This window comes from Paractinoplanes durhamensis (assembly GCF_016862175.1).
GTDB classification, from domain to species: domain Bacteria; phylum Actinomycetota; class Actinomycetes; order Mycobacteriales; family Micromonosporaceae; genus Actinoplanes; species Actinoplanes durhamensis.
Genome location: NZ_BOML01000021.1, coordinates 112,218 through 167,993 on the forward strand (window position 1 = coordinate 112,218; position 55,776 = coordinate 167,993).

At 71.2% G+C, this 55,776-nt stretch carries 52 protein-coding genes (2 of these 52 running past the window's edge); 30 read left to right on the plus strand and 22 right to left on the minus strand.

The window, feature by feature from the left end:
- Both Adu01nite_RS12540 and Adu01nite_RS12545 read left to right on the plus strand, forming a co-directional pair.
- Nucleotides 1-1,130: the 3' portion of a putative bifunctional diguanylate cyclase/phosphodiesterase gene (locus Adu01nite_RS12540; RefSeq protein WP_203726793.1), read on the plus strand. 1,054 nt of this gene lie to the left of the window's left edge; the window shows 1,130 of its 2,184 coding nt (coding positions 1,055-2,184); its start codon lies beyond the left edge, outside the window; its stop codon occupies nt 1,128-1,130.
- 25 nt (nt 1,131-1,155) lie between these two features.
- Nucleotides 1,156-2,154: an NAD-dependent epimerase/dehydratase family protein gene (locus Adu01nite_RS12545; RefSeq protein ID WP_203726794.1), complete on the plus strand. Its 999-nt coding sequence runs from the start codon at nt 1,156-1,158 to the stop codon at nt 2,152-2,154.
- A 13-nt stretch (nt 2,155-2,167) separates the two neighbouring features.
- On the opposite strand, the gene Adu01nite_RS12550 is transcribed toward Adu01nite_RS12545, so the two are convergent.
- On the minus strand, nt 2,168-3,043 hold the full coding sequence (locus Adu01nite_RS12550) for a LysR family transcriptional regulator (RefSeq protein WP_203726795.1): 876 nt from the start codon (nt 3,041-3,043) through the stop codon (nt 2,168-2,170).
- Nucleotides 3,044-3,125: 82 nt separating this feature from the next.
- On the opposite strand from Adu01nite_RS12550, the gene Adu01nite_RS12555 reads away from it, so the two are divergent.
- Complete coding sequence (locus Adu01nite_RS12555) at nt 3,126-4,358, plus strand: MFS transporter (RefSeq protein WP_203726796.1); 1,233 nt, start codon at nt 3,126-3,128, stop codon at nt 4,356-4,358.
- A 41-nt stretch (nt 4,359-4,399) separates the two neighbouring features.
- On the opposite strand, the gene Adu01nite_RS12560 is transcribed toward Adu01nite_RS12555, so the two are convergent.
- The gene (locus tag Adu01nite_RS12560; protein ID WP_203726797.1) at nt 4,400-4,609 is read right to left on the minus strand and encodes a hypothetical protein; all 210 of its coding nucleotides are present in this window, start codon (nt 4,607-4,609) and stop codon (nt 4,400-4,402) included.
- On the opposite strand from Adu01nite_RS12560, the gene Adu01nite_RS12565 reads away from it, so the two are divergent.
- A complete protein-coding gene (locus Adu01nite_RS12565; RefSeq protein WP_239132336.1) occupies nt 4,599-5,651 on the plus strand; it encodes an aldo/keto reductase in 1,053 nt (350 codons plus the stop codon). The two genes, Adu01nite_RS12560 and Adu01nite_RS12565, sit on opposite strands and share 11 nt — an antisense overlap.
- On the opposite strand, the gene Adu01nite_RS12570 is transcribed toward Adu01nite_RS12565, so the two are convergent.
- Nucleotides 5,631-6,446 carry a DeoR/GlpR family DNA-binding transcription regulator gene (locus Adu01nite_RS12570; protein ID WP_239132337.1) on the minus strand — a complete coding sequence of 272 codons (816 nt, stop codon included), beginning with the start codon at nt 6,444-6,446 and terminating at the stop codon, nt 5,631-5,633. The two genes, Adu01nite_RS12565 and Adu01nite_RS12570, sit on opposite strands and share 21 nt — an antisense overlap.
- Nucleotides 6,447-6,742: 296 nt before the next feature.
- Between Adu01nite_RS12570 and Adu01nite_RS12575 the strand changes: the two genes are divergently transcribed.
- The 7 genes from Adu01nite_RS12575 (at nt 6,743) to Adu01nite_RS12605 (ending at nt 13,819) form a co-directional block, all read left to right on the plus strand.
- Nucleotides 6,743-8,032: an ABC transporter substrate-binding protein gene (locus tag Adu01nite_RS12575; protein WP_203726798.1), complete on the plus strand. Its 1,290-nt coding sequence runs from the start codon at nt 6,743-6,745 to the stop codon at nt 8,030-8,032.
- A 67-nt stretch (nt 8,033-8,099) separates the two neighbouring features.
- On the plus strand, nt 8,100-9,029 hold the full coding sequence (locus Adu01nite_RS12580) for a carbohydrate ABC transporter permease (RefSeq protein WP_239132338.1): 930 nt from the start codon (nt 8,100-8,102) through the stop codon (nt 9,027-9,029).
- On the plus strand, nt 9,026-9,880 hold the full coding sequence (locus tag Adu01nite_RS12585; protein WP_239132339.1) for a carbohydrate ABC transporter permease: 855 nt from the start codon (nt 9,026-9,028) through the stop codon (nt 9,878-9,880). The genes Adu01nite_RS12580 and Adu01nite_RS12585 overlap by 4 nt, the downstream gene beginning before the upstream one ends.
- A 43-nt stretch (nt 9,881-9,923) precedes the next feature.
- A complete protein-coding gene (locus tag Adu01nite_RS12590; protein WP_203726799.1) occupies nt 9,924-10,790 on the plus strand; it encodes a ketose-bisphosphate aldolase in 867 nt (288 codons plus the stop codon).
- Between the two features lies 1 nt (nt 10,791).
- Entirely contained in the window at nt 10,792-11,985 is a 1,194-nt protein-coding gene (locus Adu01nite_RS12595) for an ADP-dependent glucokinase/phosphofructokinase (protein ID WP_203726800.1), read from the plus strand.
- Nucleotides 11,982-12,935, plus strand: a complete 954-nt coding sequence (locus Adu01nite_RS12600) for a class I mannose-6-phosphate isomerase (protein ID WP_203726801.1) — start codon at nt 11,982-11,984, stop codon at nt 12,933-12,935. Before Adu01nite_RS12595 ends, Adu01nite_RS12600 begins: the two co-directional genes overlap by 4 nt.
- Nucleotides 12,936-13,168: 233 nt before the next feature.
- Entirely contained in the window at nt 13,169-13,819 is a 651-nt protein-coding gene (locus tag Adu01nite_RS12605; protein ID WP_203726802.1) for a PilZ domain-containing protein, read from the plus strand.
- A gap of 1,552 nt (nt 13,820-15,371) precedes the next feature.
- Here Adu01nite_RS12605 and Adu01nite_RS12610 read toward each other — a convergent pair.
- Both Adu01nite_RS12610 and Adu01nite_RS48455 read right to left on the minus strand, forming a co-directional pair.
- Complete coding sequence (locus tag Adu01nite_RS12610) at nt 15,372-16,031, minus strand: DUF5317 family protein (RefSeq protein ID WP_203726803.1); 660 nt, start codon at nt 16,029-16,031, stop codon at nt 15,372-15,374.
- Between the two features lie 98 nt (nt 16,032-16,129).
- Nucleotides 16,130-16,264, minus strand: coding sequence for a hypothetical protein (locus Adu01nite_RS48455; protein WP_275414647.1), 135 nt, complete (start codon nt 16,262-16,264; stop codon nt 16,130-16,132).
- Nucleotides 16,265-16,430: 166 nt separating this feature from the next.
- Here Adu01nite_RS48455 and Adu01nite_RS12615 point away from each other — a divergent pair, with 166 nt between their 5' ends.
- Nucleotides 16,431-17,636 carry an MFS transporter gene (locus tag Adu01nite_RS12615; RefSeq protein WP_203726804.1) on the plus strand — a complete coding sequence of 402 codons (1,206 nt, stop codon included), beginning with the start codon at nt 16,431-16,433 and terminating at the stop codon, nt 17,634-17,636.
- Nucleotides 17,637-17,680: 44 nt separating this feature from the next.
- Here Adu01nite_RS12615 and Adu01nite_RS12620 read toward each other — a convergent pair whose 3' ends face one another.
- Together Adu01nite_RS12620 and Adu01nite_RS12625 are read right to left on the minus strand one after the other, a co-directional pair.
- Nucleotides 17,681-19,699 carry a glycoside hydrolase family 48 protein gene (locus Adu01nite_RS12620; RefSeq protein WP_307836630.1) on the minus strand — a complete coding sequence of 673 codons (2,019 nt, stop codon included), beginning with the start codon at nt 19,697-19,699 and terminating at the stop codon, nt 17,681-17,683.
- Between the two features lie 147 nt (nt 19,700-19,846).
- Nucleotides 19,847-20,713 (minus strand): AraC family transcriptional regulator, encoded by an 867-nt coding sequence (locus Adu01nite_RS12625; protein WP_203726806.1) that lies wholly within the window; start codon nt 20,711-20,713, stop codon nt 19,847-19,849.
- An 87-nt stretch (nt 20,714-20,800) separates the two neighbouring features.
- On the opposite strand from Adu01nite_RS12625, the gene Adu01nite_RS12630 reads away from it, so the two are divergent.
- Nucleotides 20,801-21,793, plus strand: a complete 993-nt coding sequence (locus Adu01nite_RS12630; protein ID WP_203726807.1) for an aldo/keto reductase — start codon at nt 20,801-20,803, stop codon at nt 21,791-21,793.
- Here the strand turns inward: Adu01nite_RS12630 and Adu01nite_RS12635 are convergent.
- The 5 genes from Adu01nite_RS12635 to Adu01nite_RS12655 are packed head-to-tail and all read right to left on the minus strand — an operon-like array spanning nt 21,760 to nt 27,224.
- Complete coding sequence (locus Adu01nite_RS12635) at nt 21,760-23,187, minus strand: glycoside hydrolase family 43 protein (RefSeq protein WP_203726808.1); 1,428 nt, start codon at nt 23,185-23,187, stop codon at nt 21,760-21,762. The two genes, Adu01nite_RS12630 and Adu01nite_RS12635, sit on opposite strands and share 34 nt — an antisense overlap.
- Nucleotides 23,187-24,155 (minus strand): acetylxylan esterase, encoded by a 969-nt coding sequence (locus Adu01nite_RS12640; protein WP_203726809.1) that lies wholly within the window; start codon nt 24,153-24,155, stop codon nt 23,187-23,189. Before Adu01nite_RS12640 ends, Adu01nite_RS12635 begins: the two co-directional genes overlap by 1 nt.
- 16 nt (nt 24,156-24,171) lie before the next feature.
- Complete coding sequence (locus Adu01nite_RS12645) at nt 24,172-25,005, minus strand: carbohydrate ABC transporter permease (RefSeq protein WP_203726810.1); 834 nt, start codon at nt 25,003-25,005, stop codon at nt 24,172-24,174.
- On the minus strand, nt 25,006-25,950 hold the full coding sequence (locus Adu01nite_RS12650; RefSeq protein WP_203726811.1) for a carbohydrate ABC transporter permease: 945 nt from the start codon (nt 25,948-25,950) through the stop codon (nt 25,006-25,008).
- 2 nt (nt 25,951-25,952) lie between these two features.
- Nucleotides 25,953-27,224 (minus strand): ABC transporter substrate-binding protein, encoded by a 1,272-nt coding sequence (locus tag Adu01nite_RS12655; protein WP_203726812.1) that lies wholly within the window; start codon nt 27,222-27,224, stop codon nt 25,953-25,955.
- 126 nt (nt 27,225-27,350) lie between these two features.
- Between Adu01nite_RS12655 and Adu01nite_RS12660 the strand changes: the two genes are divergently transcribed.
- On the plus strand, nt 27,351-28,382 hold the full coding sequence (locus tag Adu01nite_RS12660; protein WP_203726813.1) for a LacI family DNA-binding transcriptional regulator: 1,032 nt from the start codon (nt 27,351-27,353) through the stop codon (nt 28,380-28,382).
- A gap of 65 nt (nt 28,383-28,447) precedes the next feature.
- Nucleotides 28,448-29,668 (plus strand): GDSL-type esterase/lipase family protein, encoded by a 1,221-nt coding sequence (locus Adu01nite_RS12665; protein WP_203726814.1) that lies wholly within the window; start codon nt 28,448-28,450, stop codon nt 29,666-29,668.
- Here the strand turns inward: Adu01nite_RS12665 and Adu01nite_RS12670 are convergent.
- From Adu01nite_RS12670 to Adu01nite_RS12690, 5 genes are read right to left on the minus strand one after another with little or no spacing between them, the layout of a single operon-like run.
- Nucleotides 29,652-30,695, minus strand: coding sequence for a Gfo/Idh/MocA family protein (locus Adu01nite_RS12670; protein WP_203726815.1), 1,044 nt, complete (start codon nt 30,693-30,695; stop codon nt 29,652-29,654). The genes Adu01nite_RS12665 and Adu01nite_RS12670 overlap by 17 nt on opposite strands.
- The gene (locus Adu01nite_RS12675; RefSeq protein ID WP_203726816.1) at nt 30,692-31,453 is read right to left on the minus strand and encodes a ThuA domain-containing protein; all 762 of its coding nucleotides are present in this window, start codon (nt 31,451-31,453) and stop codon (nt 30,692-30,694) included. Before Adu01nite_RS12675 ends, Adu01nite_RS12670 begins: the two co-directional genes overlap by 4 nt.
- A gap of 45 nt (nt 31,454-31,498) precedes the next feature.
- Nucleotides 31,499-32,497 (minus strand): LacI family DNA-binding transcriptional regulator, encoded by a 999-nt coding sequence (locus Adu01nite_RS12680; protein WP_203726817.1) that lies wholly within the window; start codon nt 32,495-32,497, stop codon nt 31,499-31,501.
- A gap of 38 nt (nt 32,498-32,535) precedes the next feature.
- Complete coding sequence (locus tag Adu01nite_RS12685; RefSeq protein WP_203726818.1) at nt 32,536-33,456, minus strand: DUF5996 family protein; 921 nt, start codon at nt 33,454-33,456, stop codon at nt 32,536-32,538.
- Complete coding sequence (locus tag Adu01nite_RS12690; RefSeq protein WP_239132340.1) at nt 33,446-34,039, minus strand: TetR/AcrR family transcriptional regulator; 594 nt, start codon at nt 34,037-34,039, stop codon at nt 33,446-33,448. The genes Adu01nite_RS12685 and Adu01nite_RS12690 overlap by 11 nt, the downstream gene beginning before the upstream one ends.
- A gap of 94 nt (nt 34,040-34,133) precedes the next feature.
- On the opposite strand from Adu01nite_RS12690, the gene Adu01nite_RS12695 reads away from it, so the two are divergent.
- Nucleotides 34,134-35,012, plus strand: coding sequence for an alpha/beta hydrolase family protein (locus Adu01nite_RS12695; protein WP_203726819.1), 879 nt, complete (start codon nt 34,134-34,136; stop codon nt 35,010-35,012).
- Here Adu01nite_RS12695 and Adu01nite_RS12700 read toward each other — a convergent pair.
- The 3 genes from Adu01nite_RS12700 to Adu01nite_RS12710 all read right to left on the minus strand — a co-directional run bounded on the left by Adu01nite_RS12700 (nt 35,002) and on the right by Adu01nite_RS12710 (nt 40,220).
- Nucleotides 35,002-35,301, minus strand: a complete 300-nt coding sequence (locus tag Adu01nite_RS12700) for an STAS domain-containing protein (protein ID WP_203726820.1) — start codon at nt 35,299-35,301, stop codon at nt 35,002-35,004. The genes Adu01nite_RS12695 and Adu01nite_RS12700 overlap by 11 nt on opposite strands.
- Nucleotides 35,298-39,350 (minus strand): SpoIIE family protein phosphatase, encoded by a 4,053-nt coding sequence (locus Adu01nite_RS12705; protein WP_203726821.1) that lies wholly within the window; start codon nt 39,348-39,350, stop codon nt 35,298-35,300. Before Adu01nite_RS12705 ends, Adu01nite_RS12700 begins: the two co-directional genes overlap by 4 nt.
- A 105-nt stretch (nt 39,351-39,455) precedes the next feature.
- On the minus strand, nt 39,456-40,220 hold the full coding sequence (locus Adu01nite_RS12710) for an RNA polymerase sigma factor SigF (protein ID WP_203726822.1): 765 nt from the start codon (nt 40,218-40,220) through the stop codon (nt 39,456-39,458).
- A 183-nt stretch (nt 40,221-40,403) separates the two neighbouring features.
- Between Adu01nite_RS12710 and Adu01nite_RS12715 the strand changes: the two genes are divergently transcribed.
- The 4 genes from Adu01nite_RS12715 (at nt 40,404) to Adu01nite_RS12730 (ending at nt 44,830) form a co-directional block, all read left to right on the plus strand.
- Entirely contained in the window at nt 40,404-41,939 is a 1,536-nt protein-coding gene (locus tag Adu01nite_RS12715; RefSeq protein ID WP_239132341.1) for a sensor histidine kinase, read from the plus strand.
- Between the two features lie 348 nt (nt 41,940-42,287).
- On the plus strand, nt 42,288-42,461 hold the full coding sequence (locus tag Adu01nite_RS12720) for a hypothetical protein (RefSeq protein WP_203726824.1): 174 nt from the start codon (nt 42,288-42,290) through the stop codon (nt 42,459-42,461).
- Between the two features lie 33 nt (nt 42,462-42,494).
- On the plus strand, nt 42,495-42,824 hold the full coding sequence (locus Adu01nite_RS12725) for a PadR family transcriptional regulator (protein ID WP_203726825.1): 330 nt from the start codon (nt 42,495-42,497) through the stop codon (nt 42,822-42,824).
- Complete coding sequence (locus Adu01nite_RS12730) at nt 42,821-44,830, plus strand: hypothetical protein (protein WP_203726826.1); 2,010 nt, start codon at nt 42,821-42,823, stop codon at nt 44,828-44,830. The genes Adu01nite_RS12725 and Adu01nite_RS12730 overlap by 4 nt, the downstream gene beginning before the upstream one ends.
- Here the strand turns inward: Adu01nite_RS12730 and Adu01nite_RS12735 are convergent.
- Nucleotides 44,807-45,487 (minus strand): hypothetical protein, encoded by a 681-nt coding sequence (locus Adu01nite_RS12735; protein WP_203726827.1) that lies wholly within the window; start codon nt 45,485-45,487, stop codon nt 44,807-44,809. The two genes, Adu01nite_RS12730 and Adu01nite_RS12735, sit on opposite strands and share 24 nt — an antisense overlap.
- Before the next feature lie 129 nt (nt 45,488-45,616).
- On the opposite strand from Adu01nite_RS12735, the gene Adu01nite_RS12740 reads away from it, so the two are divergent.
- The 4 genes from Adu01nite_RS12740 to Adu01nite_RS12755 are packed head-to-tail and all read left to right on the plus strand — an operon-like array spanning nt 45,617 to nt 49,114.
- Entirely contained in the window at nt 45,617-46,741 is a 1,125-nt protein-coding gene (locus Adu01nite_RS12740; RefSeq protein WP_203726828.1) for a sensor histidine kinase, read from the plus strand.
- 57 nt (nt 46,742-46,798) lie between these two features.
- Nucleotides 46,799-47,473, plus strand: coding sequence for a response regulator (locus Adu01nite_RS12745; RefSeq protein WP_203726829.1), 675 nt, complete (start codon nt 46,799-46,801; stop codon nt 47,471-47,473).
- Nucleotides 47,470-48,417, plus strand: coding sequence for an aldo/keto reductase (locus Adu01nite_RS12750; protein WP_203726830.1), 948 nt, complete (start codon nt 47,470-47,472; stop codon nt 48,415-48,417). Before Adu01nite_RS12745 ends, Adu01nite_RS12750 begins: the two co-directional genes overlap by 4 nt.
- 31 nt (nt 48,418-48,448) lie before the next feature.
- Complete coding sequence (locus Adu01nite_RS12755) at nt 48,449-49,114, plus strand: hypothetical protein (RefSeq protein WP_203726831.1); 666 nt, start codon at nt 48,449-48,451, stop codon at nt 49,112-49,114.
- Here the strand turns inward: Adu01nite_RS12755 and Adu01nite_RS12760 are convergent.
- The gene (locus tag Adu01nite_RS12760; protein WP_203726832.1) at nt 49,062-49,952 is read right to left on the minus strand and encodes an AraC family transcriptional regulator; all 891 of its coding nucleotides are present in this window, start codon (nt 49,950-49,952) and stop codon (nt 49,062-49,064) included. The two genes, Adu01nite_RS12755 and Adu01nite_RS12760, sit on opposite strands and share 53 nt — an antisense overlap.
- A gap of 162 nt (nt 49,953-50,114) precedes the next feature.
- Between Adu01nite_RS12760 and Adu01nite_RS12765 the strand changes: the two genes are divergently transcribed.
- From Adu01nite_RS12765 to Adu01nite_RS12790, 6 genes are all read left to right on the plus strand, one after another.
- Nucleotides 50,115-51,074, plus strand: a complete 960-nt coding sequence (locus Adu01nite_RS12765; protein WP_203727026.1) for a FecCD family ABC transporter permease — start codon at nt 50,115-50,117, stop codon at nt 51,072-51,074.
- A gap of 85 nt (nt 51,075-51,159) precedes the next feature.
- Entirely contained in the window at nt 51,160-52,194 is a 1,035-nt protein-coding gene (locus Adu01nite_RS12770) for a FecCD family ABC transporter permease (RefSeq protein ID WP_203726833.1), read from the plus strand.
- Nucleotides 52,191-52,994 carry an ABC transporter ATP-binding protein gene (locus Adu01nite_RS12775; protein WP_203726834.1) on the plus strand — a complete coding sequence of 268 codons (804 nt, stop codon included), beginning with the start codon at nt 52,191-52,193 and terminating at the stop codon, nt 52,992-52,994. The genes Adu01nite_RS12770 and Adu01nite_RS12775 overlap by 4 nt, the downstream gene beginning before the upstream one ends.
- Complete coding sequence (locus tag Adu01nite_RS12780) at nt 52,991-54,001, plus strand: ABC transporter substrate-binding protein (protein WP_203726835.1); 1,011 nt, start codon at nt 52,991-52,993, stop codon at nt 53,999-54,001. Before Adu01nite_RS12775 ends, Adu01nite_RS12780 begins: the two co-directional genes overlap by 4 nt.
- 2 nt (nt 54,002-54,003) lie before the next feature.
- Complete coding sequence (locus Adu01nite_RS12785; protein ID WP_203726836.1) at nt 54,004-54,783, plus strand: alpha/beta fold hydrolase; 780 nt, start codon at nt 54,004-54,006, stop codon at nt 54,781-54,783.
- A gap of 14 nt (nt 54,784-54,797) precedes the next feature.
- Nucleotides 54,798-55,776, plus strand: the 5' portion of a protein-coding gene (locus tag Adu01nite_RS12790; RefSeq protein WP_239132344.1) for a sensor histidine kinase. It continues 212 nt past the right edge of the window; only the first 979 of its 1,191 coding nucleotides appear in the window; it begins with the start codon at nt 54,798-54,800; its stop codon lies beyond the right edge, outside the window.

A 55,776-nucleotide genomic window follows, 5' to 3' on the forward strand; every position in this document is an offset into this window, starting at 1 on the left:
CGCTCAACGACGAGGTCGGCCAGGTGATCGGCGACCGTCTGCTGGTCCTGTTCGCCGGCCGGCTGCGCGCGGCCGTGGGGGAGGGAGCCCTGGTCGCCCGGGTCAGCGGGGACGAGTTCGCGGTGCTGCTGACGGAGTCCGGCGACATGGACCGGATCGTGGCCACCGTCCACGACCCGATCCGGGTGGGTGACCACGAGATCCTGCTCGTCGCCGGGGCCGGGGTCGGCGACGGCACCGGCACCTCCGACCCGGCCGAGGTGCTGCGCCGGGCCGGGGTGGCGATGTATGCGGCGAAGCGGACCGGCGAGCCGTACCGGAGCTGGAGCCCGGCCATGGACGAGCGGGCCGGCCAGAACGCCCGGCTGGGCGCGCAGATGCGGGCCGGGCTGGACGACGGCCAGTTCCGGGTGGTCTACCAGCCGATCGTGGCGGTGCCGGAGCGCCGGGTGGTGGCGGTGGAGGCGCTGGTGCGGTGGGACCACCCGGACCGGGGCCCGATCAGCCCCGCCCATTTCATCCCGGTCGCCGAGCAGAACGGGCTCATCGTCGAGCTGGGCGAATGGATCCTGGTCACCGCCTGCCGGCAACTGGCCCGGTGGCGGGCCGAGCTGGGCGATCGTGCGCCGGACAAGGTGAGCGTCAACGCGTCGGCCCGGCAGCTCGCCCGGCCCGGCTTCGCCGCGACGGTCACCCGGGTGCTGGCCGACGCCGGCCTGCCGGCCCGGTGCCTGACCATCGAGGTGACCGAGACCGCGGTCTTCGAGGGCGGTCAGGCCATCACCACGCTGCACGAGCTGCGGGCGCTGGGGGTGCGGATCGCGCTCGACGACTTCGGCACCGGGCACTCGTCGCTCCGCCTGCTGCAGACCGTGCCGGTGGACATCCTCAAGGTCGACAAGTTGTTCGTCGACCACATCACCGAGGCCGGCCGGCCGACCGTGATCGCCCGGTCGCTGATCCAGATCAGCGACGGGCTGGGCCTGACCGCGGTGGCCGAGGGCGTGGAGACCGCCGCACAGGCCGAGGCGCTGTACCGCCTGGGCTACCGGCTGCTGCAGGGCTACCATTTTGGCCGCCCGGTCGCTGAACCCGACTTCGACCTGACCGGCGTGCGGGCCGCCGCCTGAAAGGCCCGGCAGCAGGGAGTACGCCATGACCGCGCGCAAGGTTCTCTTCATCGGTGGCACCGGGAACATCAGCTCGGCCTGTGCCCGGCTGGCCGTCGACTCCGGCATCGACCTCGCCGTCCTCACCCGCGGCAGCACCACCGACCGGCCGCTGCCGGCCGGGGTCACCACGCTGATCGGGGACATCCGCGACCCGGCCTCGGTGGCGGGCGCGCTCGGCGACCGGACGTTCGACGCGGTGGTCGACTGGGTCGCGTTCACCACCGGGCACGTCCAGGCCGACATCGACCTGTTCCGCGGCCGCACCGGGCAGTACGTGTTCATCAGCTCGGCATCGGCCTACCAGAAGCCGCCGGGCCGGGTGCCGATCCTGGAGTCGACGCCCCTGCACAACCCGTTCTGGCAGTACTCCCGGGACAAGATCGCCTGCGAGGAAGTGCTGATCCGGGCCTACCGCGAGGAGGGCTTCCCGGTCACCGTCGTGCGGCCGTCGCACACCTACGACCGGACCAGCATCCCGCTCGACGGCGGCTGGACCGTCATCGACCGGATGCGCCGCGGTCAGGAGATCGTCGTGCACGGCGACGGCACCTCGCTGTGGACGCTCACCCACCACACCGACTTCGCGAAGGCGTTCGTGCCGCTGCTCGGCCACACCCGCACGATCGGCGAGAGCTACCACATCACCTCCGACGACGTGCTCACCTGGAACCAGATCGCCGAGACCCTGGCCGCCGCGGCCGGCACCACGGCCCGCATCGTGCACGTCCCGTCGGACGCGATCGCCGCCGCCGACCCGGCGTGGGGTGCCGGCCTGCTCGGCGACAAGGCCCACTCGGTGGTCTTCGACAACGCCAAGATCAAGCAGGTGGTGCCCGGCTACGTCGCCACCGTGCCGTTCGAGCAGGGCGCCCGGGAGATCATCGACTGGTACGACGCCGACCCGTCCCGGCAGCACGTCGACCCCGCGACCGACCAGCTGATCGACAAGCTGGTGGCCGCTCACCGGGTGGACATCCGCTGAGGTCCATCCACGCCTAGTCGTAGGGGCCGGCCTCCTCGACCCACCGCCGGAAGCGTTCCGCCGGTGGGGCCGGCTTGCGGTCGGTGCGCCAGGTCAGGCCGACCACCCGCTCGGCGCCCGGGGCCCACAGCGGGATGCCGATCGTGCCGGTCGCGCCGGCGAACTGCTCCGGCACCACGGCCACGCCCAGGCCCGCGCCGACCAGGCCCTCGACCGTGCCCAGGTCGCCGATCTCGAACGCCACCCGCAACGTCGCGCCGGCCGCCGCGAACAGCTCCTCCACCTGGGCGCGGAACCCGAAGCCGGGCGGCACGGTGACGAAATCCTCGCCGGCCACGTCGGCCGGGCGGGCCGAACGCCGCCCGGCCAGGCGGTGTCCGGGCGGGACGATCAGGGCCAGGCGCTGCCGCTGCATCACCTGCCAGCCGTACGGCCCGTCCGGGCGCGGTGAGGTCAGGGCCAGCTCGGCCGCGCCGGTGGTCAGGTCGCGCAGGATCTCGTGGCTCGGCTCCTGGCGCAGCTCGATCCGTAGGTGCGGCGCCCGCTGCCGGACGTCGTGCAGCATCCGCGGCACCAGCGACGTCGACATCGAGTCGAGGAAGGCGAGCCGGACCGTGCCCGAGTCGGGGTCGAGCGCGCTGGCCAGGTCGCGGCGCAGCCGGTCGTACCGCTCGACGATGTCCCGGGAGGCGGCCAGGGCGAGCTCGCCGAGCGGGTTCGGGTGCACCCCCTTGGCGTCCCGTTCGAAGAGCCGGGCGCCCAGTTCGGCCTCGATCCGCACCAGCAGCCGGGACAGGGTCGGCTGGCTGGTCTGCAGCGCGGCGGCGGCCTCGGTGACGTGTTGGTGCTCACCCAGAACCAGCAAACTGCGGAGCTCCTCGATCTGCACGGCAGGCATCATACGACGTACGCATGCAACTGACGCTTTTCATGTATTAGACGCATGGAAGCTGGTGGCGGAGGTTGGCCGGGTGCGTACCAACCTCGGATACCAGGCCGGCACCGTCGGCTACCGCCGCGTCTGCCTGGCCCTGTTCGCCGCCGGCGTCGCCACGTTCGCCCTGCTCTACAGCACCCAGGCGGTGCTGCCCGAGCTGGCCGGCGCCTTCCGGATCACCCCCGGCCAGGCCGTCTGGTCACTGTCGGTGGCGACGATCGGCCTCGGCGTCGCGCTGCTGATCACCGGCCCGCTCTCCGAGAAGATCGGCCGCACCCGCCTGATCCACCTGTCCCTGACCCTGTCCGGCATCGTCGGCCTGGCCTGCGCGATCGCGCCGAGCTGGCCGGCGCTGCTCGGCCTGCGGCTGCTGCAGGGCATCGCGCTGGCCGGCCTGCCCGCGGTCGCCACCGCCTACCTGCGCGAGGAACTGCACGCCGGGACGCACGCCCGCGCGGCCGGCCTCTACATCGGCGGCACCGCCCTGGGCGGCATGTCCGGCCGGCTGGTCACCGGCTGGGTCGCCGAGGCGGCCGGCTGGCGCTGGGCCCTGGCCGCGGTCGCCCTGCTCGGCCTGTTCTGCGCTTTTGTCGTCGCTGGGGTCCTGCCCGCGTCGCGCAACTTCGCCCCCCGGCGCTCGCGGACGGTGACGTTGCGCGCGGTCACCGACCCGGCGCTGCTCTCCCTCTACGGCATCGGCGCGTGCGCGATGGGCGCATTCGTGGCCGTCTACAACGCGATCGGCTTCCGCCTGACCGCGGCGCCGTTCCTGCTCGGCGCGGGCGCGGCCGGCGCGGTCTTCCTGGTCTACCCGGTCGGCACGCTGAGCTCGACCCTGTCCGGCCGGCTGGCCGACCGCTACGGCCGCCGCGCGGTGATGCCGTTCGGCTGCCTGCTGACCGCGGCCGGCCTGCTGCTCACCCTGCCCGACCGACTGCCGGTGGTGGTGCTGGGCTTGGCGGTGATGACCGCCGGCTTCTTCTGGACCCACGGCGTGGCCAGCGGCTGGGTCCCGGTCCGGGCGCACGCCGCCGGCCTGCCGGCCGGCCAGGCGGCCTCGCTGTACCTGTTCTTCTACTACGCGGGTTCGTCCATCTTCGGAAGCCTTTCCGGTACGGCGTGGTCCCTCGGCGCCTGGCCCGCCGTGGTCACCCTGGCCTTCGCGTTCGTCGTGCTCAGCGGCCTGCTGGCCACCGGCCTGCGCCGAGTCCCGGCCCTGATCCCGGCGTCGCCGCCCGCCCGACAGCCCGCCGGCGCCACCCACTGAGCGAACCGCCCTGCCAGCGCGTGCTTGTCGGCCCGTGCCTGTCAGCCCGCGCCCGTCAGCCCGCGCTTGGCTCGTCGCACCAGAACGATTTCCTTGATGTCGGGGCCTCGGGCGTGCGACGAGAGCCCGATTTCCAGGAAATCGGGCTCTGACTGCGAGGGCGAGGCCCCGGCTTCCGCGAAGTCGGTAGCCGGGGCGGCCACTCCGGTGGAGGGCTTTGCCCTGGTGTTGGATGGGGCCATGACGATCATGGAACGGCTGGCCGGCACTTCCCGGATCGGGCTGGGGCTGGCGGCTGTCGGGCGGCCGGGGTACATCAATCTCGGGCGAGACGTGGATCTGCCTGCCGATCGCACGGTCGAGGTGATGCGGGACCGCGCGCACGAGCTGCTCGACCGGGCGTACGCGTCGGGGGTCCGGTATTTCGACGTCGCGCGCTCCTATGGTCGCGCCGAGGAGTTCCTCGCCGGTTGGCTGGGCGGCCGGCCGGATGTTGCGGACGTCGTCGTTGGCAGTAAGTGGGGTTACACCTATACCGCCGGGTGGCGGATCGATGCCGAGAAACACGAGGTCAAGGACCACGGTGTGGCGACCTTCGAGCGGCAGCTCGGGGAGACGCGGGCGCTGCTCGGGGATCGGCTCGATCTCTATCAGGTCCACTCGGTCACGCCGGACAGCCCGGCGCTGCACGACGTCGAGCTCCATGCGCAGCTTGCCGATCTCGCCGCGCAGGGCGTCACCATCGGGCTGTCGGCCAGCGGTCCGGGGCAGGGTGCGGTGATCCGGGCCGCGCTGGGGGTCGAGGTTGGTGGGCGACCGCTGTTCCGCAGCGTGCAGGCCACCTGGAACCTGCTCGAACCGAGCGCCGGGCCGGCCCTCGCCGAGGCCCATGATGCGGGCTGCCTGGTCATCGTCAAGGAGGCCCTGGCCAACGGGCGGCTCGCGGTGGGGGAGCGGGCGCCCGGCGACGTGGCCGCCCTCGCCGCGGTGCTTGCCCAGCCGTGGGTGACGATCGCGCTCTCCGGCGCGGCAACCACCGCCCAGCTGACCTCGAACATGCGAGCCGAAGACCCGCGAGCCGAAGACCCGCGAGCCGATGATCCGCGAGCCGATGATCCGCGAGCCGAAGATCCGCGAGCCGAAGATCCGCGAGCCGATGATCCGCGAGCCGAAGATCCGCAGGCTGAGGGACCGCGGGCGGGAGACGCGGAGGCCGGGGGTGCCGGGTGGGGAGAGCTGGCGATGCCGGCTGAGGTCTATTGGCGGGAGCGGTCAGCTCTGGCCTGGGGTTAGGAGCTCTACGCCGTTTGATGCCAGGGCGTCGCGCAGGTCGGGCGGGGGTGCGGCGTCGGTGATCAGGTAGTCGGCGGCGCCCAGCTCGGAGACCTGGGCGAACAGGCGGCGGCCGAACTTCGACGAGTCGGCCAGGATGGCCACCCTTGCGGCTCGGGAGATCATCTCCTGCATCATGGCGGCCTCGGCCAGGTTGCTCGTCGTGTAGCCCGCGTCGGCGGACACCGCTCCCACGCCGATCAGCGCCAGGTCGCAGCTGATGTCCAGCTCGGCGCCGGTGTTGCCGCGGAAGCTGACCGGGCCGACGGTGGCCAGGGTCAGGGCGCGCACCGCGCCGCCGAAGACGTAGATGTCGCGGACCGAGGTCGGCGGCAGCGCGCCCGGCACCAGCAGGTTGTTGGTCGCCACCGTGAGGTCGCGGTGCTGGCCGAGGTTGCGGGCGAGGGCGAGGATCGTCGTCCCGCCGTTGATCATGATGGTCGAGCCGTCCTGGACCAGGGCCGCGGCCAGCGCCGCGATCTTCTCCTTCTCCTGCTCCTGCACGGTGAGCCGCTGGTCGACGGCGCGGTCGGTGCGGGAGACGGTGGAGAGGCTGACGGCGCCGCCGTAGGTGCGGACGAGGCTGCCCTCGGCGGCCAGCTGATCGAGATCGCGTCGAACGGTGTCGATCGAGACGCCGAAGCGTTCGGCCAGCTCGCCGACCGTGACCTGACCGGTCTCGGCGACATACGCCGCCAGCTGGGCTTTGCGGCCGGCCGGCAGGTGACGCTGCCGCTCGTTGCTGTCGACGCTCACTGATCCCCCCTCGTCAGTGCGGCAGTATGCCACAAATGCGTGTCCATTGAGCACACCGCTGCGTAGAGCTGCGGAGAGCCGCAAGGTTGGGCACGACCAGCCAAAAGACCACGCTGACGCGCCAATGCCCAGCTCGGCGGGTGGCTCCGAGCTGCCTTATTCTGCTCCATGGCGCAACAGTATGCCGTACTCCGCAGTTTTCTGCTGTTCTTCTCTTGTCTTCATCTGTAACACGCTGCTAACGTGGCGCCAACACGGCAGAGAACAGAAAGATCTCTATATAGAAGGAGTCCGCCATGGCGGTTTCTGCATCCCGGCTGAAGCGAGTAATAGGGGCGGTGACGGCGGCCAGCCTGGTCGCGTTCGTCGCGGCGTGTGGCGGCGGCGACTCGGATGACTCGGCTTCGGGCGGAGATGTGACGCTCGAGTTCGCCCAGTGGTGGGGCGCGGAGCTTCCGGCCGGCGATTTCGACAAGATCATTAACGACTTCACGACGGCAAACCCGAATATCAAGATCAAGCTGATCTCGGCGCCGTACGCTTCGACCAAGCAGCAGCTGATCACCGGCGCGGCCTCGAAGACCCTCCCGGACGTGGTGGGCCTCGACGGCGCCTGGGTCAACGACTTCGCCAAGCAGGGCGCGATCGCCGACATGTCCAAGCTGATGACCGACGCGAACTATGACTCCAGCCAGCTGGCCAGCCAGATCCAGCTCGAGGGCAAGACGTACATGATCCCGGTGGTCAACTTCGTCTACCCGCTGTTCGTCAACAAGGACCTGCTGACCAAGGCCGGCGTCGCCAAGACGCCGAGCACGCGCACCGAGTTCCTCGACGCGGCCAAGAAGATCAGCGCCACCGGCGGCAACGTGAAGGGCTGGGCGCTCCCGCTCGACACCGCCGTCCCCAACGGCATCCAGAACGACGTGATGTCCTGGCTCTGGGCCTCCGGCGGCAGCATGCTGGCCGACGGCAAGCCGGCGCTGCAGACCGACGCGGTCAAGAGCACCGTCGAGTACGTCAAGAGCCTCAACGACGCGAACGTCATCGCCCCCGGTTCCCTCACCATGAAGGAGCAGGACAAGGTCGAGAAGTTCACCCAGGGCCAGGTCGGCATGATGATCGACTCGCTCGCGCACGTCAGCCTGATCAAGAAGAACAAGCCGGACCTGAAGTTCGAGATCGCGGCCATCCCGGCCGAGGACAGCTACACCGGCAAGCGCGGTATCCCGTACGCGTCCTGGGGCATCGGCATCTCGAACTCCACCAAGCACAAGGCCGAGGCGTTCAAGTTCGTCTCCTACCTGATGAGCGCGGAGACCAACGCGAAGCTCGCCACGATCGCCAACGGCTTCACCGGCAACAAGAACGCCGAGCCCGACTTCAGCAACAGCGACCCGCTGTTCAAGCAGGCGTTCGACATCTACAAGGAGGGCACCCCGGCCAACGAGTTCGTCGGCCTGCCCAAGTCCGAGGACCTCATGCGCAGCTTCGACGAGCAGCTCCAGCTCGTGCTGACCGGCAAGTCGAGCGTCGATGACGCCCTCGCCAAGGCGCAGGAGTCCTGGTCCTCGGTGATCGGTTAGTCCGCCCGGGCGCCGTGCCGGCCCCCTGACATAAAGCCGGTACGGCGCCCGACCTAGGAGACAAGCCATGACAATGCTCGCAACGAAGACCGCCGCGCCGGTCGAACCGGCGGCCCCCAAACGAAAGTCCCTGGCCCGGCGCCTGGTCCCGTACGGCTACCTGTCCCCCACGATCGTCCTGATCGTGGTCCTGATGGTGGTCCCCATCGTCATGGTGATCAGCTATTCGTTCCGGGACAACGTGATCGTCCAGGACAACTCGGTGTTCGCCGGGTTCGCCAACTACACCAAGGTGCTCACCGATCCGGACTTCCTGGCCGCGATCAAGAACACCGCCATCTTCATCACCGTCAGCATGGTGGCCCACCTGGTCCTCGGCCTGGCGTTCGCGATGATGCTCAACACCGAGCTGCTCGGCGGGGTCACCAAGGCCATCTTCCGGATCGTCTACATCCTGCCGTGGCTGTTCACGATCGCGGTCATCGCGGTCATCTGGCGGCTGCTGCTCGACCCGGCCGGCGTCATCAACTACGTGCTGCACTCGATCGGCCTGATCAACGAGGGCGTGAACTGGCTCGGTGATCCGGGCAAGGCGCTGTGGGCGGTCACGTTCATCAACATCTGGTCGGGCTACCCGTTCTTCATGATCAGCCTGCTGGCCGGTCTGCAGGGCATTCCCAAGGACCTGTACGAAGCGGCCGCGGTCGACGGCACCAACTGGTTCCAGCGGTTCCGCCACGTGACACTGCCCCAGCTCCGGCCAGTGATCATCAGCATGGCGGTGCTCGACCTGATCTGGACGTCGCAGCAGTTCGCGCTGATCTGGATGACGACCGGCGGCGGCCCGCTGAACACCACCGAGATGCTCAGCACCTACACCTACAAGCAGGCATTCAGCGAGTACGAGTTCTCGACCGCGTCCGCCGCGGCCGTGATCGTCCTGCTGCTGACGATGATCCTGGCCTTCTTCTACGTGCGTCAGCAAAGGGAGCGGTGATCGCCGTGGCCGTGGCCGTCAAGACCAAGCGCACGCTCGCCAAATCCGGCGTCCTTGCCGGGCTGATCATCGGTGGCCTGTTCGCCGGCCTGCCGGTGCTGTGGATGCTCTCCACGTCGTTCAAGGGCAACGGGGACGTCTTCCAGAACCCGCCGAAGCTGATCACCTCGACGTTCTCGTTCGACGCGTACTCCGAAATCCTCGGTAACGGGACCCAGCTGCGCTACTTCCTGAACAGCTACATCGTCGCGATCGCGGTGACCCTGCTGACGCTGCTGGTGGCGCTGCTGGCCGGCTTCGCGTTCAGCCGCTTCAACTTCCCGTTCCAGAAGACCATCAACGCGGTGATCGTCAGCGTGCAGGCGGTGCCACCGATCACGCTCGTCATCCCGTACTTCGGCCTGGTCGTCGGTCTTGGCCTCTACAACACCTACGCCGGCCTGATCCTCACGCACATGGTGTTCACGCTCCCGTACGCGATCATCATGATCACCGCGTATCTGAACACGCTCCCGAAGGAGCTGGACGAGTCCGTCAAGGTCGACGGCGGCACCGGCTGGACCGCACTGTGGCGGATCCTCGTGCCGATCTCGGTGCCCGGCCTGATCGCGGTCGGGGTCTACACGTTCATGATCTCGTGGAACGAATACCTGTTCGCTCTCACGCTGACCCGCACCGATGACATGCGCACGGTGCCGATCGGCATTCAGATGCTCATGGGCCAGCACTCGTACGAGTGGAACCAGATGATGGCCATGAGCATTCTCGGCTCCATTCCCGTTCTCGTCCTCTTCCTGCTGTTCCAGCGGCGATTCATCGGCGGACTGACCGCCGGCGCCGTCAAGGCATGACCCCCTCGCACTGCATTACCGAACCAAAGGGAGAAACACCGAAATGCTGACGACCGGCAAGGCGATCCTGGATGTCGCCAATGAGCACAGCTTCGCCGTGCCCGCCTTCAACATCAGCGACTGGGCGATGTTCAAGGGAATCGTGGAGATCAGCGAGGAGACGAACGCTCCGCTGATGGTGGCGATCCACCCGGACGAGGTCAAGCACATCGGCCCCGAGATGATCAAGGGCATCATCGAGCGGGCGCACCGGTCGAGCATCCCGATCGCGATCCACTGGGACCACGGCGCCACCTACGCGCAGATGCTCGAAGCGTTCCAGTACGGGTTCACCTCGGTCATGCTCGACGCCTCGACCAAGCCGTTCGACGAGAACGTGGCGATCTCCAAGCGCGTCGTCGACTCGGCGCACGTGCTCGGCATCTCGGTCGAGGCCGAGCTCGGCACGATCGGCGCGAACGACAGTTACGCCGAGTCCGAGGGCACCGCGACGATCATCTATACCGACCCGGACGACGCGGTCACCTTCGTCGAGCAGACGGGCGTCGACTCGCTCGCCGTCGCGATCGGGACCTACCACGGCTTCTTCCCGAAGAACCTGAAGCCGGAGCTCAAGCTCGACCTGCTCAAGGAGATCAAGAGCCGGGTGCAGATCCCGCTGGTGCTGCACGGCGGCTCCAACAACCCGGACGACGAAATCCGCGAGGCCGCGCGAATCGGCATTAACAAAATCAACATCTCGACCGACATCAAGGTGGCCTACCACAACAAGATGCGCGAGGTGCTCGGCACCGACGAGAAGGTCCGCGAGCCCAACGCCATCCAGCCCGCCTGCATCGAGGCCATGAAGATCGTCGCCGCCCAGAAGATCGAGCTCTTCGGCGCCGACGGCAAGGGCTCGCTGTTCTGAGATGAGCGACTCGTCCCGCGTAGTTCTAGGCCTCGGTGGGTGCGTCGACTACGAGTTGAAGCTGACCACCGCGGTCCTGGAAAAGCTGATCATCGAGTACGGCATCGTCGCCGCGGAACTGACGTCGCCGAATACGGTGACCGGCGAGCGGGACCTCCTGGTGTCGATCCTGTCCTATGTGGCCCGGGGTGGTGGCGGCGAGCACTTCGTCGCCTCCGCCCCGGCGCTGGCCACCTTCGCCGATCGCTTCCCGCACCGGGAGACGCTGGGCGGCACGTCGGTCCGCGCCGGGATCCTGATGAGCCGGCTGGGGGTTCCGTCGACGCTGCACCTGGTCAGCGTCAACGACACCTTCCGCCGGCTGCTGCCGCCCGACAGCGAATACATCAACAGCGGCACCGACGACACCTTCTATCCACACCTGATCGTCCAGTACGACCAGGGCCTGTGGATCCGGGCGAACGACATCGACATCCACGCCCCCTTCCCGAACCGCCTGATCTACGTCAACGACCCGGCCAACGCCGACATGCTGATCGGCGAACTCGGCGACCGGCTCGGCAAGGCGTCGGTCTTCCTGATCTCCGGCTTCAACGCCATGCGCGACGAGGCCGAGCTCAACGTGCGGCTCGCTCTCCTGCGCGAACACATGCGGCAACTGCCGCCGGACGCGGTGACCTACTTCGAGGACGCTGCCTACCACGAGCCGGCGTTCAGCCGCCGGGTCCGCGAGGCCCTGCTGGAAACCATTGATGTGTACGGGTTGAACGAGGACGAACTCCAGTCCTATCTCCGCCGCCCGGTCAACCTGCTCGACCCGGCCGACGTCGCCGACGCGCTCACCGCCGTGCACGCCCTCATCCCGGTGCCGACGCTGGTGCTGCACACCAAGTACTGGGCTGTGGCGCTGGGCGCGGGCGACTACACCGACGCCCTCGACACCGGCACCGTCATGGCGGCCACCCGCTACAGCCACGGCGACGACTTCACCGACGCCGACGTCGCCCGGCTGCGGGCGCAACCGCGCCGGCCCGAGTCGGTCGCCTTCGCGGCCGAGCTGCACGCCCGGATGGGCGACGTGGTCCGCTGCGTGCCCGGTTTCGTGCTCGACGTCCCGAACCCGACCACGGTCGGGCTCGGCGACACCTTCGTCGGTGGCTTCCTCACCGCGCTCGCACTCAGGGAAGAACGATGACTGTCGAAGCATTGCCCGCCAACCAGCCCGAGACGTTCTACCGCGGGGCCGGCCGGATCGCCGAGTTCCGCAACGTGCCCGCGCTCGCCGACCGTCCCGAGGACTGGGTCGGGTCGGTGACCAGCCGGTTCGCGCTCGCACCGGCCGGGCTGTCCACGCTGGCCGACGGCCGGGTGCTGGCCGAGGCGATCGCGGCCGACCCGGGCTGGTGGCTCGGGCCGGACCGGGCCGACACCGGGGTGCTGGTCAAACTGCTCGACGCCGGCCAGCGACTTCCGCTGCACGTGCACCCCGACCGGAGGTTCGCCACCGCGCACCTGGCCACGCCGTACGGGAAGACCGAAGCCTGGGTGATCGTCTCGGCGCGGCCCGGCGCGTACGTCCATCTGGGGTTTGCCCGTGATGTTTCTTCCGCGGAATTGGGCGGCTGGGTCGAGGGCCAGAAGAACGACGAGATGCTCGCCGCCACCAACCGGATCCCGGTGGCGGCCGGCGACGCGATCCTCTGCCCGGCCGGGTTGCCGCACGCGATCGGCGACGGCATCCTGCTGGTCGAGATCCAGGAACCGACGGACTTCTCGGTCCTCCTGGAGTACGAGGGCTTCGGCCTCGCGGACGGTCACCTCGGCCTGGGGTACGACCTGGCCCTGCAGTGCGTCGACCGCGGGGCCTGGACGCCCGCGCGCCTCGACGGGCTCCGCGGCTCCGCCTCGCAGTTGCTGCCCGCGGCCGCCGACGAGTTCTTCGCCGCCAACCGGCTCCACGGCGGCGACCAGCTTCCGCACGAATTCAGCATCCTGGTCGTCGTCGGCGGCGAGGGCCGGCTCTCCGGGGCGAACGACGATCTCGCCGTCCGGCGGGGGGACACGCTGCTCATTCCGTACGCGGCCGGGCCGCTCCGGCTCGACGGGCAGGTCGAGGCCGTCCGCCTCGGTGCCTCCCGCCACTGACTCCTGGATCCCGGGTGTAAGCCGTGTTCCGGCAGCCGATCTGCCGTGATGCCCGGGGCTCGGGGGAGCGGGGCCTCGCCATGTCCCTTTGGCGGGGCCCCGCTTTATGTTCCCGTGGGGAGAGGCAGATCACGGGGTTCGCTCCCTGTTCGCTACCAGAACGCTTACCTTTCGGCGGCGGCGGCCGAATGAAGCACTCGACCGGGTTCCCCCTTCCGCGAGGTGCTTCAACCATGATTGCTTCGGCCTCTGTCGCTACCGAGTTGCCCGCCATCGGCGCGCCGATGTTCCTTGTTCTCGGCGAAGGCTTGAACTTCCGGTCCCGCCTCGAGTCGATCGACGGCGACACCTTCACGGTCGCCGCGCCGCTCGAGACCGCCGACCCGGCCGAGATCGTGCCGGGTCACCTGTTCGACGTGTTCTGGGCGCCGCCGCGTACCCGGATCGTGCTTCCCACCCGGCTCGTCGCCATCTCCGAGCAGGCGCCGTACCGCTGGACCCTGGCCCCGATGGAGGCGCCGCGGCAGAGCAACCGGCGTGAGTTCGTCCGCGGTGGCGGCGGCGCCGTCGTCCGGCTCGCCAACGAGGACCGCGCGATGGAGGGCGCCCTGCTCGACATCAGCGAGGGCGGGCTGCGCTGCTGGATCGACGAGCCGGTGAAGCTGACGGTCGGCGACCACCTGCGGGCGGCCGTGAGCCTCGGCGACGCCGGCGAGGTCGAGATGACCGGCACGATCCTGACGGTTCGCGACGCCCCGCACGGCGACCCGGGCCAGCACGTGGTGCTCACCTTCAACTCCGAGGAGAGCCTGGCCCAGATGATCCGCCTCTACGTGATGACGTGGGAGATCAACGAGCGCCGCCTCAGCCAGGACGCCGCCTGACCTTCCCCGGCGCAGTTTTTCGCGGTCCGAGCCGTCATGGCTCGGACCGCGCGCGTTTCTCCTGCGATGCGTCAGCTGAATTCGCTCGGCGCCCCGACGGTGTAGAGCAGCAGGGCCAGCGTGGCGATGGTGAAGAGCGCCAGAACGACGCGGTTCGTGGTGATGGTCATCGTCATCCTCCGTCCAGGTGTCGTGCGATGCGTCAGCTGCTGTATTCGCTCGGCGCCCCGACGGTGTAGAGCAGCAGGGCCAGGGTGACGATGGTGAAGAGCGCCAGAACGACGCGGTTGGTCGTGATGGTCATGGTCAGCCTCCGTCGATGTGTGGTGCGCCGATGGTGTGGAGCAGTAACGCCAGGGTGGCGATGGTGTAGAGCGCGAGGGCGATGCGATTCATCGAGTCGGTCATGGTCAGCCTGTGCTCAGGTGCGGTGCGCCGACGGTGTAGAGCAGCAGGGCCAGGGTGGTCAGGGTGAAGAGCGCCAGGGTGATGCGGCGCCGCGCGAGTGTCATCGGGGTCAGCCTCCATCGAGATGTGGTGCGCCGGCGGTGTAGAGCAACAGGGCGAGCGTGGCCAGGGCGAACAGCACCGGTGTCATGCGGCGCATCGTGACGGTCACGGTCAGCCCGTACTGATGTGTGGTGCGCCGACGGTGTAGAGCAGCAGGGCCAGGGTGGCGAGTGTGAAGAGGGCCAGAGCGATGCGGTTGGTCGTGATGGTCATGGTCAGCCAATACTTAGGTGCGGCGCGCCGACGGTGTAGAGCAATAGGGCCAAGGTGGCCAGGGTGGACAGCGCCTGTGTCGTGCGGCGCATCGTGACGGCCATGGCGTCAGCCGCCGTGGGTATGCGGGGCGCCGATCGTGTAGAGCAGCAGGGCCAGCGTGGTCAGGGTCAGCAGGGCCAGGACGGCCTGGCGTCGAGCGAGCGTCATGGCTCAGCCTCCTTGTTCGAACGGTGCGCCGGCGGTGTAGAGCAGCAGGGCGATCGTGGCCAGGGTGAAGAGCGCCAGGGTCATGCGGCGCGTCGCGAAGGCCATGGCGTCAGCCTCCGTGGTTGTAGGGCGCGCCGACGGTGTAGAGCAGTAGGGCCAGCGTCGCGAGCGTGAAGAGCGCCAGGGCGATGCGGTTGGTCGTGATCGTCATGGGGTCAGCCTCCGTGGTCGTAGGGTGCGCCGATCGTGTAGAGCAGTAGGGCCAGCGTGGCCAGAGTGAAGAGCGCCAGCGTGATGCGGTGCTTCGCGAGCGTCATCGGTCAGCCTCCGTGCTCGTACGGTGCGCCGACGGTGTAGAGCAGCAGGGCCAGCGTGGCCAGGGTGAAGAGCGCCAGGGTGAGGCGGCGCCGGGCGATGATCATGGGTCAGCCTCCGTGCTCGTGCGGTGCGCCGACGGTGTAGAGGAGCAGGGCCAGCGTGGCCAAGGTGAACAGCGCCAGGGTGAGGCGGCGCCGGGCGAGGGTCATGAGTCAGCCTCCCTGTTCGTAGGGCGCGCCGACCGTGTGGAGCAGCAGGGCGAGCGCCATCAGGGCCAGGACGGCCCGGTGCCATGTGATGGTCATGGGGTCAGCCGCCCTGCTCGTGCGGGGCGCCGATCGTGTAGAGCAGCATCGCCAGGGCGGCCAGCGTGTGGAGCAGCGGCGTCAGGCGAGTCCAGGGCCAAGTCTTGGTCATCGTGTCTCCGGGGTTGGCGGCGCATCGCCAGCAGGACGAATGCGCAGGCACCGCCCGCGATCAGGATGTCGCCGGGGCTGATCATGGCGTGCAGCGGCGTCAGCGGGATGGTGTCGCCCAGGACCGCGGCCCGGGTCTCGGTGGTCGCGGCGACGTTCTTCGGGGTTTCGCCTCCGGTGGGGAGACCGGCGCCGGCGGCGGCCTGAGCGTCGTACGGCATCCGGCCGTTCAGGGCGATGGCCAGGCCGTTGAGGGACGCGCCCAGGACGATCGCGACACCGGCGATGCGGACGGCGCGCGGCCATCTCGGCAGGTTGAGGGCCAGCCACGCCAGAACGGCGCCGAACACGACGGCCAGCGTCGCCGGGCCGTGCAGGGCGGGCACGTGGTATTGGGCCAGTTGGGCGGCCGCGGCCAGCCAGATCAGCCACAGCGCTCTGATTTTAATGGTGCGCAGGGCGCCGAGCCGACCGCCGGAAAGATATCCGAGTGCCGCGCCGGCCAATGGCGGGGCGGCGATGAGAATCGCGAATCTCGCAGACATGGCAGTCATTTCCCGCTGCGGCAATGGCATGGGTGGACTCCCCGGCCGCGCCCGCTGAAGGACGCGGCCGGGTCACCGGCCGAAGCGCGGAAATGGGGCTATCGGGTCGGTCCGGCCCAGGCGGTCGGGCCCGCCCAGCTGCGGGTGGGGCCGGCCCAGCCCCGGGTCGGGCCCGCCCAGCCGCGGGTCGGTCCGGCCCAGGTGGACATGTCGGTGTGCGCTTGCTTGATCATTTGATCCCCCAGTGACAAGCGATTTGGAATTGCGATGGGGTCGACGGTATACCCGGATGGTCAAGGCGGAAATACCATTCTCCGGTCGCGAACCCGACAGCTGATTCGGTGCAACCGGAGGGGACAATGGAATTGCATAAAAGTGCAAAAGCAACGGGGGCTATTGATGAATGCGGCATTTAATCGATATTGGACGGCGCGACTCGTTTCGTACGCCGGTGACCAGATCGCCCGGACTGCCCTGCTCGTCGCCGTCTTCGACCGGTACGGTGCGGCCGCCCTCGGCTGGTTCCTGGTCGCGGCGACGGTGCCGCGGCTGTTCGGCCCGGTGCTCGGCGCGCTCGCCGACCGGTTCGACCAGCGGCGCATCATCGTCGTCTGCGACCTGGCGCAGGCCGCGCTCTACACGGCGATCGCCCTGCTCAGCCCGTCCCTGCCGGTGCTGCTCGCGCTGGTCGCGGCCGCGTCGGTGGCGGCGACCACGTTCACCCCGGCCGGCCGCAGCCTGCTGCCGGAGCTGGTCGGCCCGGAGCGGCTGGGTGCGGCCAACGCGCGCCTGGCGGTCGGCGTCAACATCGGCTTCGCGGCCGGCCCGGCACTCGGCGGCGTGCTGCTGTCGGTGGCCGGCCTGACCCCGACCCTGCTGCTCGACGTGGTGTCGTTCCTGGTGTCGGCGGTGCTGGTGGCCGGCCTGCGCCCACTGGCCCGGCGCGCCGCCGCGACCACCGAGCCACTGCGGGTGGTGCTGCGCGGCGGCCTCGGCGTGGTCCGCACCAACCTGGTGGTCCGGGCGGTGGCCTGCGGTTTCCTGGTGCTGGTCACGTTCGCGGCGCTGGACAACGTGGCGGTGGTGCCACTGGTCCGCGACGCCCTGGGCGCCGGCCCGATCGCGGTCGGCCTGCTGACCTCGGCGTACGGCATCGGCATGGTCGCCGGCCCGCTGGTGATCGCCCGCAACGCCGACCGCTTCCGCTTCGACCTGATCCTCTACGCGTCCCTGCTGGTCATCGGCGCCGGCACGCTGCTGACCGGCCTGAGCTACGCGGTCGCGCTCGCCATCCTGGGCCAGGCCTTGGCGGGCGCAGGCGCCGGTTGGCACAACGTAGCCGCCGACACCTTGGTGCAACGCCACGTGCCGGCCGACCGCCTGGGCACGGTCTTCGGAACGATCTACCTTTTCCCGTACGCCGCGGAAGTCCTCGCCTACGTAGGCGGCGCCGCCCTGCTGGGTGCGGTCGGCCCTCGCTGGCTGTTCGTCATCTCCGGCCTGGGCGCCGCGGCAACCCTGGCCCTGGTCCTGCCGATGCTGTCCCGCGCGCTGTCCACAGGCCGGCGACACCGGGTGGCGGAGCCCGCGATGGCTGGTCAGTGAGATCGGCCGCCGGCCCGCGTGGGCGGGCGCGGCGGCCGATGCGACTATGCGGTGGTGCCGAAGAGCTCCGAGTAGACGGCGAAGGCCATCGCGATGTCGGCCTGCGCCCAGAAGCGGTGGTAGGTGAAGGACGGCGCGGCGCCGCCGTCCAGGTAGGCCTGGATCTTCGGGAAGTCCGGGTCGTCCTCGTAGAAGGACCGGATCGACAGGAACGTCGCGTCGGCGTCGATCGGGTCGCCGTTGGGCATGGTGCCGGTCCAGCCGGCCGGGATGTAGACCGGGTCGGCGAAGCGGCTGTAGTCGGTGCGGGTCTCGGCGACCGAGATGCCCTTGTCGGTGGTGTGCACCGCCAGCGCGTCCAGCAGGTTCTTCGCCAGGGTCTGGGTGGCGGTGTCGCCGGCGGCGGCCGCGTAGTACAGCAGGGTCTTGATCAGGGCGGCGGTGACCCCGACGTCCTGGCTGAAGTCGGCGACCGACACCCGCAGGCTCGCGTTGCTGCCGGGGCTCGACGGGTTCCAGGTGTCGGGCTGGCCGGTCCAGGCCAACGTGGACGGGATCTTGAAGTCGCCGGTGGCCGGGTCGGCGGTGATCTGCGCGGAGACCCAGGCCACCCACTTGTCCAGGACCGGCTTCACCTTCGTGTCCTTGGACAGGTAGTAGTACTCGGCCCAGCGCTCCATCGCCCACGCCTGCATGCCGAACCAGTTGTTGCTCGGCGGGTCGTGGTAGACCGGCTGCCAGTCGTACGCCATGCCGTAGAAGGTCGGCGTGCCGGCCGGCGGGGTGGCGTAGGCGCCGTCCCAGCTGTTGGTGGCGCCGCCGGCGATCGCGCCGTCGGCCGACTGGAGCCACTGGAGGAACTCGATCTGCCGGCCGAGGCTGGTCGACCAGTCGGTCTTGCCGGTGGCCGACTGCGGGGCCAGGCCGGCCTGGGTGGACAGGGCCCAGGCGGCCACCGGGTTCTGGTAACCCTGGTGCGCGGCGCCGTCGCCGATCCGCCACGCCCAGCCGCCGCCCGGCTCGGCGCCGCCCCACGCGAAATACCACCCGAGCAGGTAGTGCGCCGAGTTCTTGCCGCTGCCGGCCGCGCAACCGGTCGGGCTGGTGCAGTCGCCGACCTGCTTGAAGTATTTGTCGAAGAACGCGTACCGCAGGTAGTCGCCCATCTTGGCGGCCTTCGCCACCGAGGCCGAGATCGCGCCCGCGTTGCCCTGGTCGGTCGCCCACTTGAGCGCCCAGTAGGCCGCCTGCACCGCGCGGGCGTCGGCGTCCGGCGCGTTGGTGTATTTCCACTGCTGGGCGTAGCTGCTGTCGCCGGTGAACAGGTCGAGGTAGCCGTTCGGGCCGCCGTACTTGAACAGGTCGGTGCTCGGCTGCGGCACCGTCTCCCACACCGACTCCTGCGAGCCGCGCTGGTAGGAGTTGATGTAGCAGGGGCCGGACGCGCTCGGGCCGTTCTCGCCGCCGGTGCCGGCCGTGGTGCCGTAGCCGTACACATTGTCCACGTCGATCAGCCAGTGCATGGCGTACATGTCGGCGGTGCCGTAGGCCGACTTCAGCTCGGTGGCGATCGGGTCCTGACCGACCGGCACGGTCTTGTCGAGCGCGCTCGGGTAGTCGGAGACCGCCGGATGCTCGGGCGCGTAGGTGGCCGGGGCGGCCGGGTTGTACGACGCGTTGGTGGGCTGGTCGACCGCGGCCGGGATGATGAACTGCTCGGCGGCCGCCCAGCTGGCGTTGAACGGGGCCCAGTCACCGGTGACCCTGCCGTAGGTCGCCTCCAGCCACATCCAGTAGCTGAACGCCTCGGACGTGGTCTCGTGACCGTGGTCGGGCGCCTCGACCATCAGCGTCTCGACCGAGTGGTAGGGCACGCCCTGCGGGCTGAAGTAGCCGCTGGCGGCGGCCTTGATCTTGGCGTACTGGTCGAGGAACTTCTGCGAGTACTCGTCCGCGGCGAGTGCGGGAACCTCGGCGGCGGCGGCGAATTTCGCGCCCGCGGCGACGCCGGCGATCGTGCCGCCGACCGCGATCACGAATCCTCTTCGGGACAGGGGGGCCATGCAGTCCTCCAAGCGGGGAAGCCGGCCGCGAGAGCGGGGATGGCCGGCCGCACCGCTGTCAGTGGGTGACGGCGTTTTGGCGGAAACGCCCGGAAACATCGACGCCGATCGTGACATGGGAGCGCTCCCATTGCAACCGGGCGAGGCTCAGGCCGAGGTCATCGCGGTGCGCAGCCGGGCCGCGTCCTGGGCCGGCGGCAGGCCGTAGACGCGGCGGTACTCGCGGTTGAACTGGGTCGCGCTCGCGTAGCCGACCGCCTCGGCCACCTGGGCCGCGGTGGTGTCGCCGGCCATCAGAAGGCGGCGGGCCTGCTGCATGCGCAGGTGCTTCTGGAACTGCAACGGGCTCATCCCGGTGGCCGACCGGAAATGGCGGTGCAGGGTGGCCGGGCTCATGTGCGCGACCTCGGCCAGGCCGGCCACCGTGATCGGGGTGGCGTAGTGCTCCAGCAGCCACGCGGCGGCGTGCCGGATGCGGGTGGCCGCGGTGCCGGCCACCGACCAGCGGCGCAGCACCGGGCCGAGCGGGCTGCCGAGCAGGCGGTAGAGGATCTCCGCTTCGGTGCGGGTGGCCAGCGGCGCGATGTCGCCGGGGGAGTCGAGCAGAGTGACCCAGCGGGTGACCGCGTCGACCACGGCCGCCGGCATCGGCGCGGCGCCCTGGCCGGGCGACGAGTCACCGGGGGCCGGCTCGTCCAGCTCGAGCAGCAGGCCGGTCAGGACCTGGGTGTCCAGCCGCATGATCGCCGCCCGGTAGGGGAGCTCCTCGAACGTGGCGGTGACCGGCACGTGCAGGCTGTTCAGGTACATGTCGCCGGTGCCGGCCCGCCACGAGCGGTCGCCCGAGACGGTGCGCTTGGCGCCCCTCGCGACGAAGCAGATCATCGGCTCGTAGAGCATGTCGGCCAGGCTGAAGTGCTCGTCGACCGCGGTCAGGGTCAGGCGCGGGACGGCCGTCTCGGTCGAGATGCCGTCCCGGTGCCGCTCGATCGCGGCGGCCAGTTGGTCGGTCACAGGGTGCCCCAGCCGTGAGAGGATCAGGCAATCTTACGCGACTTGGGGCCCATGCCGGCCAGGCCGCGGATTCGTAGCGTTGGTGGCATGACGAACACGCAGCGAAAGCTTGGCCGCCAGGGCCTCACGGTGGCGGGGATCGGCCTCGGCACGATGGGCATGACGATGGCGTACGGTGCCCCGGACGAGGAAGGCGGCATCGCGGCGATCCGCCGGGCGTACGAGCTCGGGGTCACCATGTTCGACACCGCCGAGCTGTACGGCCTCGGCACCGGCAGTAACGAGCAGCTCGTCGGGCGGGCCGTGAAGGGCTTCCGGGACGAGATCGTGATCGCCACCAAGTTCGGGTTCGACCTGAGCGATCCGGGCAAGCTCGGGCCGCTCGACAGCCGCCCGTCGCACATCCGTGAGGTGGCCGAGAACAGCCTGCGGCACCTCAGCACCGACCGGCTCGACGTCTTCTATCAGCACCGGGTCGACCCGGACGTGCCGATCGAGGACGTGGCCGGGACGGTCCGGGACCTGATCGCCGAGGGCAAGGTCCGGTACTTCGGGCTGAGCGAGGCCGGCCCGGAGACCATCCGCCGGGCGCACGTCGTGCAGCCGGTGTCGGTCCTGCAGACCGAGTACTCGGTGTTCGAGCGGGCGGTCGAGGACGACGTGCTGCCGGCGGTGCGCGAGCTCGGCATCGGCTTCGTGGCCTACTCGCCGCTCGGGCGCGGCTTCCTCACCTCCGAGGTGCGCCCGGCGGCCGACTACCCGGCCGGTGACATGCGTAGTTTCGACCCGCGGTGGCAGCCCGGAAACTTCGAGAAGAACCTTTCCGCCGTACGCGAATTGACCGCTCTCGCCGAAAGCAAAGGGGTGGCCGTGACCCAGCTCGCCCTGGCCTGGTTGCTGGCGCAGGGCGAGGACATCGTGGCCATCCCGGGCACCCGGAGCCCGCGGCGGGTCGAGCAGAACGTCGCCGCGGCCGACCTCGTGCTGACCGCCGAGGATCTGGCCCGGGTGCGGGAGATTCTGCCCGAGGGCGCCGCGGGTGCCCGCTACACCGAGGGCTCGATGCCGGTCTGGTCGTAGAAGTCGAACGCGGCTGAGCCCCGGGTGACGTACATGCCGATCACCCGGCCGGTGAAGCCGGTCGCGACCTCGGTGGAGAGGTAGCGGCCGTCCAACTCGGCCAGAATCGGCCCGGCCCCGACCCGGAACACGACGGTGTCGGGGCCGGTGCCCTGGTTGGGGCGGGTCTCCACGACCAGGTCGACCGGGCCGGCCGGCACCGGCTGCTCCCCGAAGACCTGGCGCAGCGGCCCGATCCGGGCGACCACCCGGGCCTGGCCGTCGCCGACCTCGAGGTCGTAGTGGTGGTCCTCGTCGATCCGGATCGACAGCCCGGCGCGGGCCGTGCCCGGGTCGAGCCGGGCGGTCACCCGCACCGAGTGGTGCTCCTGGCGGCGGCCGATGAAGGTGACGCGAGGCTCGTCCAGGGACGGCCCAGTGGCGTGCAGGGTCAGCCAGCCGGGCCGGTCGGTCAGCGACCAGGCGTCGCCGGGCCGGCCGCGCGGGGAGATCCACGCCGGAGCGAGGGCCGGGCCGTCGAAGTGGTCGCTGGTCGCGACGAAAGGCGCGGGCTCCTCGACGATCGGGTCCACCTCGGGCCAGCCGTCGACCCAGCGCACCGGGGCCAGGAACGTCTCGCGGCCCAGCACGTGGAAGCCCGGGGTGTTGCCCTTCGGCCGGGTCGCGAGCAGCACCATCCACCAGTCGCCGCCGGGCGTGCTGACCAGGTCGGCGTGGCCGGTGCTCTGCACCGGACGGTTGGTGCTGCGGTGGGTCAGGATCGGGTTGCCCGGCGCAGCCTCGAACGGGCCGCGCGGGCTGCGGGCCCGCGCCATCGCCACGGTGTGCCCGCGCTCGGTGCCGCCCTCGGCGATCATCAAATACCACCAGTCGCCGATCCGGTAGAGATGCGGCGCCTCCGGATACTGCAGGCCGGTGCCCTGCCAGCCCGGGAACGGGCCGTCGATGATCTTCCCGGCGACCGGGTCGATCCGGGCCACCTGGGTGCCGGAGACCGTGCACCAGCAGGTGCCGTCGTCGTCCCAGGCCAGGTCGGGGTCGATGCCGGGCAGGTCGATCCAGGCCGGCTCGCTCCACGGCCCGGCCGGATCGGTGGCGCTGACGATGAAGTTGCCGCCGCCCGAGGTGTTGGTCGTGATGATCCAGAAGCGGCCGTCGTGGTGCCGGATGGTCGGGGCGAAGATGCCGCCCGACGCCGGGGTGTCCGCCGGGAGCGGCAGCTGCGACGGCCGGTCGAGGGCATTGCCGATCTGCCGCCAGCTCTCCAGGTCACGGCTGTGGAACACCGGCAGCCCGGGAAAATACTCGAAGCTGGAGCAGACCAGGTAGTAGTCCTCGCCGGCCCGGCAGATGCTCGGATCCGGATGGAAGCCCGGCAGGATCGGGTTGCGCATCAAACGCCCTTCAATTGCGTACGGAAGTGGTGGAGCGCGCCTTCCTCGTCCAGGATCCCGCCGCCCTCGTGGCCGTTGTACTCCCAGATCTTGATCTCCCGCGGCCCGCCGTAGACGTGGTAGGCGCCGAAGATGGTGGAGGGTGGGCAGACCGCGTCGCGCAGCGCGGCGGACAGGTAGATCGGCGCGGTGGCGCGGGCGGCGAAGTTGACCCCGTCGAAGTAGGACAGGGTGCGGTGCACCTGCTCCTGCTCGCCGCGGTGCACCTTCAGATAGTCGAGGATCTCGCGGTACGGGTAGGAGTCGGTGGCCCGCACCGCGCGCGGGAAGTCGCACAGGAACGGCACGAACGCCGCCGACGCCGCCAGGTCGGAGCGCAGCCCGGAGACGGCGAGGGCCATCCCGCCGCCCTGGCTGCCGCCGACGACCGAGACGCGATCCGCGTCGACGACGTCGAGGGAGCGGACGGCGTCGACCGCCCGGACCGCGTCGGTGAACAGGCGCCGGTAGTAGTAGGTGGCCGGGTCGAGGATGCCGCGGGTCATCACGCCCGGCACCTGTGCCGAGGAGGGTCCCTCGTCCGGGGTGGCGCCCAGGCTCCAACTCGAACCCTGGCCGCGGGTGTCCATCTGGAGGTGGGCGAAGCCGGCCGACGCCCAGAACAGGTTCTCCAGGTGGTGGCCGCGGCCGCCGCCGTAGCCGACGTACTGCACGACCGCCGGCAGCGGCTGCTCGACCCCGGCCGGCAGGCGCAGCCAGCCGCGTACGTCCTGGCCGGCGAAGCCCTTGAAGGTGACGTCGTAGATCTTGACGGTGGCCAGGCCGGCCGGGACCTCGGTCAGCCGTACGTCGATGTCGTGCCCGGCCGCCTCGGCCAGGGTCCGCGTCCAGAACGCGTCGAAGTCGTCGGGGTTGACCTGGCTGCTGCGGTAGTTCGCCAGGTCTTCGGGGGACATGTCGGTCAGCATCGGAGTCCTTCGGTCGTCATCCCTTGAATGCGCCATCCATGATCCCAGCCACCATCCGCCGTCCAACGAAGACGAACAGAATCAGCATCGGGATGGTGGCCAGGAACGAGCCGGACATGGCGAGCCCGAGATCGACGTCGTAGTTGTTCTGCAACGCCTTGATGGCGATCTGGGCGGTGTACATCTCCGGCGATTTCAGCACCACGAACGGCCAGAGGAAGTCGTTCCACGCGGTCACGAACCCCAGAAGACCGAGAACAAAGGCCGCCGGGCGGACGAGGGGGAACGCGATCCGCCAGAAGACCTGCCAGGTGGTCGCGCCGTCGATCCGGGCCGCCTGGAGCAGCTCGTCGCTGATCGTGGTGGCCAGGTGCTGACGCATCCAGAAGATGCCGAACGCGCTGGCCAGCCCCGGCACGATCAGCGCCTGCAGCGTGTCGACCCAGCTCAGCTTAGAGATGATCATGTACTGCGGGATGATCGACAGCTGGGTCGGCACCGTCATGGTCAGGACCACGAGCAGGAACAGTGTGTTGCGGCCGCGGAAGCGCAGCTTCGCGAACGCGAACCCGGCCAGCGAGCACAGCAGGGCCTGGCCGACGCCGATCGAGACGGCCACGATCAGGCTGTTCAGCAGGGCGCGTAAGAATGGGACGGTCTCGAACACCGTCGTCGCGAGGTGGAGGAAGTTGCCGCCCGGGACGACCGCCGGGGGCTGTTGGCGCGCCGCGGCGGTGTCCGAGGTGGAGACCACGAACATCCAGTAGAGCGGGAAGAGACTGATTAACGCGGCAAGGCCGAGACCAGCGTAGGTCCACCACCGCACTCGCTCGATTGTGCGAACCTTCATTCACTTGTCCGTCCGGCCGCGGGTGGATAGGAAGAAGTTGAGGCCGGCGAACGCCACCACCAGGACGAACAGCGCCACGCCGATCGCCGCGCCGTAGCCGAACTGGAACTGCCCGAAGCCCTGCTCGTAGAGGAAGAGCGTCAGGGTCTGGCACTGCCGGACCGGTCCGCAGGTCAGCGGCGCGGACTGGCTGAGCAGCAGTGGCTCGGTGAAGATCTGCAGGCCGCCGATGGTCGAGGTGACGATCGTGAAGACGATGACCGGGCGCAGCGACGGAATGGTGATCCGGCGGAACTGCGCCCACGAGCCGGCGCCGTCCACCGCCGCCGCCTCGTAGATCTCCCGCGGCACCGCCTGCAGCGAGGCCAGGTAGAGCAGCGTGTTGTAGCCGGTCCACCGCCAGGCGACCATCACCGCGATCAGCACGTGGCTGCCCCAGGTCGACTGGACGAAGTCGATCGGCCCGATGCCGACCTGGCCGAGCAGCCAGTTGAGCAGGCCGTAGTCCCGGTCGAACAGCTGCAGGAAGACGATCGCGGTGGCCGCCACCGAGGTGATGTAGGGGACCAGCATCGACATCCGGAAGAACACGGCCCACTTGAGGCGTACGTGGTTGAGCAGGTGCGCCAGCCCGAGCGCGATCAGCAGCTCGGGGATCGTGGACAGCAGCCAGATGCTGAACGTGTTGCGCACCGCGTTGTAGAACCGCGGGTCGTCCAGCAGCCGGCGGAAGTTGTCCAGGCCGATGAACACGTGGTCGCCGATCGGATTCCAGTCGAACAGCGAGACGTAGAAGGTGAACAGCAACGGCACCAGGCCGAAAACCCCGAAGATCACGAAGAACGGGGCGATGTACGCGTACGGCGCAAGTCGTTCTTTGATCGGCTCTTTGGAAGTGCCCGGCGCCGTTGCTTTCGGCGGCGCCGGGCTCAACGTCGTGGTCACCGTTACTTACCGATGGCCGTCTTGATGTTCTTGAGCGCGTCGTCCCAGGCGGTGGCCGCGTTGCCCTTGCCCTGCTCGACGTTGGTGATCGCGTTCTGGAACTCCTGGCCGATCGCGCTGGTGTCCGGGCCGATCACGAACGGCTGCAGGCCCTGGACCGACTTCGTGTAGATCTCGCCGGTCGGCGCGCCGGAGAAGAACTCGTCCTTGAGGCCGGTCAGCTTCGCGTCGGTGTAGACGCTCGGGGTGGTCGGCAGCGCGCCGGAGTCGACGAAGTGGGTGAGCTGGCTCGCCGGCGACTGGGTCGCGGTGATGTAGTCCCACGCGGCCTTGGCGTTCTTGGCGCCCTTCGGGATCGCGAGGTAGCTGCCGCCCCAGTTGCCGGAGCTGCCGGGGATGGTGGCGATGTCCCACTTGCCGGAGGTCTTCGGCGCGTTCGAGCGAATCGTGTTCAACATCCAGGACGGCGCGGCGATGGTGGCGAAGCCGCCGTCGGCCATCGCGGCGCTCCAGCCGTTGGAGAAGGAGCTCTGCTTCGCGGTGATGCCGGCCTGCGCGGCCTGGATCGCGTAGTCGAACCCCTGCTTCACCTGCGCGCTGGTCGAGTAGACGACGTTGCCGTCGTTGTCGTAGTACTTCTGCGGGCCCTGGTTGACGGCCTGGTAGAAGACGCTGGTCGCGGCGTTGTCGACGAACGGCTTGCCGGTCTTCGCGACGTAGTCCTTGCCGGTCGTGATGAACGCGTCCCAGGTCGGCCAGAGCTTGGCGACCTCGGCCCGGTCGGTCGGCAGGCCGGCCGCCTTGAACAGATCCGTCCGGTACGCCACGGCCATGCCGCCGACGTCGGTGGGGATGCCGACGATCGAGCCGCTCTTGGCGGTGCTCTGCGCGATGACCCAGTCGAGGTAGTCGCCCTTGATCTTGTCGGCGCCCAGCGTGGACAGGTCGTAGAAGTTCTGCGACTGCTGGACGAACTTGGGCAGGTCGTCACCCTGGATCAGCACCAGGTCGGGCACCTTGCCGCCGGCCAGCGCGGTGGTCAGCGCCTGGGCGGTCTCGACCGACGTGCCGACCTCGGTGAGCTTGATGTCGACGTCGGCGTGCGTCTTCTTGTACTCGTCGACCGACGCCTTCTGGTTGATGCCGGTGAACGACCAGAACTCGAACGACTTGCCGTCGCCGGTCGCTTCCGTTTTTCCGTCGCTGCCGCCGCCGCAGCCGGCCAGTGCGAGAGCCAGTGCGGCAACCGCCGCTATCGCTATCCGGGACTTCATATCTCCTCCTGAAAATTTCGAAGAAGTTTCCGATCGTTACCAGCGGAGGTTAGGAGTGTGGCGTTCATCGCGTCAAGGATTGTTTCGGCTCTGGCGCCGAAAAAATCGGGCGCTACACTGCGCGACATGACCACGAGGGAGAAACCGGCGGCCGGCCCGCTGACCATCGCTGAGATCGCGCAGCAGGCCGGGGTGTCGATCGCGACCGTCTCGAAGGTGGTCAACGGCAAGTCCGAGGTGTCCCCGGACACCCGCGCGCTGGTCGAGGGGGTCATCTCGCAGCACGGCTACCGCCGGCAGAAGAAGCGGACCCAGACCACGTCGCTGATCGAGCTGGTCTTCCACGAGCTCGAGGGCGCGTACGCCATGGAGATCATCAAGGGCGTCGAGCAGGTGGCGTCCCAGCACGACCTGGCTGTCGTGCTGTCCCAGGCGCAGAGCCGGCAGTCGCCCGGGCGCGGCTGGATCGAGGGGGTCCTGGCCCGGCGGCCGGTCGGCGTCATCGGTGTTTTCGAGGGGCTGGACGACGCCCAGCAGCGCCAACTGCACCACCGGGGGATCCCGCTGGTGCTGATGGACCCGACCGGGGAGCCGGTGCACGACCTGCCGTCGGTCGGCGCGAGCAACTGGAGCGGCGGGCTGGCGGCCACCCGGCACCTGATCGAACTCGGCCACCGGCGGATCGCCGCGATCACCGGCCCGGCCCGCATACTGTCCAGCCGTGCCCGCCTCGACGGCTACCGGGCGGCGCTCGACGCGGCCGGGCTGAAGAACGACCCGGCCCTCGTCCGGGAGGGTGACTTCCACGTCGGCGACGGGCTCGTGCACACGAAGGCGCTGCTCGCGCTCGCTGACCCGCCGACCGCGATCTTCGCCTTCAACGACGCCCAGGCGCTCGGCGTCTACCAGGCGGCGTCCGCCGCCGGGCTGCGCATCCCGGACGATCTCAGCGTCGTCGGCTTCGACGACCTGCCGTCGATCCAGTGGGCGATTCCGGGCCTGACCACCGTCCGGCAGCCGCTCGGCGAGATGGCGGCGGCGGCCGCGTCGATGGTGATCGCGGCGGCGGGCGGCGAGGTGGCGGCGAGCAATCGGCTGATCCTCGCGACCGAGCTGGTGGTGCGGGCGAGCACCGCTAAGTTTTCGCCTTCGAGCTGAAAGTATCGGGTTTTGTGGGCCGTGAGAGGATCTTGGAGGGGGTAGGGCGAACGGCGGGGGATCAGATGCGTACGACCAGGGTTGCCCTGGTGATGGTGCTGGCGTTGTCGGCGTGTGCCTCGGGGGAGCAGCCGGCTGCGGCGCCGTCCGATCGCTCCGTCTCGCCGACGCCGAGCCACTCGCCCGAACCCGGCTGGGTCGGCACCTGGGCGGTCGGCGTGCAGTCCGGCAGCACTGGCTTCGAGCAGCAGACCCTGCGCCAGGTCGTGCACACCAGCATCGGCGGCGACCAGGTCCGGGTCCGGCTGTCCAACCAGTTCGGGGCCGCGCCCCTCGCGGTGACGGGCATCGGCCTCGCCCAGCCCACCGGCGGGGCCGGCATCGACGTGTCCACCGCCCGCGCGGTGACGTTTTCCGGGAACAACTCGGTCACCGTCCCGGCCGGCGAGGAGGCCGTCTCCGACGCGCTGTCGCTCACCGTGGCGGCCGACACCGACCTGACGATCAGCATGTATCTGCCGGCCGCCACCGGGGCGCCCACCGAACATGTGCTCGCCAACCGGGCCAACTACGCCGCCACCGGTTCGCAGATCGCCGACGCCGGGCTGCGCGACTCGAAATCCACCAGCGCCTACTACTTCCTGTCCGGGCTCGACGTGCACAACACCGCCGCGTCCGGCGCGGTGGTCGCGTTCGGGGCGTCGGTCACCGACGGGCTCGGCTCGAAGTCCGGCACCAACCAGCGCTGGCCGGACCTGCTCAGCGACCGGCTGCGCGCGTCCGGCCGGACGATCGGCGTGCTCAACACCGGGATGAGCAGCAACCGGCTGCTGTCCGACGGCCCCGGCGGGGAGAGCGCGATCAGGCGCTTCGACCGCGACGTGCTCGACCGCCCCGGCGTGCGCTGGGTGATCATCTCCGACGAGCCGGCCAACGACCTCGGCAACGACAGCTCCACCCGGGCCGACGCGCTCACCGGCGGCCTGGCCGAACTCGTCGAGCGCGGCCACGACGCCGGGATCAAGGTGATCTGTTCGACGCTGACCCAGGCGTCGGGCGCGTCCTACTGGAGCACCGCGGCCGAGACCGGGCGGGCCGCCTACAACGCGTTCGTCCGCGGCGGCACGAGCGGCTGCGACGCGGTGCTCGACCTGGACGCCGCAACCCAGGACCCGTCGTCGCCGACCCGGCTGAAGCCGTCCTTCGACTCCGGCGACCACCTGCACCCCAACACCGCGGGCATGAAGGCGATCGCCGACGCGGTCGACCTCAGCTGGTTCGACTGAGCCGATCCGTCGTCCAGCTGGCGAGCTGCGCGCGGACGTCGGCACGGGTCTCCTCGGCGAGGGCCTGGGCGTGGGCCCGTTCGAACACCTCGTCGAGCCGGATCGGCGTGCCCGCGTCGGCGGAGAGCACGGCGGCCTCGACCATCGCCAGGCTCATCAGATTTTCATGAACCTCGCCCGACGGCGGCACGCCGGTGCGCAGCGCCTCGGCGAACGCGTGCAGGGAGGCCTCGACGTCGCCGAGCTCCGGGCCCGCCGGCGCGTCACCGCCGGCCGGCTCGTTGTCGCCGTCCCAGAGGGCGGTGCCGTGCTCGCCGCTGACCCGCCACTCGCCGTTCCACGACGTGGTCGCGCCGGGGCTGCACCACGTGCCGTGGTAGACGTAGCGGGCGCCGTTGTCCATCTCGAAGACCGCGATCGCGTTGGCGTCGCCCGCGAACCAGCTCCACGCCGGGTTCCAGGATTGGCAGTAGACCGAGACCGGCTCCGACCGCAGCAGGTAGCGGGCCGCGTCGAACGGGTGGATGGCCATGTCGACCAGCAGCGGCTGGGCCATCACGTCGCGGAACCCGCCGAAGTGCTCGCTGCGGGCGAACGTCGTGGTCACCGCCCCGATCCGGCCGAGCCCGTCGGCCATCGCCCGCAGCCGGGCCAGCTGCGGGTTGCGCCGCCGGGACTGGCTGACCATGAAGAGCTGACCGGTCAGCTCGGCCGCCGCGGCCAGCGAGAGCGCCCGGCTGACGCTCTCGGCCAGGGGCTTCTCGCCGAGGACCGGCAGGCCGGCGAAGAGCGCCGCGGTGGTCACCGGGTGGTGCGCGGCGGGCACGGTCACGTTGATGACCGCCTCCGCGCCGGTGCGGCGGGCCAGCTCGACGGCGTCGGTGCCGACCGGCAGGCCGCCGGCCACCGCCCGGGCCGCGTCCTCGTTCAGGTCGGCGACGCCGGCCAGCTCGACCTCGTCCGAGGCGGCGATGGCGGTCAGCCAGCGGCGCCCGAACCCGCCCGCCCCGACCAGGACGACCCTCACTTCAGCGCACCCTGGTAGCCGCGGCCGTCGAAGAACTCGCCGGTCTCGTAGCGCAGCAGCTCCGGCGCGGAGCGGTCCGGCCGATCGGTCTTCGCCCAGGCCACGCCGTTGGCGATCACCCGGCGGACGTCCTTGTGGTGGTAGGTCGGATAGGCCTGGTCGCCCGGGCGGAAGTAGAAGATCTTCCCGTGGCCGCGGCGGAACGTGCAGCCGCTGCGGAAGACCTCGCCGCCGCTGAACGAGCTGACGAAGACGAGCTCGTCGGGGGCCGGGATGTCGAAGAACTCGCCGTACATCTCGTCCTCGTCGATGACGATCGGGTGCGGCACGCCCTGGGCGATCGGGTGCGTGGGGTCGACCGTCCAGATCAGCTCGCGGTCGTGCTCGTCGCGCCAGCGCAGCGTGCAGCTCGTACCCATCAGCTTCATGAAGATCTTCGACCAGTGCCCGGAGTGCAGCACGACCAGGCCCATCCCGGACAGCACATGGCGGTGCACCCGCTCGACGACCTCGTCGGCCACCTCGCCGTGGGCGGCGTGCCCCCACCAGGTGAGCACGTCGGTCGCGGCGAGGACGTCCTCGGTCAGGCCGTGCTCCGGCTGGTCGAGCGTCGCCGTCCGCACGACGCAGGTCTCGCCGAGGTTCTCCCGGATGCCGTCCGCGATCGTGGCGTGCATGCCGTCCGGATAGCGCCGGGCCACGTCCTCCTCGATCTGTTCGTGTCGGTTCTCGCCCCAGACGGTCACGCGCAGTGTCATGGCGGTCCTTTCGATGCGTATCGACTGATCAGACAAAAATTACGTTCAGCGCATTACGGTGCCGCGGCGGGTCAGGCGGGGTGCGAGCAGCTGGATCGCCGGAATCTCCGGCCCGGGGACCGGATCGAGCAGCCGGAACAGGGTGTCCATCGCTGTCCGTGAGACGTCGCGCGGTTCTTCGGAGACGTTGGTGTATTCGCCGGCCTCGCGGTCGGGACTCACCCCGATGACCGAGATGTGCACCCCGGGTACGACGTCGTGCCGGCGCAGGGCGTGCATCAGCGGCACCACCATCGCCCCGTTCGGCACCACCAGCCCGAGGCGCCCGCCGGCATGTCCGGCCAGAATACGGTCGACTGGCGGTTCGTAGCGGCCGTCGGCCGGTTCGACGACGGTGAGCGGAATGCCGCGGGCCTCGGCCTGCCGGTGGGCGGAACGCAGGAAGCGGACGGCGAAGTTGGCCCGGCGTTCGGACACCCCGGCTCGCCAGTTCACCACGATGATCTCGTCGTGGTGGGTGCCGGCCAGCTCGTCGACGGCCAGCCGGGCCGCCTCCTCGAAGTCGAGGTCCACGCAGTGCAGGCCGGCCGGGTCGGCGGGGACGCCGACCAGCACCACCGGGACGCCCAGCTCGGCCGCCACCGGGACCCGCTCGTCGTGCTCCAGGATGTCCATCAGCACGATCGCGTCGCACAGGGCCCGGCCCGCCAGGCGGCGCAGGCCGGCCGAACCCTGGTCCGCGGTGACCAGCAGGACCTCGTAGTCGCGCTCGCGGGCGCAGTGGGCGATCGTCTCGATGAACGGCAGCAGGGTCGCCGCCTTTCCCTCGGCGTCGAACGGCACCACCAGGCCGATCACCTGGGTCCGGCGGCCGGCCAGGGACCGGGCGCCGGCGTGCGGCTCGTAGGTGAGCTGCTCCATCGCGGCCAGGACCTTCTGCCTGGTCTTCTCCGAGATCGAGCGCTTGCCGGTCATCACGTACGACACCGTGCTCTGCGAGACACCGGCCATGCGCGCGACGTCCTTGCTGGTGAAGGAAGCCACGGCACCTCCCGGGAGGAAATCGTCGATGCGTATCGACGCTAACCCTCCGACGGGCTCCGCTCAAGTGCCTGGCGGTCCCAGTGCCCCACGTCGGCGGCCGCCAGGTAGGTCGACTCCAGGAAGTCGTGCAGGGCCCGGTCGGGGTCGGGGGCGGTCGCCACCGCCTCGTACGGGAGGAGGAACTCGCGGAGATCCTCGTCGTAGTAGGTGGCGGCGGGCCACACCGGGGCCTGCGCGTAGCCCGGGGGCTCGGGGTAGGCGTACGCGTAAAAGGCTCCTTCGTCGCCGCCGCCCGGCCAGAAGCCGAAGCTCGCCAGCTCGTGCGAATAGCCCTCGTGCATCACCGACGGCGGGCAGTTGGGCGCGACGCCCGGGTGCGGCGGCGCGAGGCGGCCGGAGAAGCGGGTGTGCGCGAGGTCCATCGCGCCCCAGAAGAAGTGCACCGGGCTGGCCTTGCCGACGAACGCGTTGCGGAACTCCGCCAACGCCCGCTCCACCCGCAGCAACTGCTGCCAGAACAGCCGGACCGCGTCGGCGTCGTAGCTCGCGTGCGTGGTGTCCTCGGCGAACGGGATGGCGTTCTCGACCTCGTTCGGCACCGCGTGGATCTGCACCCGCACCCCCAGGGTGGCCAGCGCGTCCATCGTCTCGGCGTAGAACGTGGCGACCGGCTTCGGCTCCAGTGCCACCGCGGCCGCCCGGCCGTCGCCGGTTCGCAGCCGGAGCACGTGGTCGAGGAAGTCGAACTCGATGTCGAGCGTGCCACCCTCGTACGGCATCGCCGACGTGCTCAGCCCGCGGGCGGTCGGATAGAGCGTGACGTGCCACCAGTGATTGATCGGCGGGGTCAGCGCCATCCGGATCTTCCCGACGATCTGGGTCCACATGTGCAGCGTGTCCCGGGTGGCGGTCCAGTCCGCGACGCGCAGGCGGGGCCACTCGATCTTGTCAGCGCTCATCGGCCGAGCTTTGCACACGCGTGGGCTGGGGTTGCCGGAGGCCGGTGACCAGCAGCGTGACGATGCGCCGCACGTCGTAGCCGGGATCCTGCACGGTCCAGGCGACCAGGTCGCCGACCGCCCTGATCAACTCGTACGGCCGGATGTCGGCCACCACCTCGCCGGACTTCGTCGCGGCGTCGAGCAGCTCGGCCAGGACCGGGACGAGGCGGTCGAGGAACAGCTGGTGCAGCGCCGTGTAGCCGGCCGCGTCGCCCTTCCACACCGTGGCCACGCCGTGCTTGGTGGCGAGGAAGTCGACGAAGAGGTGGACCCAGTCGAGCAGGGCGGCGAACGGTGACTCGGCCGCGGCGAGCAGGGCCGGGCCGGCCTCGGCGCAGGCGTCGATCTGATGCCGGTAGACCGCCACCATCAGGTCGGCCCGGGTCGGGAAGTGCCGGTAGAGCGTGCCCATGCCGACCCCGGCCGCGGCGGCCACCTCGCGGACCGTGGCGTTGACCCCGGAGGTCGCGAACACCCTGGCTGCGGCGTCGAGCAGGGCGCGTTCGTTGCGCTCGACGTCGGCGCGGCGTTTCGGGGTCACTCGCTGATTGTGCCACTGTTGCGAAACGGAGCGGCGCTCCGTATGGTCAATACGGAGCGCCGCTCCACTTTTGTCTCTCGTTAAGGACCCCCCAATGCCGATCCTGTCTCTCAAGCCCGTCGTGCTGCCGGTGCCCGGCCGCGGCGACGACCTCCAGGTGCGCGTCTCCGCCCCGGCGACCGGCTCCGGCCTGCCGGTGATCGTCTTCGCGCACGGCTTCGGCCAGTCGATGGACTCCTACGACCCGCTCGTGGATCACTGGGCGGCCAACGGCTTCGTCGTGATCCAGCCGACCTTCCTCGACTCCGCGACCCTCGGCATCACCCCGGCCGACCCGCGCTACCCGACCATCTGGCGGACCCGGATCGACGACCTCGAGCGGGTCATCGACGATCTCGACGTCGTGCTCGCCGCGGTGCCCGGGCTGGCCGGGCGGGTCGACCGCGAGCGACTCGCGGTCGCCGGGCACTCCTGGGGCGGGCAGTCGGCCGGCATGCTGCTCGGCGCGCGGGTCGTCGGCCCGGACGGCCGGCCCGGCGAGGACCGCACCGATCACCGGGTCAAGGCCGGCGTGCTGCTGGCCACCACCGGGCTCGCCGGGGACGACCTGGTCGAGTTCGCGCGGACGAACTTCTCGTTCATGAGCCCGGACTTCGACCAGTTGAAGACCCCGACCCTGGTGGTCGCGGGCGACGACGACCAGTCGGCGCTCTCCACCCGCGGCCCGGACTGGTTCACCGACGTCCACCGGCTCAGCCCGGGCGCGCAGCACCTCGTCACGGTGTTCGGCGGGCAGCACTCGCTCGGCGGCATCCACGCCTACCGGGCGACCGACACCACCGACGAGAGCCCGGCCCGCGTCGACCTGATCCGCCGCACCACGACCGCGTTCCTGCGGACCGCGCTGGGCGTCGATGCCGGTGCGTGGGATTCGGCCGCCGCGTCGACGGAATCGGCCGGCGCTATTCGCTGATCGTTGTCACGTCGTCGAGGCCGGCGATGGTCAGCACCGGGGCCAGCAGCGGGTTTGCGATCAGGTGCAGGTGCTCGACGTGCGGGAAGAGGACGGACAGGCCGGCGCTGTCCAGGTATTCCACCGCGGTGAGGTCGACGACGAACGGGGTGTCGGCGGCGGTCTGCCGGGCGCCGGCCAGCGCGGTGGCGAAGGCGCCGGCGTTGCTCATGTCGACCTCGCCGGTGGCGGTGAGCACCACGGCGCCGTCCGGGCGGCGGCTCGTCGTAAAGGTCAGGGCAGTGCTCATCGGGGAATCCTCGCTTGCAGGCCGACGATGGTTCCGGCGGTGCCGGTGGTCACGGTTACCTCGGTCATCAGCGCCCTCATCAGGTTGAGACCGCGGCCGCGGTGCGGGTTGTCGGCCGGCTGCGGGGTCCGCCAGAGGCCGCGGTCCGTGATGGTCAGGTGCACGTCGTCGGCGGTGGCGGCGGCCTGCAGCCGGACCGTGCCGGCCGGCCGATGGCGGTGCCCGTGCTCGATGGCGTTGGCGCAGGCCTCGCCCGCGGCGACCAGGATGTTCTGGGCGACCGACGGGTCGATGCCGCAGCGGGCGAGCCAGCCGCGCAACGCCGAGCGCACCGGGGCGAGCCGGGTCGGCTCGGCCGGGAAGTCGAGCTCGAGCGGGCCGGGGTGCCGGTAGAGCAGCAGCGCCACGTCGTCGTCGTAGCCGCCGGCCGGGGCCATCCCGTCCATCACGTCGTCGGCCAGCTCCTCCAGGGTGTCGTCGCGGCCCTGCTGGACGGCGGTGGTGACCCGGTCGATGCCGGCGGTCAGCGGCTGGCGGCGCCGCTCGACCAGCCCGTCGGTGTAGAGCAGCAGGGTCGCCCGGGCCGGCACGGCGTAGTGCGCCGCCGGCCGGTCGGTGCGGGAACGGACCCCGAGCGGCCGGGACCGGCCCTGGTCGAGCAGGACGGCGGTGCCGTCGGCGTGGGTGACCACGGCCGGCGGATGGCCGGCGCTGGAGTACGCCAGGTCGCCGGTGGCCGGGTCGAGGACGCCGCAGAAGACGGTGGCGCAGGTGGCGCCGGGCAGCCGCACCGCGAACCGGTCGAGGGCGGTCAGGGTCTGCGCCGGGTCGGCGGTCTGCAGCAGCAGCGCCCGGCAGGCGCTGCGCAGCTGACCCATCACGGTGGCGGCCTGCAGGCCGTGCCCGACGCAGTCGCCGACGACGATGCCGATCCGGCCGTCCGGCAGGGTGACCGTGTCGTACCAGTCGCCGCCGACCTTCAGCGGCCGGGTCGCCGGTGCGTAGCGCACCGCGAAGCCGGCCGGCAGCTCGGCCGGGCCGAGGATGGCCCGCTGCAGGGCCAGCGCGGTCTCGCGCTGCTGGTCGATCTGGTGGATCCGGTTCAGGCCCTGGCCGAGGTGGCCGGCCAGCAGGGCCAGCAGGGTCTGGTCCTGCTCGGTGAAGGGCCGGTTCTCGGCCAGCTCGACGAAGAGCACCATCGTCCCGTCCGGGTGCTCCAGCGCGATGCCGGCCCCGCCCGCCTGCTCGGCGACCGAGGTGAGCAGCGGCTTCTCGCGCAGCGTGGCCAGCTCCTGGCGGCGCGCCGCGCTCAGGTCGTCCCAGCTCAGCTCCGGGTCGGTGGTGACGACGGCCGGGGAGTCGGCGTCGCCGAAGACCACCGCGCAGACCTGCGTCGCCTGCCACAGCTCGCGCAGCGTGACCAGCACCCCCTGCAGCGCGCCGGTCAGGCTTTCCGCCTGGGAGAGACGCACGCTGAGCACGGCGAGCGCGCTTTCCCGCTGTACGGCGTAGTGCTCGGCGGTCACGTCCCGGAAGGTGCCGACGATGACGTGCCGGCCGGTCTCCGGATCGGCGACCTTGTTGAACGCGGCGGCGACCCAGAGCCGGTGCCCGTCGCGGTGGATGACCGGAATGGTGTACGTGCCCCGGCTCTGCTCGATCAGCATCCCGAAGGCGCCGGTCACCTGCTGGTAGCCCTCCGGGTCGGCGGCCGGGTCCGGCCACCAGGGGTGCACCGGCACGTAGGGCAGGCCCTCCGGCCCGTAGCCGAGGATGTCGGCGAAGGTGGAGTTCATCTCGATGATCGCGCCGTCGTCGTCGCAGACGAAGAAGGCCTCCTGCAGCGAGTCGATCAGCGCGGTCCGCCAGCGGGCGTGGTGATTGCGCAGCCGGGCCAGCTCCACGTTGGCCCGCACCCGGGCCAGCAGCTCGGCCGCGGAGAACGGCTTGACCAGGTAGTCGTCGGCACCGGCTTCGAGGCCCTCGATGGCCGCCTCCTGCCCGGCGCGGGCGGACAGCAGCAGCACCGGCGTGCCCGCCGTCCGCGGGTCGGCGCGCAGCGCGGCGACCAACTCGAGACCGCCGAGGCGGGGCATCATCACGTCGCTGACGACCAGGTCGGGGTTCTGCGCGCGGGCCGACTCCAGCGCGGCCTGCCCGTCGCCGACCGCCTCCACCCGGTGCCCGGCCGAGCGCAACAGCCGGGTGAGGTAGTCGCGCATGTCGGCGTTGTCGTCGGCGATCAGCACCCGGGCCCCGGTGGCCGGCGCCACGACCTCCGGCGCTTCCTCGGCCGCGCCCGGCACCCAGCGAAGAGCTTCCTGCACGTACGGGTCGGCTGTGGCCGAGACCCCGGTGGTGCCGCCGCCGGCCGGCAGATGCCCGGCGCCGAACGGCAGCCGGATGACGAAGGTGGTGCCCGCGCCGACCGTGCTGTCCGCGGTGATGGTGCCGCCGTTCAGCTCGACCAGCTCCTTGACCAGGGCCAGGCCGATGCCGCTGCCCTCGTTGGAGCGGGAGCGGGCGTTCTCGATGCGGTGGAACCGCTCGAACAGCCGCGGCATCTCGTCGGCGGGCACCCCGATGCCGGTGTCGGTGACGGTGACGACCGCCCGGTCGCCGTCGGCGCGCACGGCGACCCGCACGGTGCCGGTGAAGGTGAACTTCAGCGCGTTGCTGAGCAGGTTGAGGACGACCTTCTCCCACATCTCCCGGTCGAGGTGGACCGGCTGGGCGAGCGGTGGGCAGTCGACCTCGAAGGCCAGGCCGGCCCGCTCGATCGCGGAGCGGAAGACGCTGGCCAGCTCGGTGGTGGTGGCGCTCAGGTCGACCGGTTCGAAGCCGGCCTGCATGCGCCCGGCCTCGATGCGGGAGAAGTCGAGCAGCGTGTTGACGAGCTTGCCGAGGCGCAGCCCGTTGCGGTGGATCACGTCGAGGTCGGCGCGGACGCCCTCGTCCCGGATGTCGGTCCGGCTGTGCAGTTCCTCGGCCGGCCCCATGATCAGGGTGAGCGGGGTGCGGAACTCGTGGCTGATGTTGGAGAAGAACGCGGTCTTCGCCCGGTCCAGCTCGGTCAGCTCCTCGGCCCGGCGCTGCTGGGCCTCGTAGTTGCGGGCGCTGGCGACGCCGGCCGCGACGTGCCCGGCGACGAGCGTGAGGAAGCCGCGGTACGCCTCGTCCAGCTCGCGGAAGCGGTTGATCGCGGCCACCAGGAACCCGTACGGCGCGCCGCCCTGCTGGAGCAGCGGCAGGAGCAGGGCCTCGCGCGGCGGCTCGGCCCAATCTCCGGTCGGCAGGTCGCCGGCCGGCAGGTCGCCGGTCAGCGGCACCAGCACCGACTCGCCCCGGGCGAGCTGCGCGGCCGGCCAGGCGTGCGCGGCGATCGGGTGCCCGGCGTCGATGCCGGTGGTGGCGGCGAGCCGGGCCGCGCCGTCGTCGAGCAGGTAGGTGAGGGTGAACGGCAGGTCCCGCCGGTTGTGGCCGAGCTGCGCCCCGGCGAACGCGAGCATCTGCGACTCGGTGCGCACGGCGCTGGGGTCGGAGCCGAGGTCGCGCAGCGTCGCCATCCGGCGCTCGCCGATGACCCGCTCGGTCTCCTCGCTGACCACGCACAGCATGCCGACCAGCGCGCCGTCGTCGTCGCGCAGCGGGCTGTAGGAGAAGGTGTGGTAGCTCTCCTCGGTGTAGCCGGACCGCTCCAGGAAGAGCAGCAGCGCCTCGTCCCAGGTGGCCTCGCCGGCGGCGAGCACGGTGTCGATGCGCGGGCCGATGTCGCCCCAGATCTCGGCCCACACGTCGCTGGCCGGGCGGCCGAGCGCCCACGGGTATTTCTGGCCCAGGGTGTCGCGCCGGTAGGCGGCATTGCAGAAGAACGTCAGCTGCGGGCCCCACGCCATCCACATCGGGAACCGGGACGACAACAGGATGCTGACCGACGTCCGCAGACTCTGCGGCCACTGCTCGGGCGGGCCCAGCGGGGTCGCCGCCCAGTCCACCGCCGCGAGGTCGCGTCCGACGTCGTCGCCGGCGGCGAACACGTCCTCACTCATTACCCGGGCTCCCCCTGTGATCGGCCGCCGCAGGCTCGTACGATACGCACCCGCTCCGGCGGCCGGCCCCCGGACCGGGCTAAGTCTGGCCGTGGCGGCGACCCCTCAGGAAGCATCCATCTGCTTGCGCAGCTTGGCGAGGGCCTTGGTGAGCAGGCGGGAGACGTGCATCTGGGAGATGCCGACCTGATCGGCGATCTCGCTCTGGGTCAGGTTGCCGTAGAAACGCAGGCTGATGATCTTCTGCTCGCGTTCGTCCAGGCGGGCGAGCGCCGGGCCGAGCGCGACGCGCAGCTCGGCCAGCTCGAAGCCGTCGTCCTCGCCGCCGAGGGTGTCGCCGAGGGTGGTGCTGCCGTCCTCGTTCGCCGGGGTGGAGAGGCTGGTGGAGTTGTAGGCGCGGGCGCCCTCCAGGCCTTCCAGGACATCTTCCTCGCTGATCTCGAGGTGGGCGGCGATGTCGGCGACGGTGGGGGAGCGGCCGAGGGTGTGGCTGAGCGCGCTGTTCGCGCCGGTGATCGCCAGCCGGAGCTCCTGCAGGCGCCGCGGGACCCGGATGGACCAGGTGCGGTCGCGGAAGTGCCGCTTCAGCTCGCCGACGATGGTCGGGATGGCGAAACCGGCGAACTCGATGCCGCGGTCGGGGTCGAACCGGTCGATCGCCTTGATCAGCCCCATCACGGCGACCTGGTTGAGGTCGTCGACCGGCTCGCCGCGGCCGGAGTAGCGGTTCGCCAGGTGCCGGGCCAGCGGCAGCCAGGCCTCGATCGCCTCGTCCCGGGCGCGCGCCCGCGACGGGTGACCGGCCGGCATGGCGGCCAGGGCCAGGATCAAATCTCCGGCGCGATCGGTGCTGACTGCTACGGCTGTCATGAGGCTTCTCCCTGCAGAGATGTCCACGATAGTGCGGTAATTGCCGCGCAGCATCTGTTCCCGGCGGGGACCTGGGGCTAAACCCATCCGATCGGGTGGGAAATGTCGGCCGATCGGAGGTTGTCCGGCCACGGAGGGGGACGAAATTGCTGTACGGCAACGGTCTGTGGAGAATGTTCCGCCGTGAAGGTGCTCGAGCTGCACAGATGGACCCTGCGCCGCCGGGTGGCGGGACTGTTCGCCGTCGCCGGTCTGGCGATCGCCGGCATCGGCGTCTCCGCCGCGATCACCACCGCCGACAGCAACCGGCACCTCGACACCATCCTCAACAAGACCGGTCCGATGCGGGTCGCCGGGCAGGAGCTCTACTCGGCCTTCCTCGACCAGGAGACCGGCATCCGCGGGTACGCGCTGAGCCGCTCGGCGAAGAACCTCGAGCCCTACCAGCAGGGCGTCGTCACCGAGGAGAAGCTGCTCGGCGACATCGAGAAGCTCAACGCCAAGCACGGGCTCCCCTCGATCGCGGCCGACCTGACCCGGGTGCGGCAGGTGGCGCAGCGGTGGCGGACCGACGTCGCCGAGCCGGTCATCACCGGCACCGGCCCGCAGGTCGACGAGGCGGCGGGCACCGCCCGGTTCGACGCGGTCCGGGCCTCGGTCGACCAGCTCCAGGCCGACATCCTGGTGCTGCGCAACGAGGCGGTCGACGCCGCCCGGCGCACCGGGTCGGTCCTGGTCGGGCTGGAGATCGGCGCCGCCGGGGTGGTGCTGCTGGTCGGCGCGCTGATGATGTTCCTGCTCGACCGGCTGGTCACCCGGCCGGTGACCGACCTCGCCGAGCAGGTCCGCCGGGTGGCGGCCGGCGACTACGAACGGCAGATCACCAGCGGCGGTTCGCCCGAGCTGCGCAGCCTCGCCGCCGACGTGGACGGCATGCGCCGGCGGATCGCCGACGAGTTGCAGGAGGTCCGCGCGGCCCGGGCGCTGGCCGAGTCGGCCACCGAGCGCCTCGAGGCCAAGGCCGAGGAGCTGACCCGTTCCAACCGCGATCTCGAGCAGTTCGCCTACGTCGCGTCGCACGACCTGCAGGAGCCGCTGCGCAAGGTGGCCAGCTTCTGCCAGCTGCTGCAGCGCCGCTACGCCGGGCAGCTGGACGCGCGGGCCGACCAGTACATCGGGTTCGCGGTCGACGGCGCCGACCGGATGCAGCGGCTGATCAACGACCTGCTGGCGTTCTCCCGGATCGGGCGGATCACCACCGGGTTCAAGCGGATCGAGCTCGGCCGGATGCTGACCGAGGTCGGTTCGCAGCTGGAGCACCGATCCGCGGAGGCGGACATCGGCTGGGGTGAGCTGCCCGCGGTCGAGGGCGAGGAGCCGCTGCTCACCACGCTCTTCGTCAACCTGATCGGCAACTCGCTGAAGTTCCGCCGGCCCGATGTGCCGCCGGTCGTCCGGGTCACCGCCCGGCGTGACGGCGAGCAGTGGGCGATCAACGTGCGGGACAACGGCATCGGCATCGAGAAGGAGTTCGCCGACAAGGTCTTCGTCATCTTCCAGCGGCTGCACCCGCGCGAGGCGTACGAGGGCACCGGCATCGGCCTGGCCATCGTGAAGAAGATCGTCGAGTACCACGGCGGCCGGATCTGGCTGGACCTGGACGCGACCGAGGGTTCGTCGATCTGGTTCACCCTGCCGGCGGCGGAAGAGTCGCCCTGAGCTCGATTTTCGATCATCGGCACGGGGAAGGCGTGCCGCGTGGGCGCCGAAGGCATCGACTTCCTTACCGGGCGGCCGCGGTGACCCCGGGGTGCGCCGATGCGCGTACAGTCTCGGGGTAACCGGCAGTTTTCCGGTGCTGTGCCATTTCAATGGCCTCGGTGGACCTCGTCCCGCCCGTGCGATCGGGCCGGACCCGCGTTTGCGTTGGTCCCGGACCTCCAGTCACTGATCGTGCTGGCCATCAAGATCATCAACCGTACGTCGGTCTGATAGACCCCTGGCTGTGGCGGCTCGACTGATTCAGCGGTCCGTCGCAGCCAGGATCACCGCGCGAAATGGAGACAAATGATCATTTCCAAGGCACTCATCCTCGCCGAGCTGCGCAATCGCGGGCAGAATCACCGCGCCGACTTCGTCGACCGGCAGCTCCCCGACGAGGTCGACACCAACAAGCACGGCGGCCTGCTGGCCACCCTGCAGCTTGACCTGGAGAAGCTGGCCAGCTCAGACCCTATGTAGAAAACCGAGCAAGGGTCCGCTACGGTAGGCCGCATGACGACCCCCGTGCGGGTGACCGCCGCCGTGTCGAAGGTGCTGGCCGCGTTCCTGGCGGATCCGGCGGCCGACCGCTACGGCCTCGACCTGATGCGTGCCACCGGCCATCCCAGCGGCACCCTCTATCCGATCCTGCTGCGCCTGCAGCACGCCGGCTGGGTCGAGGCGGTGTGGGAGGAGATCGATCCGGTCGCCGCCGCCCGGCCCGCCCGCCGCTACTACCGGCTGACCCCCGACGGCCTGATCGCCGCCCGCACCGAGATCGCCGCCCTGCGGCAGCAGCTCGACCGGGCCACCGGCACCGTCACGAAGCCGAGGCCCGCATGAGCCGCCTCGCGCACCGCTTCCTCGACGCGGCCGCACGCCGCTGGCCGGCCGAGATCCGCGACGAGATGGCCCAGGAATGGCACGCCGAACTCGCCGCGATCGAAACTGAGCCGGGCGGCAAGAGACGATCATTTGCGTACGCGTTGAGCCTGCTCCTGTCCCCGCCGGTCAAGGACCGCACCGGCGCACCCAGGGGCTGGGCGGAAACCACCGGCGCCCTCGCCCCGGCCGGGGCGCTGATCCTGACCGGGTTGCTGACCCTCGGCGTGGCCCGGGGCGCCGACCTGCTGACCAGTTTCCTGTTCGACCTGGCCGGCCTCGACCCGTACGTTCTGGCCTGGCCGTCCGCCATCGCCAACGGTGTCCTGGTCGCGGTGTGGTGCCTGCTGGCCGGCCGCTGGCTCGGCCGCCGCGTGCCCCTGGAGGAGACCGCCCGGCTCGGCCCGGCCGCGTCGGCCGCGTTCGCGCCGCTGCTGTTCGTTCCCGCCCTGCTCATCCCGGCCGTCACCGACTCGGATCCGCTCTACATCGCCGGCCTGCTGATCGGCCTGCTGGTCTGGGTCCCCGGGATGGCGGCGCTCGGCGCGGCCGTCGCCCGCGGCCGGCGCGGTCTCCCGTCGATGCTGATCGGCACCCCGCTGCTCGGCGTGCTCGGCGCGATGGCCGCCACCCTGCCGATGATCGTGGCCGGCCCGGGCGGCCCGTCCGTCGGCCTGCGCGCGGCGGCGGCGTCGCTGCTGAACGGCACGGTGCCGGACGAATACATGGTCATCCCGGAGGGCGCCCTGTCCAGCCGCGGCTTCTACTTCTTCGGGCCGTGGGCGATCACACTGGCCACGTTCGGCGTCCTCGCGCTGGCCTTCGGTACGGCCGCTCTGCGGCCGCTGCCCCAGCTCGCCCCGACCGCCTCGCCCGCCGGGGACGAACCAGCCCCGAGGCCGTCCATCGTGGTGGCCGTCGGCGCCGCCGGCGTGGCGCTGGCGGTGATCGCCTGGGCCTACACCGTGACCATCCTCAGCCCGGGAATGCTGACGGTCTCCGCGACCGCCCCGATGCCGGGCGGCGACGGCGAGATCTACCTGTGGGTGGCCGAGCTGCGCTGGAGCGCGATCCTGATGGCCGCGCTGGCCATGCTGATCGCCACCGCCGACCGGCGCCGCGCGCTGGCCGCGACGCTGGTGCTGGCCGGCGCGCTGGTGGCAGCGGACGGCGTGCTCGTCCGGGTACACGCCGCCGGGGCCGGCGGCCTGCGGCTGACGCTGCTGATCGGGGCGGTCCTGGTCGCCGCGGCCTGGTTGGTCGCCCGTGGCCCGCTGCCGGGCGCCGGGGTCACCACAGTGGTGCGCCGCCGGGCCGGCGCGGCCGCGGTGATCGCGGCCGGCTGTGCCCCACTGCTGCTCACCCAGGGCACGCCCGGCGTGAACCACCCGTTCCTGCCGGCCGGCCTGCAGCTGACCACGACCGGGCTGGTGGTCCTCGGGATGCTGCTCGCCGCCATCCCGGCGGTGACCCTCAGCCGCTACCGGGTCCCGGCGTGGGCGGCCGTCCTGCTCATCGGCGTGCCGGTCGTGGCCGTCACCGTCGCCGGGTTCGCACCGGTCTCCACCGAGTCCGAGGACACCGGCTACGGCGCGCTGGGCGCGCTGGTCGGGCTGCCGGTGGCCATCGTGGTGCTCGCGCTGCTCCGCCGGCACCGGCCGCGGCGCCGTGGCCGCACGGCCGCGCTGTGGACCCTGCTGACCCTGGCCGGCCTGCCCGCGACCTTCGCGATCCTGTTCACCGGGGTGGCCCTGACCAGCATCGTGCCCGATCTGCTGTTCGCCGTCGAGGGGCTCGGCTACCCGGCCGACGGCATCTCGTTCGTCCCGGGCGCCGTCCTGCTGATGACCCCGTTCGCAGCCCTGATGTCGGCCCGCCTCGACGGCCGGCCCGGCCAGGGGGAGCAGGCAGCCCAGCCCTGGCCGGCCCCCGATCCGCTCAGCTCAGGCGAGACCGTGCCCGGCTGAACGCCTTTCCCGGGCCGGATCCTCGGCCCGGGCCCGGCTGATCCGCGCGCCGAGCACGTTGGGCGCGACGCACCACAGCAGCACGACCACGGTGGACGCGGCGAAGCCGATGGCTGACGGCGTTCCGGTGAACATGGCCTGGGCGTTTCCGTACGGGGTCAGCCATCGGCCCAGGCCGCCGCCCGGGTCGATCGCTCCGAGCAGGACGGTCACCGCCATCGGCACCACGATGGTCGCGGCCATCGCGACGACACGGCGGCGAAACAGCAGGCCGCAGGCCGTTCCGACCAGCTGCGCGATCGCCTGGGCCAGCACCGAGGCGGCGACGAGCGCGGCGAACCGGGCGGCGGACGGCCAGACGCCGCCCGCCGGCGCGGTCGCCGCCGCGGCCAGCAGCACGCCGGCCAGGGCGAAGCTCGCCGCCAGCCGCACGGCGGCGAGCACCCGCGGCGCGAGCCGGCGGTCGGCCGCGGGCTCGGATCGGGTCAGGCCGGCCACGGCGAGGACGCCGAAGAACGGCACGAGCACCGACATCGCCAGTTGCACGATCTCCAGCACGTCGCGGAAGGCCGGGGGATCGGAGCCGGAGGCCGCGGCGAGCCAGGCGGCGACGGCGCCGGCGAGAAGGGTGGCGGTGGCGAGCAGGAGCGTTGTCATGCGGCCAGCTTTGTCCGGCGCCGGGCTGCTGTCGTCGGCAATCGGTCGCGGCCGGCGCCTACTTTGGTCGGGGGTCCGCGCGACTTTGGTAGGGGGTGCCGGCGCCCCGATTCGCATTAGCCTGACGGGGTGATCGGGGATCGGGTCCGGGATGTCGTCGCGGTCGTGGCCGCGCTGGCCATCGGCGCGCTCCTGGTGACCGTCGGCGATCCGACCGGCCCGGTGCCCGGCCTGGTGCCGTGGCCGGTGGATGTCGTGATCGGCGTGCCGGCCTGCTTCGCGCTGCTGCTCCGGCGCCGCCGCCCGCTCGGCCTCGCCGCGCTGGTCGTGCCGCTGAGCGCGGTCTCGGTGATGGCCACCGGCGCGGTCCTGGGCGCGGTGTTCGGCCTGGCACTGCGCCGCCGCCCTGCAGTCGCGGCCTGGTTCGCCGCGGGCTACCTCGGCACCATCCCGATCTACCTGCTGCTGCAGCGCGAGCCGCGGATGGCACTGTGGACCGACCTCGTCGTCCGCGGCGTGCTGGTGACCGCGGCACTGGGTTGGGGGCTGTATGCCCGGGAGCGGCAGGCCCTGATCGACAACCTCGACGAGCGGGCCACCCGCGCCGAGGCCGAGCAGGCGTCCCGGGTCGCCGGGGCCCGCCGCGACGAGCGCGACCGGATCGCCCGCGAGATGCACGACGTGCTCGCCCACCGGCTGTCGATGATCAGCCTGCAGGCCGGCGCCCTGGAGCTGCACCCGGCCCTCGCCCCCGACGTGCACCAGGCGGCCGGGGTCATCCGGTCGGGCGCGCACGAGGCCCTGGAGGAGCTGCGGTCGGTCATCGGCGTGCTGCGCCACGACGCCGGGGAGGAGCCGGAGCCGCCGCAGCCCGGCCTGGCCGAGGTCCCGGACCTGGTGGCCGACGCCCGGCGCTTCGGCAGTGACGTCCGCCTCGACGACCACCTCGCCGAGCTGCGGCCGCCCGGCGTGACCGGCCGGGTCGCCTACCGGGTGGTGCAGGAGGCGCTGACCAACGCCCGCAAGCACGCCCCCGGCAACCCGGTGCGGCTGGTGCTGGACGGCGGCCCGGGGGAGGGCCTGCGGATCGAGGTGAGCAACCCGGCGCCGGGCGCCGCACCCGGTTCGGTGCCGGGCAGCGGGGTCGGGCTGGCCGGCCTGGCCGAGCGGGTCGAGCTGGCCGGCGGCCGCCTGGTGCACGGCCCGGCCGCGGGCCGCTTCCGCCTGGAGGCCCGGCTGCCGTGGCTGGCGTGACCGCCCTCCCGGCCCGGCTGCGGTGGCCGGCGTGACCGCCCGCCCGGCCCGGCTGCGGTGGCCCGCGTGACCGCCCGGCCGGTCCGGGTCGCGGTCGTCGACGACGATCCGCTGGTCCGCAGCGCGATCCGGTTGTTGTTCGCCGGCGCCGCGGACCTGGAGATCGTCGCCGAGGGCGCGGACGGCGCCGACGTGCCCGAGCTGGTCGACGCCCACCACCCCGACGTCGTCCTGCTCGACGTCCGGATGCCGCGGGTCGACGGCCTGGCCGCGGCCGAGCGGCTGTGCGCGCGCCCCCGCTTCCCGTACGTGGTGATGCTGACCACCTTCCACGCCGACGCGTACGTCCTGCGGGCGCTGCGCGCCGGCGCCTGCGGCTACCTGCTGAAGGACGCCCCGCCCCGGGAACTCCTGGACGCCGTCCGCCGGGTCGCCGCCGGCGAGCCGATCCTCAGCCCCGCGGTGACCCGCCGCCTGATCGAGCAGGTCGCCGACCCGGTCGGCCACGACCGGCGCGCGGCCGCCACCGCCCTGCTCGGCCGGGCCACCGACCGGGAGCGCGAGGTGGCCGGGGCGGTCGCCCGCGGCCTGTCGAACGCCCAGATCGGCGCCGAGCTCGGTATGGGCGTCCCGACGGTCAAGGCCCACGTGTCCCGCCTGCTCACCAAGCTCGACCTGGACAACCGAGTGCAGCTCGCCCTGCTCGTGCACGAGGCTACGTTGGGTGGATGAGTTCACTCGGCAACAGCGGCATCGAGGTCTTCCCGCTCGCTCTCGGCGGCAACACGTTCGGCTGGACCAGCGACGAAGCGACCTCGCATCAGGTCCTGGACGCGTTCGTCGAGGCCGGCGGCAATTTCATCGACACCGCCGACGCCTACTCGGCCTGGGTGCCCGGCAATGCCGGCGGCGAGTCGGAGACGATCATCGGCGACTGGCTGAACACCCGTGGCAACCGTGACCGCGTGGTCATCGGCACCAAGGTCAGCCAGCACCCGCAGTTCCGGGGCCTGGCCGCCGCCAATATCGCCGCCGCCGCGGACGCGTCGCTGACCCGGCTGCAGACCGACCACATCGACGTCTATTACGCGCACTACGACGACGCCAACACCCCGCTCGAGGAGACGGCCGCCGCCTTCGACGCCCTGGTCAAGGCGGGTAAGGTCCGGGCGATCGCGGTCAGCAACTACAGCGCCGACCGGATCCGCGAGTGGTTCGAGATCGCCCGCCGCGACGACCTCACCCTCCCGGTGGCCGTTCAACCCCATTACAACCTGGTGAAGCGGATTGCGTACGAGCGTGACATCGCCCCGGTCGCGGCGGCCGAGAACCTCGCCGTCGTGCCGTACTACGCGCTGGCCAGCGGCTTCCTGACCGGAAAATACAAGACCACCGAGGACCTGGCCGGCGCCGTTCGAGGGCAGGGCGCCAAGGGGTATCTGTCGGAGGCCGGCCTGCAGGTGATCAAGGCCCTGGAGGAGATTGCCGGCGCTCACGGCGTCGCCCCGGCGACGGTGGCCCTGGCCTGGCTGCGCACCCGCCCGCACGTGGCCGCCCCGCTGGCCAGTGCCCGCACGGTGGAGCAGCTGCCGGCCCTGGTCGCGTCGGCCACCCTGGAGCTGGACGCCGACGAGCGCCGAGCCCTGGACGAGGTGTCCGCCCAGCTTCCTGAGTGATCACTTGCGCCGGGGGCCGAGACTGTCTGTCATGCACATGCCGCATCGCGCCCGGACCGCGCTCATCTGGTTCGCCGTAGCGGCCGCGGCCGTACCGCTGCTGTGGCTCTTCATCTCCTCGGCCGGCAGCCGCGAGTTCGTCGATCCGACCGGCGACGCCCGCCGCACCCTGAACGCCGCCGCCCTGGTGGCGTTCGTCTGGGCGGGCGTCGCCGGCACGCTGCTGCGCCGCCCGGCCGTCGCGCTGTCCGCGGCGGTCGCCGGCGGCGCGGCCCTGCTCGCGACGACGGCGACGGTGCTGGCGGCCGTCAATCACGCCGCCGACTTCGCGGTGCAGGCGTGGGGCATCGCGCTGCGCGGCGTGGCGCTCACCCTGCCGGGCGCCGCCATCGGGTACGCGGTCGCCGCCGTCACCCGCCGCCTCACCCCGCACGTGGACCGCCCGCCGACCGGCTGGGTGTTCGGGTCGGCGGCCCTGCTGTTCATGGCGGTGGACGCGCTCGGCCTGGTCGCCCAACCGGCCCACCGGCTGCTGACCGGCCCGCTGTTCGGCTGGCTCGCCGGCGATCACGGGCAGGGCGGCCCGGCGGTCCTGTTGGCCCTGGTGGTGGTGCCCGCGGCGATCGCGCTGCTGGCCGGCCGGTTCACCCCAGGCGGTACGGCCGGGCGAACTTCGAGCGGTACGCCGACGCACTGAGCCCGAAGTGCGAGCGGAAGCGCCGGGCGAAGTAGTTCGGGTCCGCCCAGCCCACCGATTCGCCGATCGCGTTGATCGGCCGGTCGCTGTGCAGCAGCTGCTCGGCGGCGAGCTCGACGCGCAGCCGGGACAGGAAGGCCATCGGCGGCAGCCCGGTGGCCAGTTTGAACAGCCGCACCAGGTAGCCGGGCGCCAGATGCAGGTCGCCGGCCAGCTCGGTCAGGGTCCACGGGTGGGCCGGGCGGGCCTCCATCCGGCGCATCGCCTCGACGACGGACGGGTGGACGCGCTCGGAGACCTGCGCCGCCTCACCGAGGGCGGCCCGGGCGGCATAGCCGAGGGCCAGCGACAGCCGGGCGATGATGTCGGAGCGGTGCAGCCGCAGCGACCGGGTGGTGAGCTCGCTCATCGCGTCGAGCTCGGCCACGCAGCCGGCCATCTCGTCCGCGGTCAGATGGGTGGTGAGGACGCCCCGGCCGTGCCCGGCGTACGGCCCGGTCCACAGCAGGTGCCCGAGCAGCGGGTCCTCCCGGGTCCAGGCGAGCTCACGATGCAGCAGCTCGGCCGAGAAGCAGCAATTGTGGACGACCAGGCCGGCGCACTCCTCGTAGCCGTGCCACACGCCCGGCCGCAGCAGCACCACGTCGCCGACCTGTAACGGCCGCAGGCCCGCGTGCGTGCGGTGCGCCCCGGAGCCGGCCACCACCAGCGCCATCTCGACGAAGCTGTGGGTGTGCGCCTCCATCTCGGTGGCGTGCAGGTGCTGTCCGGCGTACGCGATCGAGTCGTCCCCGAAATGGACCAGCGTGTAGGTCTGCCGAATGGTCTCCCCGTGCACGTCCCGACGCTACTCGCTTGATCAGGATCGATGAGGTGGCGGAGAGCACAGGGTCTTCCGGGGCAGATCGCCGCCCGGCGATTGGACACTTAGCAAAGTTAGCCTTACCTTACTTGCGTGCAGCCCCAGACCATCCGGAGACTCGGCGTCTTCGTCGTGGCGGTGGCGGTGCTGGGTGTGGTCGTCGTCCTGAGCCTCATGATCGGGCGGCAGGCGATCTCGCCCGGCGACGTCCTCCGCGCGCTGGCCCCCAGCGCCCACGGCGACAACGCCGACATCGTGCGTGGGCTGCGGCTCGAACGTACGGTCATCGGGCTCGTCGCCGGGCTCGCGCTCGGCGGCGCCGGCGCCCTCATGCAGGCCCTCACCCGCAACCCGCTCGCCGACCCCGGCCTGCTCGGGGTGAACGCGGGCGCGGCCGCCGCGGTCGTCACCGGGTTCGCGTTCTTCGGCATCTCCAACGGCTTCGCCCAGACCGGCCTCGGCCTCGCCGGGGCCGCGGTCGCGTCGGTCGTGGTCTACCTGCTCGGCAGCGGGTCACGCTCGGCCGCCACCCCGGCCCGCCTGGCGCTGGCCGGCACCGCCCTGACCGCGGTGCTGTTCTCCTACATCAACGCGGTCGCCATGCGCGACCAGGCCAGCTTCGACCAGCTGCGGTTCTGGGTGGTCGGGTCGGTGGTCAACCGCGGCTACGACCGGCTGCTGATCGCCCTGCCGCTGATCGTCATCGGGATCATCCTGGCGCTGCTGATGACCCCGGCGCTGAACGCGCTCGCGCTCGGCGAGGAGAGCGCCCACGCGCTCGGGCTCAGCGTCGGCCGGGCCCGGGTCGCCATCGCGGTCGCCATCACCCTGCTGTGCGGGGCCGCGACCGCGGTGGCCGGCCCGATCGTCTTCGTCGGCCTCACCGTGCCGCACGTCGCCCGCATATTGTGCGGCGCCGACCAGCGCCGGGTGATCCCGATGTCGATGCTGCTCGCGGCCGGCTTCCTGGTGCTCAGCGACACCCTCGGACGCGTCGTCTCGGGCGGCGCCGAGGTGCAGGTGGGCATCGTCACCGCCGTACTCGGAGCTCCTGTCTTTATTGCCCTTGTTCGTCGCCGGACGCTGGTTGCGGCATGACCGCCTGCACCGAGCGGCACTCAGCCGCACATGCGGACGGCCTCGCAGGTGAGGGCCAGAAGGGCATGCCTAAGGGGGACACGGCATGATCAGCGTGCCGGTGGTGACGGCGGGCCCATGGTCGGTGCGGCTGCGGCATCGGGCGGTGCTGGTGACCGTTCTTCTGCTGCTCGCGGTGGCCGCGCTGATCGTCGTGTCGCTCGCGGCCGGCGCCAACTCGTTCCCGATCCCGCGGGTGATCGACGCGATCCTGGGCAACGGCAGCCCGGCCGAGAAACTCATCGTCGCCGAGCTGCGGCTGCCCCGCGCGGTCACCGCCGCCCTGGTCGGCATGGCGCTCGGCATCTCCGGCGCGATCTTCCAGTCGCTGACCCGCAACCCGCTCGGCAGCCCCGACGTCGTCGGCTTCACCACCGGCGCCTCGACCGGCGCGCTGGTCGTGCTGCTCATGCTGCACGGCGGTCTCGCGCTCACCTCGTTCGGCGCGGTGGCCGGCGGCGCGATCACCGCCGCCGCGGTCCTGCTGCTCTCCGCCCGGCACGGGGTGGCGCCGCTGCGGCTCGTGCTGGTCGGCATCGGCGCTGCCGCCATGCTCAACGCGCTCAACTCGCTGCTCATCGTGCGGGCCCAGGTGTACGACGCGCAGAGCGCCTCGGTGTGGCTGGTCGGCAACGTGGTCGGCCGCGACTGGTCGGACGTGCGGCTGATCGGCGGCATCCTGATCGTCGGCCTGGTGGCCTGCATCGCGCTGTGGCGGCCGCTGACGCTGAGCGAGTTCTCCGACGAGCGGTCGACGAGCCTCGGCCTGGCGGTCGGGCGGACCCGGCTGATCGCGGTGGCCATCGGCGTCCTGCTCGCCTCGGGCGCGGTCGCGGTGGCCGGCCCGATCCAGTTCATCGCGCTCACCGCGCCGCAGGTGGCCCGGCGGCTGACCGGCTCCGAGGGCGCCAACCTGACCGCCTCCGGACTGACCGGCGCCGTCCTGCTCCTGATCGCCGACCTGGCCGCCCGGGAGGCGTTCCAGCCCCGGCAACTGCCGGTCGGCGTGCTCACCGGCATCGTCGGCGGCGCCTATCTGGCGTGGTTGCTGGGTCGCGAATGGCGGAAAGGACGCGCATGACGCAGCGTTTGGAGACCGAGCACATCGCGCTCGGATACGACAGCCGAAAGATCGTGCACGACCTGACCCTGGCGATCCCGGACGGCTCGTTCACCGCCATCGTCGGCGCCAACGGCAGCGGCAAGTCGACGCTGCTGCGCGGCCTGGCCCGGCTGCTCAAGCCGTCGGCCGGCACCGTCCTGCTCGACGGCAAGGCGATCCACGACTACCCGGCCAAGGAGGTCGCCCGGCGGCTCGGGCTGCTTCCGCAGTCGCAGACCGCGCCCGAGGCGATCAGCGTCACCGACCTGGTGGCCCGCGGCCGCTACCCGCACCAGTCGCTGCTGCGCCAGTGGTCGCCGGCCGATCAGGAGGCGGTGACCACCGCGCTCAAGCTCACCGGCACCGACGACCTGGCCACCCGCTCGTTCGACGAGCTGTCCGGCGGTCAGCGGCAGCGGGTCTGGCTGGCGATGGCCCTCGCCCAGGAGACCGACATCCTGCTGCTCGACGAGCCGACCACCTATCTGGACATCGCGCACCAGATCGAGGTGCTCGACCTGTGTGCGCGGCTGCGCGCCGAGCGCGGATCGACCCTGGTCGCCGTGCTGCACGACCTCAACCTGGCGGCCCGCTACGCCACCCACCTGGTGGCGATGAAGGACGGCGCGATCGTCGCCGAGGGCGAACCCGGCGTGATCATCACCGCCGAACTGATCGAGGACGTCTTCGGACTGCCCTGCCGCATCATCACCGACCCCGAGTCGAACACCCCCCTGGTAATCCCGCGGCACCACCCTGAGAGGAACCCCGTACCGTGAACAGCCGATTGACCCGCCTGGCCGGCGCCGCCATGGCGTTGACCGTGTCGCTCGCCCTGACCGCCTGCGGCGGCAGCGACGACTCCGCCGAGCCCGCCGCCGGCGCGACGGCCTCCGGCCCGTTCGAATACAAGGACGCCCTCGGCAAGGACATCAAGCTCGACAAGACGCCGACCACGGTGGTTGCGCAGAGCAGCGTCGCCGCGGCTCTGTGGGACGCGGGCTTCCAGGTCAAGGGTGCGTACGGCGAATTGAAGCCGGACGCCGCCGGAAAGCTCAGCTACCAGGCCGGATCGCTGGACCTGAGCAAGGTCACGGTCATCGGCAGCACCTACGGCGAGTTCGACACCGAGAAGTACGCCCTGATGAACCCGCAGCTTCTGGTCGACTACACGTTCGACAACAAGGCGCTCTGGTACGTCCCGGCCGCGCAGTCCGAGAAGATCCTCAGCCTCGCCCCCGGTCTGGCCGTGCCCGGCAACTACAAGACCACCGACGAAGCCATCACCACGATGGTCGACCTGGCCGGCAAGCTCGGCGCCGACACCAAGAGCGCCGCGCTGACCACCGCCAAGACCGACTACGAGACCGCCCTCACCGCGGTCGGCGAGGCCGCCAAGACCTCCGGCCTGAAGGTCGCCATCATGTCGCCCGGTGCCGACAGCCTCTACGTCGCCGACCCGGTGCAGCTGCCCGAGGGCAACTCGCTGAAGAACGCGGGCCTCGACATGATCAGCCCGGAGAACCCGAAGAAGGAGGTCTTCGCGCAGTTCAGCTGGGAGAAGGCGACCGACTTCAAGGGCGCCGACGTGATCCTGGTCGACGCGCGCACCTACGACGCCGCCAAGGCCGACCTCGCCAAGGTGCCGACCTGGGCGAACCTGCCCGCGGTCAAGGCCGGCCAGGTCTACCCGTGGTACGCGGCCGCGCCGTACTCGTACCAGGCCTACTCGAAGATCTACAGCGAGCTCGCCGGTCAGCTGAAGACCGCCAAGAAGCTCGGCTGATCTTGCACCCGCTCGGCGAGTCCCGGCTGGTCGACGTCGGCGGCCGCCGCCTGCACCTGCGCATCGCGGGTGCGGGCGGCACCACCGTCGTCTTCGAGGCCGGCCTGGGCATGTCGGGCGTGTGCTGGGGCCTGGTGGCTCCGCTTCTGGCCGATGATGCCCGCACGGTTGTCTACGACCGGGCGGGCATCGCCGCGAGCGACGACGGCCCGTCGCCGCGCACCCTGCCTGCGCTGGCGCAAGACCTCAAAGCCTTGCTGGGTACGCTGCCCGGGCCGTTCGTACTGGTCGGGCACAGTTGGGGCGGCCCGATCGTCCGGCTGGCCGCTCCGCTGGCTTCCGCGCTCATCCTCGTCGATCCGTCCGACGAGCGCGACGATGACTTCTTCACCCCGGCCACCGCCAAGCGGATGGCGGTCGCCGGACCGCTGACCCGCGCCGCGGCCGGGATCGGGATCTATCGGTTCGCGGCGCGGATGGGCAGCGCCCTGCCGCCCGATCTCCACGCCCAGTTCCGAGCCGAGAACTTCGGCCGTCGTGCCGCCCGGGCCCTGCACGCCGAGATCCGGCACTTCCTGCCCGGCCTGGCTTTTTTGCGCGCGGACCCGCCCGACCTCAGTGGCCTGCCGGTCACGATCATTTCCGGCTCTTTTGATGCCGCCCATGCCGCGTCCGCCGCCGCCCTCCCACATGGCCGGCACGTCGTCGCCGCCGGGGCCGGCCACAACGTGATGCTCGACGATCCCGGCCTGGTGGCTTCGGAGATCCGCCGGGCGTTATGACCTATCGTCGCCGCATGACGAGGCTTCGCGTCGCGGTCGGCGTCCTCCGGCACAACCTCGGCGGGCTCGGCACGTCCGTACTGGCCCTGCCGATTCTGATCGCGGTGTTCCTGGGCCTGCTGCTGACGCCGCTCGGCCGGCGGGCCGTCCGCCGGGTCGCCGACCGGGAGCGGGCCCGGCTGACCCGCTGGGGCCCGCCGGTGATCGGCCCGCCGCCACTGCCTACGGGCACCCGCGACGCCCTGCGCGACCCGTCCGTCCGCCGCGAGCTGGCCTGGCTGGCCGTGCACGGCACGATCGGCCTGCTGGTCGGCCTGGCCGGGCTGTCCCTGCCGATCTACGCGATCGAGTACACCACCTTCCCGCTCTGGTTCCGGGCACTCGACCCGTCCCTGGGCGGCCCCGGCTTCCTCAGCGGCCCGGGCGACGGCCTGACCGGCGCGCTCGAGATCAGCGTGCTCGGCCTGGTCTTCGCGGCCGCCACGATCGGCCTGCTCCCCGGCATCACCCGGCTGCAGGCCTTCCCCGGCCGGCGCCAGCTCGCCCCGCCGCCCGGCGCCGACCTGTCGCTGCGCGTCGCCGAGCTGACCGCCACGCGCGCCGCCGCCCTCGACGCGCACGCCACCGAACTGCGCCGCATCGAGCGCTCGCTGCACGACGGCACGCAGAACCGCCTGGTCGCGCTGAACGTGCTGATCGGCGCGGCCCGGCGCGCCCAGGACCGCAATCCGGCCGCCGTCGCCGAACTCCTCGACCGCGCCCAGGACGCCACCGAACAGGCCCTGGCCGAGCTGCGCGCGGTCGTCCGCGGGATCCTGCCGCCGGTCCTCGACGACCGCGGCCTTGCCTCGGCCCTGGCCGGCCTCGCCGGCGCCTCCGCCGTGCCGTGCCGGCTCGACGTCCAACTGCCCGGCCGGTGCGCGGTGTCGGTCGAGGCGACCGTCTACTTCGTGGTGGCCGAAGCCCTGACCAACGTGGCCAAACACAGTGGTG

Excerpts from the sequence above, each read along its gene's own strand:
- Adu01nite_RS12645 (WP_203726810.1), bottom strand. The coding sequence starts at position 25,005 with ATGAAGGTTCGCACAATCGAGCGAGTGCGGTGGTGGACCTACGCTGGT.
- Adu01nite_RS12595 (WP_203726800.1), top strand. The coding sequence starts at position 10,792 with ATGAGCGACTCGTCCCGCGTAGTTCTAGGCCTCGGTGGGTGCGTCGAC.
- Adu01nite_RS12705 (WP_203726821.1), bottom strand. The coding sequence starts at position 39,350 with ATGAGTGAGGACGTGTTCGCCGCCGGCGACGACGTCGGACGCGACCTC.
- Adu01nite_RS12575 (WP_203726798.1), top strand. The coding sequence starts at position 6,743 with ATGGCGGTTTCTGCATCCCGGCTGAAGCGAGTAATAGGGGCGGTGACG.
- Adu01nite_RS12720 (WP_203726824.1), top strand. The coding sequence starts at position 42,288 with ATGATCATTTCCAAGGCACTCATCCTCGCCGAGCTGCGCAATCGCGGG.
- Adu01nite_RS12545 (WP_203726794.1), top strand. The coding sequence starts at position 1,156 with ATGACCGCGCGCAAGGTTCTCTTCATCGGTGGCACCGGGAACATCAGC.
- Adu01nite_RS12600 (WP_203726801.1), top strand. The coding sequence starts at position 11,982 with ATGACTGTCGAAGCATTGCCCGCCAACCAGCCCGAGACGTTCTACCGC.
- Adu01nite_RS12775 (WP_203726834.1), top strand. The coding sequence starts at position 52,191 with ATGACGCAGCGTTTGGAGACCGAGCACATCGCGCTCGGATACGACAGC.
- Adu01nite_RS12615 (WP_203726804.1), top strand. The coding sequence starts at position 16,431 with ATGAATGCGGCATTTAATCGATATTGGACGGCGCGACTCGTTTCGTAC.
- Adu01nite_RS12725 (WP_203726825.1), top strand. The coding sequence starts at position 42,495 with ATGACGACCCCCGTGCGGGTGACCGCCGCCGTGTCGAAGGTGCTGGCC.
- Adu01nite_RS12710 (WP_203726822.1), bottom strand. The coding sequence starts at position 40,220 with ATGACAGCCGTAGCAGTCAGCACCGATCGCGCCGGAGATTTGATCCTG.
- Adu01nite_RS12755 (WP_203726831.1), top strand. The coding sequence starts at position 48,449 with ATGCACATGCCGCATCGCGCCCGGACCGCGCTCATCTGGTTCGCCGTA.
- Adu01nite_RS12730 (WP_203726826.1), top strand. The coding sequence starts at position 42,821 with ATGAGCCGCCTCGCGCACCGCTTCCTCGACGCGGCCGCACGCCGCTGG.
- Adu01nite_RS48455 (WP_275414647.1), bottom strand. The coding sequence starts at position 16,264 with ATGATCAAGCAAGCGCACACCGACATGTCCACCTGGGCCGGACCGACC.
- Adu01nite_RS12770 (WP_203726833.1), top strand. The coding sequence starts at position 51,160 with ATGATCAGCGTGCCGGTGGTGACGGCGGGCCCATGGTCGGTGCGGCTG.
- Adu01nite_RS12635 (WP_203726808.1), bottom strand. The coding sequence starts at position 23,187 with ATGCGCAACCCGATCCTGCCGGGCTTCCATCCGGATCCGAGCATCTGC.
- Adu01nite_RS12565 (WP_239132336.1), top strand. The coding sequence starts at position 4,599 with ATGACGATCATGGAACGGCTGGCCGGCACTTCCCGGATCGGGCTGGGG.
- Adu01nite_RS12735 (WP_203726827.1), bottom strand. The coding sequence starts at position 45,487 with ATGACAACGCTCCTGCTCGCCACCGCCACCCTTCTCGCCGGCGCCGTC.
- Adu01nite_RS12660 (WP_203726813.1), top strand. The coding sequence starts at position 27,351 with ATGACCACGAGGGAGAAACCGGCGGCCGGCCCGCTGACCATCGCTGAG.
- Adu01nite_RS12695 (WP_203726819.1), top strand. The coding sequence starts at position 34,134 with ATGCCGATCCTGTCTCTCAAGCCCGTCGTGCTGCCGGTGCCCGGCCGC.
- Adu01nite_RS12675 (WP_203726816.1), bottom strand. The coding sequence starts at position 31,453 with ATGACACTGCGCGTGACCGTCTGGGGCGAGAACCGACACGAACAGATC.
- Adu01nite_RS12655 (WP_203726812.1), bottom strand. The coding sequence starts at position 27,224 with ATGAAGTCCCGGATAGCGATAGCGGCGGTTGCCGCACTGGCTCTCGCA.
- Adu01nite_RS12640 (WP_203726809.1), bottom strand. The coding sequence starts at position 24,155 with ATGCTGACCGACATGTCCCCCGAAGACCTGGCGAACTACCGCAGCAGC.
- Adu01nite_RS12610 (WP_203726803.1), bottom strand. The coding sequence starts at position 16,031 with ATGTCTGCGAGATTCGCGATTCTCATCGCCGCCCCGCCATTGGCCGGC.
- Adu01nite_RS12560 (WP_203726797.1), bottom strand. The coding sequence starts at position 4,609 with ATGATCGTCATGGCCCCATCCAACACCAGGGCAAAGCCCTCCACCGGA.
- Adu01nite_RS12605 (WP_203726802.1), top strand. The coding sequence starts at position 13,169 with ATGATTGCTTCGGCCTCTGTCGCTACCGAGTTGCCCGCCATCGGCGCG.
- Adu01nite_RS12665 (WP_203726814.1), top strand. The coding sequence starts at position 28,448 with ATGCGTACGACCAGGGTTGCCCTGGTGATGGTGCTGGCGTTGTCGGCG.
- Adu01nite_RS12700 (WP_203726820.1), bottom strand. The coding sequence starts at position 35,301 with ATGAGCACTGCCCTGACCTTTACGACGAGCCGCCGCCCGGACGGCGCC.
- Adu01nite_RS12580 (WP_239132338.1), top strand. The coding sequence starts at position 8,100 with ATGACAATGCTCGCAACGAAGACCGCCGCGCCGGTCGAACCGGCGGCC.
- Adu01nite_RS12750 (WP_203726830.1), top strand. The coding sequence starts at position 47,470 with ATGAGTTCACTCGGCAACAGCGGCATCGAGGTCTTCCCGCTCGCTCTC.
- Adu01nite_RS12590 (WP_203726799.1), top strand. The coding sequence starts at position 9,924 with ATGCTGACGACCGGCAAGGCGATCCTGGATGTCGCCAATGAGCACAGC.
- Adu01nite_RS12685 (WP_203726818.1), bottom strand. The coding sequence starts at position 33,456 with ATGAGCGCTGACAAGATCGAGTGGCCCCGCCTGCGCGTCGCGGACTGG.
- Adu01nite_RS12630 (WP_203726807.1), top strand. The coding sequence starts at position 20,801 with ATGACGAACACGCAGCGAAAGCTTGGCCGCCAGGGCCTCACGGTGGCG.
- Adu01nite_RS12620 (WP_307836630.1), bottom strand. The coding sequence starts at position 19,699 with ATGGCCCCCCTGTCCCGAAGAGGATTCGTGATCGCGGTCGGCGGCACG.